This is a genomic window from Bacillus aquiflavi (assembly GCF_019915265.1).
Lineage (GTDB): Bacteria > Bacillota > Bacilli > Bacillales > Cytobacillaceae > Bacillus_BT > Bacillus_BT aquiflavi.
The window spans coordinates 2,825,899-2,883,569 of the sequence record NZ_CP082780.1 but is presented as its reverse complement, the minus strand read 5'-3'; the positions used below and the strand labels follow the sequence as shown (position 1 = coordinate 2,883,569).

The following is a 57,671-nucleotide window of genomic DNA, read 5'->3' as shown; positions in this document are numbered from 1 at the left end:
GTCGTTTGATACACTAGTTCACGTTTAAGAATACCGTGAAAAGATTCAATACAAGAATGTTTGGACAGCTCTATCTCTAGTTGGGATCATACTTCTTCACCTAGTCATGTAAAGTACTCTCGTTCACACCCACTTCTCTAGCCCCTTGATTACAGACTTATGATTTTCACTAATATCCTTTACCGTTTCAACTTTTTTACCATTATGTCTTGCCATACAGACACATCTCGTTATATTGATATATATATATCTACTTTTTAATCTAGCATTATTACTTGTTTTACAGGACATTAATAGTTAGTATATATTTTTTTCTTCCTATACAAGAGGGACAAAAAATATATGAGCAAGATAAATGAATTGTTGAGATTACGGTAATAATAAACTGAATGTTATCCTTTTTATATAGGGTACAATTTAGCATCTTCAGGCGAGGTGATTTCAGCATAGATGAAAGAAAGTCATGTGATACTATCGTCTAATGAAAGCAACAATATTATTTAATATCAATATAACTTTTTTCAGGGTGATATATTTGACTAGAGGGAATGAGCGACTTTTTCGTATTGAAAAAAACCATGAGGAAATGATTAACATTTTTACTTGCAAATAAAAAATAATCATGTTTCCATAGCTGACTAAACTACGGAATATATAATTTCTATACATATTTGTTTAAAAAATTTATAAACGGGTGTGAAGGAGTTGCTAACACTTTTCATTTGTTATAAGATTGTAATGAGAATAAAATGAGAATAGACAATTTTAGCTCGTTAGCTAAGGTTTGGATAAATTTTTTACGGAGGTATGACAATGTCAGGATCTACTTTAACGATTAAAGACCTTCATGTTGAAATTGAAGGAAAGGAAATATTAAAGGGTGTAAATCTTGAAATTAAAGGCGGAGAAATCCATGCGATTATGGGACCAAATGGTACTGGTAAATCAACTTTATCATCCGCTATTATGGGGCATCCAAAATATGAAGTAACGAAAGGTTCAATTACACTTGATGATCAAGATGTATTAGAGATGGAAGTTGATGAACGCGCTCGCGCAGGCCTTTTCTTAGCGATGCAATATCCAAGTGAGATTAGCGGTGTAACAAATGCTGACTTTTTACGATCCGCAATAAATAGCCGCCGTGGTGAAGGGAACGAAATTTCCTTAATGAAGTTTATTCGCGAAATGGATAAGAAAATGGACTTTCTTGAAATGGACCAAAACATGGCACAACGCTACTTAAATGAAGGTTTCTCAGGCGGTGAGAAAAAAAGCAATGAAATTTTACAATTACTAATGATAGAACCGAAAATTGCTATTCTGGATGAAATTGATTCCGGTCTTGATATTGACGCATTAAAAGTTGTTTCCAAAGGTATTAATGAAATGCGTGGCGATCAGTTTGGCTGCCTTATTATCACCCATTATCAACGTCTGTTAAATTACATCACTCCTGACCATGTACACGTCATGATGCAAGGACGTATTGTAAAATCAGGTGGACCTGAGCTTGCACAGCGTTTAGAAGCAGAAGGATACGATTGGATCAAACAAGAACTCGGTATTGAAGACGAAACAGTTGGGCAAGAAGCGTAAGTGTTAGGAGGGGTAAAATGACTATTGAAACGAAATTGCCATTTGATAAGGAGTATGTAGCTTCTTTTTCAAAGGAGAAAGATGAGCCTGCTTGGTTTACAGAGCTGCGTTTACAAGCATTGGAAAAAGCTGAACAACTGCCAATGCCAAAGCCGGATAAAACGAAAATAGATAAATGGAATTTTACACAGTTTAAAAATCATGTCGTAAGCAGCAATCGTTACGAAAGCTTAAATGAGCTTCCAGAACAATTAAAAATATTAATCGATGTCGACAAAGAATCAAAAAACTTATATATACAAAGAAATAATACGCCTGCTTATTTATCGTTATCACCTGAATTGCAAGAAAAGGGTGTTATTTTTACAGATATTTTTACAGCGATTCAACAGCATAGTGAACTAGTGCAAAAATATTTTATGAAAGACGGAGTAAAGGTTGATGAGCATCGTTTAACAGCTATCCATGCTGCACTCGTAAATGGCGGAAGTTTTCTCTATGTTCCTAAAAACGTTGAACTTACAGCTCCAATTCAAGCTGTATATATGATCGATAACAAAGAAGCAACGATTTTTAACCACGTTATCGTTGTAGCAGAAGATAATAGTTCAGTTACGTACGTCGAAAACTATGTTTCAACAGTTGAAGCAGAAGATGCAGTTGTAAACATCGTATCAGAAGTATTTGCGAATGCGAATGCGAAAGTTCAGTACGGTGCTGTAGACAGCTTAGCAACAGGAATGACAACCTATGTAAACCGTCGCGGAGTGGCTGGACGAGATGCTCGCATTGAATGGGCTTTAGGATTAATGAATGATGGTGACACAGTTTCTGACAACACAACAAATTTAGTCGGTGATGGCTCTTACGGAGATACAAAGACTGTCGTTGTTGGTAAAGGTGAACAAACGCAAAACTTTACAACTACTATTATTCACCATGGTAAAAATTCAGAAGGTTATATTTTGAAACATGGTGTCATGAAAGATAGTGCCTCTTCAATTTTTAACGGGATTGGTAAAATTGAGCACGGTGCATCTAAATCAAATGCCGAACAAGAATCTCGTGTTTTAATGTTAAGTGAAAAGGCTCGCGGTGATGCAAACCCGATTTTATTAATTGATGAAGACGATGTAACAGCAGGTCATGCAGCGTCTGTCGGACGTGTTGACCCAGTTCAACTATATTACTTAATGAGCCGCGGAATAGAGAAATCTGAAGCAGAGCGCTTAATTATTAAAGGCTTTTTAGCTCCAGTCGTTAATGAGCTTCCAATTGAAGGCGTTAAAAAGCAGCTCATCGAAGTAATCGAAAGGAAAGTTAAATAATGAATATCAAAGATATTCGTAAAATGTTTCCGATATTAGCTCAAGAGGTGAATGAGAGTCCGCTTGTTTACCTTGATAGTGCTGCAACTTCCCAAAAGCCAATTCAAGTGATTGAAGCGGTAAATAATTATTATAAAACTTATAATTCAAATGTTCACAGAGGCGTTCATACGTTAGGAACAAAGGCAACTGACGGCTACGAAGGCGCTCGGGAAAAGGTACGGAAATTTATTAACGCTAAATCAACTGAAGAAGTCATTTTTACAAGAGGAACAACGACAGCAATTAATACAGTTGCAGTAAGCTATGGAACAGCAAATGTTTCTGAAGGTGATGAAATTGTAATCTCTTATATGGAACATCATAGCAATATCATCCCTTGGCAGCAATTGGCGAAAAAGACCGGTGCAACGCTTAAATATGTTCCGCTTCAAGAGGATGGAACGATTTCTCTTGATGACGTCAAAAAAGTAGTGACTCATCATACGAAAATTGTTTCGATTATGCACGTTTCTAATGTTCTTGGCGTTGTTAATCCAATTAAAGAGATCGCAAAAATTGCCCACGCTCATGGAGCAATGATGGTTGTCGACGGCGCCCAAAGTGCCCCGCATTTGAAAGTGGATGTACAAGATTTGGATTGTGATTTTCTCGCATTTTCTGGTCATAAAATGTGTGGACCAACAGGGATTGGGGTACTCTATGGTAAAAAGCATTTGTTAGAAAGTATGGAGCCAGTTGAATTTGGCGGGGAAATGATAGATTTTGTTGATTTATATGAGTCTACTTGGAAAGAACTCCCTTGGAAGTTTGAAGGCGGAACGCCGATTATTGCCGGAGCAATTGGTCTCGGGGCAGCAATTGACTTTTTAGAAGACATTGGTCTTGATACAATTGCTGAGCATGAACATAAACTTTCGGCTTACGCTTTAGAAAAAATGTCAGCAGTTGAAGGTTTGACAATATATGGACCAAAAGACCCTGCAAAACGTGCTGGACTCGTTACGTTTAATCTTGATGATGTTCACCCACACGATGTAGCGACTGTATTAGATGCAGAAGGGATTGCCGTACGGGCTGGCCACCATTGCGCACAACCGTTAATGAAATGGCTAAATGTATCAGCAACAGCTCGCGCAAGCTTCTATCTGTACAACACAGAAGATGAGATTGACAAGCTCGTTGAGGGACTTGTCAAAACAAAGGAGTATTTCAGCGATGTCTTTTAAAAATCTCGATACCCTTTATCGTCAAGTTATTATGGATCACTATAAAAATCCCCGCAATAAAGGGGTGCTTGAAGAAGGTTGTTTAACTGTCAATATGAATAACCCAACTTGTGGTGATCGAATTCAGTTAACGATGAAGATTGAGGATAAAAAAGTAATGGATGCAAAGTTTGAAGGAGAAGGCTGTTCCATTTCTATGTCATCAGCTTCCATGATGACACAAGCAATAAAAGGAAAAACAGTAGAAGAAGCTTTAAAGCTGTCTGCGATTTTTTCAGATATGATGCAAGGTAAAGAATATCACGAAGACGAGATTGATTTTGGTGATATTGAAGCATTACAAGGTGTTGCTAAATTTCCAGCCCGCATCAAATGTGCAACTTTAGCGTGGAAGGCTATGGAAAAAGGGGTTAAGGAAGAGCATTAAAAATTGAATGCGGAAAAAACAATCCGCTTAAAAAGAATGGAGGAATACGACGATGGCAAAAAAAATGCCGGAGATCGGTGATTATAAATACGGTTTTCATGATAAAGACGTCTCCATCTTCCGATCTAAGCGTGGATTAACGCGGGAAATTGTCGAGGAAATTTCACGCATGAAAGAAGAGCCGCAATGGATGTTAGACTTTCGCTTAAAATCTTTAGAGCATTTTTATCATATGCCAATGCCTCAATGGGGCGGCGATTTATCAGGGTTACACTTTGATGAGATTACGTACTATGTAAAACCATCAGAGCGTTCTGAAAAATCATGGGACGAAGTGCCAGAAGAGATTAAGGCGACTTTTGATAAGCTTGGGATTCCAGAAGCTGAGCAAAAGTATTTAGCAGGAGTATCAGCACAGTACGAATCTGAAGTTGTTTACCATAATATGAAAGAAGATCTGGAAGCACAAGGAATTGTATTTAAAGATACAGATTCTGCATTAAAGGAAAATGAAGACATATTCCGTGAACATTGGGCAAAAGTAATTCCGCCTACAGACAATAAGTTTGCCGCTTTAAACTCAGCAGTTTGGTCAGGAGGATCATTCATTTACGTCCCGAAAGGCGTGAAAGTAGATACTCCGCTGCAAGCTTACTTCCGAATTAATTCGGAAAATATGGGACAATTTGAACGGACACTGATTATCGTTGATGAAGGAGCACATGTTCACTACGTAGAAGGCTGTACAGCGCCAGTATATACGACAAACTCGTTACACAGTGCAGTAGTTGAAATTATTATTAAGAAAAATGCTTACTGCCGTTATACAACAATCCAAAACTGGGCAAACAACGTCTTCAATCTTGTGACGAAGCGTGCAGTCTGCGAAGAAAATGCAACAATGGAATGGATTGACGGAAATATTGGTTCTAAGCTGACGATGAAATATCCTGCAGTTATTTTAAAAGGCGAAGGTGCCCGCGGTATGACATTATCAATTGCGATCGCAGGAAAAGGCCAGCATCAAGACGCAGGAGCGAAAATGATCCACTTAGCACCAAATACTTCTTCAACAATCGTATCAAAATCAATTTCAAAACACGGCGGTAAAGTAACATACCGCGGAATCGTTCACTTTGGCAGAAAAGCCGAAGGCGCTCGTGCTAATATCGAATGCGATACGTTAATTATGGATAACGAATCCACTTCTGATACGATTCCATACAATGAAATTTTAAACGATCATATTTCATTGGAGCACGAAGCAAAAGTATCAAAAGTGTCAGAAGAGCAGCTGTTCTATCTCATGAGCCGCGGCATCTCTGAACAAGAAGCAACCGAAATGATCGTCATGGGCTTCATCGAACCATTTACAAAAGAATTACCAATGGAATATGCAGTTGAAATGAACCGTCTGATCAAGTTTGAGATGGAAGGTTCAATCGGTTAATCGCTTAATAACCCCGTCACATCAACTTTTGTGGCGGGGTTATTTTTGGTGCGCCCGGCATGGGTTATAACTTGGTGGTGAAAGTCCACTACAGGCTTGGCAGTAGGAACTGTTAGCTGAAAGCAAGGGTGTCCATTGTGAAATGGAATCTGAAGGAAGCTGGAAGCAAACTCCTGAACTGACGAACAGAAACTGCATACAAGGCTGACTTGGAATTGGACGAGTCTGCCAAACATGACAAAGTCCGATACTGCACGAGTTCCATACAGTAAATGCAGCGGTTACATGGGAGGAAAGTTATAACTCTTACCTGGGGAGGTCTCACAAGGGTTATTGAATTAACAATGGTATTAGTGATAATCCAATGAATTGTGAGGAGTCAGCAGACGCCATAGTAGTTTCTAAGGAAATGAAGGGCTGAACAATCTTAAATCTTGAAGAACAAGGAGGTGCAGACATCACCCCCCCTAAACACAGAAAATCATCATGGCATTTGCCAGAGAGATGACTACCTATGAAGAGATACGTTGGAAACGGAAGGGTACATAGGAGAGTGTAGAGATGTCGCATGGATATGAAGAAACAAGATGGTATCAACTTAAAGGATGATATAAAAATTTAATACTAGTCATAAAGAAAAACGCCATTTCGATCACTTTCTTTCAAAACGATGTTGCATTCGCAGATCGCGTAATTGTTTTTGTTTTGATTGAACCTATTCAAGTAATCGACTTGCAAAAAGTATACCATGTGATAAAAAGTCATCTCTGGCTTCTATCATTTTTGATTACATTTCTTGAGAATGTAAAAAGTTTTGTGTAATTGGTTAAACTTACCAACTAAGGAGATGATCAATTATGCAAAACAAAACAAACTTATTAGCGAAGGAATTAGCCAAAGACTGCCGTACAGTTGAAGATATTCAAGGAAAATTAAAGGAACTTTTTAAGGAAACCATCCAACATGTCTTTGAAGCAGAAATCGATGATCAATTGGGCTATGCCAAGCATGATAATGCAGGTGACCACTCTGGAAACAGTCGTAATGGCTATAGTAAAAAAACAATTAAAACTAAATTCGGCAATGCTGAATTAAGCATTCCAAGGGATCGAAAAGGTGAATATGAACCACAGATTATCAAGAAATATGAAACAACCGCCAACGGATTGGAAGATCAAATTATTGGTCTTTACTCCAAGGGAATGTCAACGAGGGACATTGAAGACCAGATGAAAGACCTGTATGGGATTGACATCTCACCCGCAATGGTAAGCAAGGTGACCGATAAGATTATGCCTTTGATAGCTGAGTGGCAATCCCGGCCATTGGATAGGGTTTATCCTATCGTATTCCTAGATGCCATTCACTTCAAGGTCAGGAAAGAGAACCGAATAGTAAATAAAGCTGCCTATAGTGTTTTGGGGATTAATCTGTCGGGCCATAAAGAAATCCTTGGAATATGGGATTGGGGAGAACGAAAGTGCAAGTTTTTGGCTAGGCGTCTGTAATGACCTGAAAAATAGAGGGGTGCAGGACATCCTCATCGCCTGCAAGGATAACCTTTCGGGCTTTTCTGAGGCGATTCATTCTGTCTTTCCACAAACAGATATTCAGCTGTGTGTCATCCATCAGATTCGTAATTCCATGAAATATGTATCGTATAAAGAACAAAAGGCTGTCATGGCAGATTTAAAGAAAGTCTATCAAGCGCTCACTTTGGAAGAGGCAGAACTTGAATTCTCCAACTTCAATGAGAAATGGGGTAAGAAACACCCGATCATTATTAAATCCTGGGAGGCCAACTGGTTGGAACTTACTGCTTACTTTAGCTACCCTGCAGAGATTAGAAGACTCATTTATACAACCAATACGATAGAAGGCTATCACAGACAGCTTAGAAAAGTCACAAAAACGAAAACAGCTTATCCAACTGATGAGTCCCTAAAGAAGATTATCTATTTGGCAACAATGGAAATTTCAAAGAAGTGGACTATGCCGGTAAGGGCATGGAAAGAATGTATATCACAATTAGCCATTATCTTCGAAGACAGAATTAAAGATGAACTGATCATTTAAGGATTGGGCTACCGCCCAATGGGTTTTTCGCTTTTGGTTCTCCCAAAAAGGAAACAAAAAAAGAGGAACAGATTGTCCCTCCCTTTTTGGCAGAATCCCATTAGGTGCTCGGGTTGCTCCCCAGCATTGCCCTATCCCCCTAATGAGCAAGAGCACTGTTAAAAGTATCGCCATGGCTATTGTAAAAAATTCCAATTACACAAAATAATTTATACTCCCCATTTCTTCTTCCATCTAACACTTCATTCATCTCTCTAAATTTTCCGCAATATAAGTCTCCCAAATATTAATCCCTTTTAAAACTGCAATAACAATTGAATGGCAGTAATAAAGACAGCACTTGCCAGTGGGATTGTTCTAAATAATTTCAATCCCGTTGAGGTTGTATGAATCGTTTCTAATGGATCTTTTGTTGGTGATGCGACATAACGAATAAATCGTTGCCACCTCGTTTGTTTCATAGAAAGCTTTTCTTTAGGTATGACCACGGTGTATTCATCTAATCTCTTCTTCAACGTCTCTTCAGTTGTGAATTCATCCTTCAGCATGAAAATCCTCCTTTAATGCTTCCTTTAATAATTTTATCGCATGATGTAACCTTGATTTTACAGTACCGAGCGGAATTGATAAAATTTGTGCAATTTCTTCTTGTGGTAAATCCTCATAATAAGCAAGTAAAATGACAGCACGATGCTTTTCATTTAAATTGGCAATCGCTTGTTGTACGGCCATTTTCTCATCTGTAGAGAACGTTTGTGTCGAAACAGGTACTAGAAATGGTAAAATGGCACGCCATCTTTTTCGGCGGTTTAATTTGTTGATAAGTAAACGGTAAGCAATTTGAAAGATATATGTTTTAACTGTTCCTTTGTTACTGTCGAAATCGTTTTTCTTTTTTTGAAGGACTTCAAATGCATCATGGACTGTATCAATACTTAGCTGTTCTTCCTGTGTATAGCGATATAAAAAGCAATAGAGCGGCTCATGCAATCGCTCGTATAGTATCGCAAATCCCTCAGCATCGCCTAGTTGATAGGCTTTCATCCACTCCTCATTGGTTTTCATCATTCGTATCCTCTAAGTGAACCTTAATAGACTTTAACGTCAAAGAAACACGTGAAATGAGATACACAATTGTGACAATGACCCATGCTTGCGATTGATTCGTAAAAAACTGAACAAACGGGTTTTCAATCGTTTTCCCAAAGGACAGCAACATATTTAATACTTGTACACAAATAATCGTATAAATTGCTATAACAAGTGTTAATGTATCAAAAACATTCCAACGTAAAAAGATAGTTGTCTTTTTAAAATTAATTTTCCGGTTTTCCCTTATAACATATTTGCGATCTAATGGTATAACAATCATTAATATAATGACACTCCATAATCCCGTTACAATCAAAGATATAGTCCAGCCAATGTCCATACATAATCACCTTTTGTTATATATTTTTTTCGCACCTATAAAAAGTACAATACTAAGTAAGATTAATATAAAAATATATTGATAAAACGGTAACCAAGTACTTTCGGTTAAATTCAATTGAAAATGTAAAGTATCATTTAAATACAACATTGGATTCCAGATTAGAAATAAATAATAATCTTGTGGATTATTATTACTTATAGTTAAAAATAAAGAGGGCATTGTAATCGAAAACATAAATATGATTAAAATAGGTACTAACATACTTTGCGCAACTTTTCCGTTTTTAAAAAGCCCAGCTAATATAAAACTTAATGGATAAAGTGCTAGTAAAACAAAATTACAAATCAGTATGATAGCGATGAATGATTGCAACGAAATCGGTATTAACATCGCATAGCCAGTTAAAAGAACAATAAGTAACAAATTCATCAATAAAAAAACGCCAACTCCCATACCTAAATAGTAAGTAAATGAAGAAATGCCTGTTCGCTTTAACCAATTAAATGTTCTGTTCGCTTTTAAGTCAGCTAGATAAATTGTAGCACTTGAAAATGAAAAGGAGAAAAGTAACAACATAATCGAAATCGGTAAAAACTGTCCCTTAATCATATAATCCAATGTTTCTGGGCTATTTCCTAAGAAAATTTTACATACCCAAGAGCAAATAATAAAAATAACAGTTGATAATAAATTTCCTATCAGCATTCCTGAATTCCGGCTATTTTCTAACATATAACTGCGTGCAATTTGTCCAATCATCCTACTTTCCCTCCTAACAGTTGCCCTGTCACTTCAAAATAAATTCCTTCAATTCCGGGGAATATAGTATTTTGATATTTCATCTTTAGTTCATCTCTCTTCCCCTGTTCAACTATTCGTCCATTTTTCAAAATATAAATGTAATCAAATAATTCTTCAAAGCCAGCCACTTCATGACTAATCAAAATAAATAATTTATTTTCTTGCTGCAGTTGCATTTTTAAAAAATAAAGAAATTGTTTTTTCTTCGTTAAATCTAGATCAGCAAAAGGCTCATCTAATAATATAATTGGTTTGTTTAATAGAAATGCTAAAATGATGGAAACGGCTTTACGTTGTCCACCTGAAGTATTTTTCATCAAAATATTCTCAAATGATGTAATGCCTAATAATTCATAAAGCTCCTCCACATCAAATGGATTAACTATTAACCGCTGAAATAATTGAATAACTTCTCGTACTTTTAAATGTGGGAAACTATCAAATGATTGATACTGTAAAGCCACCATTTCATGTAGATTTAATGATGAATGATCTAGATAGATTGAACCATTATCATATTCTTCGTCACCTGCGATACATTTTGCTAACGTTGATTTCCCAGCACCATTCTCTCCTAACAACAAATAACATTGACCCTCCTCAAATGTTGCAGAAATACCATCTAGTACAGTCAATTTGCCATATTTTTTTACGAGATTATTCAAATGCAATGTCATCATAAGCCCCTCCCGATTTGACGTTTCATTAACTATACAAACAGATAAGGTGAAAAGTTCATTTAATTTTAAAAAAAATCCAAAATAAATAGTAATAAAATTATTTGAGGAAAAATATTGCTATCCAAAGCTATTTTTTGGCGGAAAATATAACTTTTCTAAAGAGGTTGTGGAGTGATGAATGTCTATAGAGATGAGGAATAATGGGATGCCTCAATTCCAAGATGAGCTTCAAATAATACTAACTCGATATAGTTAAACAACAGGGTTCGGTTCGGAAGTACAAAACACAAAATCACTGACTAATAGTATTCAAACTGGCAAAAAAATCGCGTGCTAATTAGCATATAGCACGGAGGCGAAAGCGAATAGAACAGGTGTTCATGAGCTTACAACGAAGAATGTCTGCCCCCCATAATTTCATGACCAATGATGAAGAAAGGAACTTTGAACAATATTTACTGAATAAATAACATTTAGGAGGGATTTAATATGAAAGAGGCAGATGCATTTCCCGTGCTTGAAACTGATAGATTGATTTTAAGACAAGTAACCAGCGATGATGCGAACAGCCTACTAAAGTATTTGTCTGATATTGATGTAATGAAATACATTGGATTAGAACCATTTAAGTCCATTGATGACGCATTGGATGAGATTTCGTGGTATAAGTCAATTTTTGAAAAGGGAACAGGGATTAGGTGGGGAATTTCATTAAAGGAGCAAGATGAGATAATCGGTAGTTGCGGTTTTCTTAATAGGGTTGCAGAACATTATCGTGCTGAACTCGGGTTTGAGTTAAGTAAGGAACACTGGGGGAAAGGAATAGCAAGTGAGGCTATTAAGAATGTTATTTGTTATGGATTTGAACAGATGAATTTACAACGGATAGAAGCGTTAATAGAGCCTCCTAATTTACCATCACAAAAAGTAGTTGAACGACAGGGATTTATAAGAGAAGGGCTCTTGAGGAGCTATGAGTATACTTGCGGTAAATTCGATGATTTATATATGTATTCAATGCTAAAACAAGATTATCAAGAACGCTAATGTTGGAAAAGCATCTTCTGCAATCGGGCGTGATTGTTGAACAAAAAAATCCTTATTTTTTTGGAATCGGCATTTTAACTTCAATGGGGATTTACGTTAATGAGGATCATGATCCTAAGATATAAGCAAAAAAAGGTGATATTTTTTTCGAAATATAACTTTAATGAATGGTTAAATTTACTTAAGTCCTGAAGATGCTAAGTTGTTCAATTCCTCTAAAAGATTTAAATAAAAAATAATCTTATACTCAAGATAGTTAATATTACCTATGATGCTTATCAGAATTATTATTTTTCCATATCAAAAATATGAACCTTGAGAAATAATAAATCGATCCAGCCAAAGTTCAATCTCAGCCACTTCTCAAGGAATAATCGGATCAGCCCATATAAGATAGTCTATTTTTTAATTTCGGCATTTGCTGGAATCAACGATTAACTACTCAGTTTCATCATATCCTATTGGATAATAATTATCTGGCATATCAAGCAATTGACTTGGTTTCATTTTATCCAGACTATACAAATGCATTCCCCCACCATATTCTCCTTCAAACATTTTCCGTCCATTATGAATCAATAAAAATTTTTAAAGGTCTATCGGTATTTTTAAGTTTGTTTCCTGTTCAAAACTTAAAATTTGTTCTTGAGAGGCTGGTTCATTAAAAGTACATTTAACGGTTGATATATATCCTTCATTTCTTTGAATGATTAAGCTTGAATTTTATTAAGTCTCTGTTTTAAACCTTCCAATTGTAGATTCAATAAATGCTTCTCTACCTCTTTTCAAAGATGTTGTCATAGCTTAACCACCATGGAGTAACCATAAGTTATTTCTAGTATACATATTTCTGTATCTGAAAATAGAGCTTTATAAGGAATAAGCATTCACTTTTTACAATGGGGGTTATTTAAAGGCTACATCATGGAAGCTAGCACATATCTGGCACAATAGATAGAAGGAAAACTATTCCTTAATAATTTTACTACTTGATACATATTACGTATAGCGATATAGTAACATTATACTATGTGGTGCGTAATAAACAGGTTATATTTAATCCCATTTTGGTCAGCTACTTTAGGAGGTGTTAAAAATTGAAGAATGGTATACAAGATTCTCCATTAACAGAAACAGCCTTACTTATTTTGTTAGCTATGTACAAACCAAATCACGGTTACGGTGTCATGCAATTTATAGAGAAGAAGACAAATGGCAGAGTTATTTTTGGTCCTGGAACATTATATGGAGCGATTAATAATCTTGCAAAGAAAAAGTGGATTACTCAATGTGCTGGCGCGGAAGGGGAACGAAAAAAGGTGTATGTTATCACTGATTTAGGAAAGGTACAAGTTCAACTAGAGCTGGAAAGAATGAAAGAAGTTTACAAGATAGGATTAGACATAACAAGCATAGGAGGAATGGACAATGACCAAAAAGTTTAGAATTTTTATGAGTCCTATTGAAGGACAAGAAAAATGGTTAAATGATAGAGCGGCAGAAGGCTTAAAGCTCTTCAAAGTTGGCAGATTTTTTTATGAGTTTAAAAAATGTAAGCCTGGACAATACCAATATGCTGTCGATTATATTGGAAACTTTTCAAATAAACAGAGAAAAGACTATGAAAGGTTCCTTGATGAAATGAGGATTTGTTACTATGAAAAACCATTGAATCTTGGACAATTTTCTTTAGGTCGAGTGAAGTATCGCCCATATGCAAATCGAGGGGGTAAGTTAGCTACCTCTGGAAGAATGATTGATAGAGAACTTTTAATTTTAGAAAGAGAAAATAGTGGAAAGCCTTTTACAATCTTCACCAATGTGAAAGATAAAATTGCATCATTAAAAGAAAGGAAGAAACCTCATTATTATTTGTTAATTTTTATCCTATTTATGGAATTGTACATTAATTTTGTCGGTGATTCACTGATTGATATTTCTTACTTGAGCAATCGAAATAGTCATTTCCCAAATGATCTTATTCTATCAATTTTATTTGGGGGTGTCGGACTCATTCCCATAGTAAGATTATTTCAGTTGTCTCTATCGATAAAGACACTAAAGGAAAAAGAAGAAATTCATGAGTGAAAATGAGGATTTACCTTAAAATAGTAAATGTTAATAAAAATGTACCCACTAGCATTGCATAAATATAGTTAGGATTTTATGTCAATATATTTCTTCAGTTTGAACCATAAAGACAAGACCTAAATCAAGGTGGCACTGTCTATTTGATGATAATTATCCCGAGGTGAGAACAACAAGATTCTTTTACGGACTAGAGCGACCATCAAACTTTCGTGTCCAAACAGAGTTTCCAATTTGCTCTCTTTAACCAGGGAGTGTTCGCTTTCACTATCAATAAAAAAGGTCGATTCATTCTTGCTCATCTATTTTCTCGCGAATTTGGTGCCTTTTTTAATATTTCAATCACCTGCTTTAAACGGAGGTTTTCCTTTTGGATCGCTTCCACATCAGATACAGTTAAGTAGATTTACTTTTTATCAGTACAATTAAGTAATTGGTTTTCAAGCAAAATAATCACTATTGAATTAATATTTTAGCTAAGAGTGGTTATTGAGGAAGTAACATAAATAAACGCTCTACTTCCAAAAAATAGATAAGTTTACTTTACTAAGCAGTTTGGTTAGGGATAGGGTTGCCCAATAAGTCCTTAAAATAAAGCGAGTGAAAAAAGGTTTTTTTTCTTCACTCGCTTTTGTACGAAATCGAACCTTTTTAATGAGCAAATCCATCATTTCACCCAATATCAACACCTGCCTCAATCATACAGACAATTAAAATATCTCTTGCATAAAGTAGTAGCATTCGTTACAATTTAACTAATCAGATTAGTTAAAAGGTTAATTTGATTAGCCTAATATAAAAATGAACTGGAGGTTATTATGAAGATCATAAAAGAGGGTGTTGTTTATCAGCTCGTTTTTCTTCCGCATTTTTTTCCTGTAAATTGTTATTTAATTGAAGAAGATAAAGAATTAACATTAATTGATACTGGTTTGCCTAATAGTTATAAAGGAATTATCCAAGCCATCAAGATGATCAAAAAACCACTTACAAATATTATACTTACCCATGCACATGCTGATCACGTCGGTTCTTTAGATGTACTCAAAAAAAAATTCCCCCATGTCTCTATTTTGATATCTATCCGGGATAGCCGTTTATTAATGGGGGATATTAGTTTAGATCAAAATGAACCACAAACTCCGATAAAGGGAGGGATACCGAAAAATATTCAAACAAAGCCGACCCATTTACTAACAGAAGGAGATTCAATTGGTTCCTTAGAAGTAATCAATACACCGGGACATACACCAGGTTCCATCTCACTTCTAGAGACACGAACTCATAGTATTATTGTTGGTGATGCCCTTCAAACTCGTGGCGGAATTGCGGTAAGCGGACAAATAAAGCCCTTTTTCCCATTTCCGGCATTTGCCACTTGGAATAAACAACTTGCGATTCATAGCGCAAAGAAAATTTCACAATTATCGCCAAAATTATTAGCTGTAGGGCATGGCATGATGATCAAAAATCCTAAAAATACGATGCAAAAAGCTATTGCCCAAGCAGAAAAAATATGTTAATAAAGGATGTTTATTAAATGTCTCAAAAAAAACCCCGACTTCATTTACAAAATATTATTCAAACAGCTGCTGAAATAGCTGACAAAGAAGGAATAGAAGCTGTAACAATGGCTTATCTAGCAAAACGGTTAGCGATTCGCCCTCCATCCCTATACAATCATATTGATGGCATAACGGAACTCCGGGAAAAATTAGCGGTTTATGGATTAAAAAAACTTTACGATAAACTTGCAGTGGCTACCATTGGAAAAGCAAAAGATGAAGCAATTTATGCCTTTGCAAATGCTTATTTATCTTTTTCTCGTTCACATCCTGGATTATATGAATTAACCTTGAGTGCTAATTTGGAAAATGAAGAACATATATTAGCAGGCAATAAGATAATCGATTTAATTTTAAAAGTATTAAATGGATATCATTTAGAAAAAGAAACAGCTCTTCATGCTGTTCGAGGATTACGTAGTATTTTACATGGATTTTCATCACTTGAACAAAAAGGAGGATTTAAGTTAGCGCTAGACTTAAATCATAGCCTCCATTTATTAATTGATAGTTTTATCCTTGGAATAAATAGATATGCTACAACAAAAATCATAAAGCGATCACCTTTATGGTGATATTTTCAGTTGACAGTTCCACCCTTTGCTAAAACAAATTCTTCATCTTTTTTCTGCTGTAGTTAAGTAATGGATCTGAATAAGTAAGTCCAATGCATAATTTGTGAAAATGGCTCCCCCGCAAATGTATTTTTTTCAGTTCCGATGTCATGCTCCTCACCAGTAATATTAAGAATAAAAACGTCACAAAGTGAATAGAGGGACTGATCTCTGTTTATACTCATATGAATTTTATTTTTTAATAACGATTAGGTTTTTTAAAACTTTTTAAATTTATTTAATGCTGGTGGTTAAGAGTATATTTTAAACTTTTATAGAATAAATCAAGGGGATTTGGCTCTTTTTCTATACATTTACCGAGAAGAAGAAAAACAGTCGTAAAATTGACGGAATTTTCGGTGAATCCAATAAGTAGGGATTGGAGAGACGTTTGCATCGATGATTCAATGTACGTCATTTTTTTAAAAAATAGGTGAGGGTATGCTTCAAATTTTAGATAAAGAGTTAGAAGAATATATGGTATATTACGTGATTTATGAGAATTATGGCGAAATAATGTATGTACTTGGTATAGTATTTTTAGCAATTGGCTTAGTTTCCTTATTAGTATTATTGTTAATATTTTCATATCGTTTATTAAAAGGAAAAAAGAGTTTAATCAAGTGGTTTATATTATTAGGAACTTTATTTTTTATGACACTAGTTTTATTGCAAATGTTTAAAGTTCTTTAAAAAATGGGCCTTAAAATTATATAGAATTTCTGAAAAATACATATTATGATGGGAAAGTATAATCTAATAATAACACTATAAAATAGGTCAATAGCGACTTTATGTCACTATTGACTATGTTTTTTATTGCCAACTTATACAATTAACAATTTATTTTCAATCCATCTTAACTGCTAAATAAATTGATGATAAATCTTTCAATACTATATTTTTAATATTAATAACAGATATAAATAATCAATAGGTCATTGTAATAAATTAAATACTCTTCTGATATTTCAATGAAAATTGCTTGATTGTCTTCTTTTTTTATCAAGTATTGATTACATCCAGCAAAGTCCTTTTGTATTTATTACCACTATACAAATATTCCTTAAACAAACTAAAAAAATATTATAAAAACCCAATTTTATTTTATACTTATATTATTACTAGCAGTTCTATTATGATTTAAACTGTAGTTTAATATTGCAATAAAAAGGAGTTACATATGTTTACACAATTAGAAATTGCGACAATAAAGAATAAGGCACATCAAATTGAGAAAGCAGGTACATTGCCAGCAGATATTTTACAGCTCATTTATGAGAAAAAATTATTTAAATTATTTTTACCAGCTGAACTCGGGGGAAAACAGCTTGAATTGTTAGAGGCACTGAAAGTATTCCAAAAATCTGCTGCTATTGATGGGAACTTTGGATGGTTGGTGACGATAGGTTCGGGTGGGAATATATTTAGTCCATATATAGAGGAAAATGTTTGCGAAATATTGTTTCGTCCAAAAACGGCAGTTATTGCCGGAAGTGGATATCCAACAGGGAGAGCAATAAAGACGGATAATGGATATAACGTCTCAGGTCAGTGGAAATATTGCAGTGGGGCAAATTATGCTACTGTATTTACAGCGAATTGTTTTGTCGAAGTGGATGGTGTTTTAACGGATAAAATAATTAGTTGTATTTTAATGCCTGAGCATGTTCAAGTTGTACAGGATTGGGATGCTTATGGTTTAAAGGCAACTGGAAGTCATACGATCAAAGTTAATAATGTGTCGATTTCTAAGAATTTCACCTTTAGCTTATTTGAACAAAAAAGTGACTATGCTGGAATCGTTAATTCGTTTCCGTTCCTCTCATTTTCTGAAGCCTCATTTACAGCTATTTGTCTCGGAATTGGGGAAGATTTTTATCGAGAGGCTAGAGAAGTTATCGAACGTAAAAAAGTTGAGTCGTTAAAAAATGATTCCGATCGCTATGAACTGATGGTAAATATAATTGAAGAAAAGTTTACTGCATTCAAGCAAGCGGAAAAACAATTTTATTCCATGGTAAGCAAGACTTGGGGGAAACATCAGCAAGGTGAAGTTTTGAGCGAACGAAATCTCCAACAATTTACTGCAGTATGTAAAAATAGTGTAAGTAATATCATTGACAGTGTAAATGCTTTAATTCGTTATTTTGGGATGGAAGCTGTGAAGGAGTCTGCTCCATTAAATCGAATATGGCGGAATTTATATACCGCTGGACAGCATATCTTTTTAACGCCGTAGAATGTTTTACAGCTTGTATTTTACATTCTAAAATGAAGAGAGACGGGATTTTGATTGCAAGCATCATCCGTCGTATTTTGTCAACATTTGTTTACTCTCTCCCCCTCACATAGCCTCCGTTGGTTGTGCTATGATGATAACATGGAGGTGGATGCAACTTGCTTGTCATTCATTTATAAAGCTAAAAGAAATGTCATCACACATTTTTATATTTAATGGATATAAGTTATTTTAGAATATTATAAAATCGAAATTGTACGATAAAAGGACTGATAAGATGGAAGTCGTTCATATATATCATACAAATGATTTACATAGCCACTTCGAGGATTGGAAAAAAATTGAAGCCCTTTTGTTAGAGCGTCGAAAGTGGCATTAGGAAGCTGGAGATGAAGTTTTTGTTTTTGATATCGGCGACCATATGGATAGATGGCACCCCTATTCAGATGGTACAAAGGGAAAAGGGAATGTTGAACTGCTTAATCGAGCAAATTATGATGGAGCAACAATAGGAAATAATGAAGGGATTACGCTGTCACATGATGATCTTAACGAGATGTATAAAGCAGCTTCCTTCCCTGTTATCGTTGCAAATCTTTACCATGAAGATGGGAGTAGACCTTACTGGGCAAAGCCTTATCATATTTACACAACAAAAAAAGGTACACAGATTGCTGTCGTTGGTTTGACCGCTTTTTTTTCGCTTTTTTATGAGCTTCTCCACTGGAAATTAACTGATCCACTTGAAGAATTAAACAGACAAATTAAGTATTTAAATGATCGTGTAGATGTGATTATTTTACTTTCTCATTTAGGAATCGATCATGATGAAAAAATAAGCGAAATGTTTCCTGAAATTGATGTAATATTAGGAGCTCATACTCATCATATTTTTCATAAAGGGAAAATGGTTCATCAAACATTGCTTGGTGCCGCTGGGAAATTTGGTCACTACATCGGACATATGACGTTAACAATTGATGATCAATTTAAAAAAGTGACCGAAAAAAAAGCACAGCTTTATGACACGAATAAATTACCCCCAATTGAAGGAGAAAATGAGTTAATTCAACAGCTAGTTGACAGAGGAAAAAGTCATTTATCAAATGAAATTATCGAATTACAGAGCGACTGGACAAAAACTAAGATTGCGAATGTTCTATGTGACGCTTTGCGTGAATGGTGTGAAGCTGATTGTGCTATTTTAAATGAAGGACTTATCCTAGATAAACTTTACCAGGGGAAAGTAACAAAATATGAATTACTGAAGATTTGCCCACATCCGATCAATCCATGCATAGTAACGCTTACAGGATCACAATTACAAAAAGTTATTTTGCAGTCATTAGATGAAAAGTGGATTAACTTCCAAATGATGGGTTTTGGTTTTAGAGGCAAATTAATTGGACAATTTGTCCATAATCAAATTTTATTTTCAAATGAAGACATTTATCTTCAAGATGTTCTACTACAGCCGAACGAGATGTATCGCTTAGCAATTCCTGATATGTTTACATTTGGAAATTTTTTCGAGGATGTTTTTACGACTAAAAGTAAAAAATACTTTCTTCCAGAATTTATTCGGGATCTTCTTGAATGGAAACTAAAAAATTTAGCAAGTATATAACCATTTTAATATATCACGTTTCTTCCTCTAAATCATAAAGTGTATTAGAAAGGGAAGGAGCGTAGAAAAATGGTTGATTTATCTCCAATAGAAATAGAAGGGTATACTTTTATCGCTATTTCAGTTAAATTGCCAAAAACAAATTTACTCGTCGTGACGAGTAATAAAGGTTATATTATGTGCGGAGCGCTGGATGTTCGTTTATTAAATGAAAAGTTAATCGATCGAAAAATAATTGCTGGAAGAGCTGTTGGTGTAAAGACAATTGAAGCGCTTTTAGAAGCGCCTCTTGAATCAGTAACAAAAGAGGCAGAACAGCTTGGAATTAGAAAAGGAACGGTAGGAAAGGAAGCATTGTTAAAAATGGTTTAACAAATGGAAACAATTAATTTTTCTTTTTTGCGTTACTTCCCTCCTTTATAGCATACATATAGCTTGTAAAGGAGGGATATTTGTTTTGGTAAAACTTCGCAACAGAAAGATCCGACGGCGAGGCCCGCTACCTTTTCGCTATGTTTTTTTATTGACATTTGTTTTTTTTACATTTTCTACTGCATTTGGTTTATGGATTGTGAATAAAAGCATTAAGCCCACATTAATCAGCTATGCTGAGGCACAAACAAGAAATATTGCAACCCTTCTCATCAGTAAGGCAATTAATAAAAAAATTGCTAATGTAATAGATATTAACGATATTATTGAAGTTGCACCAAATGAAAACGAACACGTTTCGACTTCTACAATAAAATTTAATACAGAAATTATTAACCGTGTTATGGCGGAGATAACAAATTTGGCGCAAACAAATTTAAAGGAAGCGGAACGTGGAGATTTATCTTCATTGGAGTTTTTAACCGATGTTGAAATTGATGTTGAGGAGTCTAGTAGTTCAAATGGAATCATATTTATGGTTCCCCTTGGACAGGCAACAAAAAACGCATTGCTCGGGAATCTAGGTCCGAATATACAAGTGAAATTTAACGCAATTGGTGATGTTCGTTCTGATGTAAAGACGAAAGTTGAAGAGAAAGGGATTAATAATACGTGGGTTGAAGTTTTAATTCATATTGAAGTGAATGTACAAATTATTGTTCCGTTTGCAACTAAAGTGACGACCGTACAGCAAGATATCCCAGTTGCGATGGGGTTAATTCAAGGTGAAGTACCACAATTTTATAATGGCGGGGATAAAACTTCTCCATCCATCCTCTTCCCAGGGCAATAATCGAGAAGTGGCGGCTTGAAGTTTTATATATCTCTCCATTTAATAGTAATACGTATTATTTTCCAGCTATGAGGGATGAATAGTACTTGTCAATCATTCATTGTCCTGCTATTCTTAACATAATAACTAAATAATCAAACCTTATCAATCCGGTGGGGTAGAGGCGCAATCTTTATGAGTAGGCCGTGTGAGGATGACAACGAAGATCACGGTTGAAAGGAAATTTTGCCGAAGCAAGGTAAAGAAGTCAATATTTATCTTGTTGGGGTCACTCTAAAAAAGGGTGGCACTGTCATTATGGGGAATTTGTCAGAATATAATCTTACAAACCTCATAATGGGGAGCTACAGATCGTGATGGAGAACAAATGTCTTACAAAAAGTAATGATACTTCTCTATCATTACTTTTTTTTTTTTTTTTTTTCTTCTTCTATCATTGTCAATGTTCCCCCCTATCAAAAATTAGGAGGAGGACAATTAAGGATGGAGAATACGGTATATTCATTGCTGCCGCCTATAGTGGCGATCTTAATGGTTATTTTGACAAGACGAGTCCTTATTTCTCTTGGATTCGGAATTATTGTCGCTGCATTACTACTGTCCAGCTTTAATATTGGTGAAACTTTTGCGATTTTGCTAGATGCATTTAAAGGCATATTCGTAGATGGTGGAGAGCTTAATAGTTGGAATGTTTTCATTATTTTATTTTTACTTATTTTGGGCATTTTAACTGCATTTATTTCGATTTCTGGTGGAAGCCGAGCTTTTGGAGAATGGGCGATGAAACGAGTAAAATCTCGTATCGGAGCTCAAATTGTCGCTGCATTATTAGGAATTATTATTTTTATTGATGATTATTTTAATGCATTAGCAGTAGGGCAAATTTCTCGGCCAATTACAGATATAAAACGAGTTTCGCGTGCGAAATTAGCGTATACAATTGATTCTACTTCAGCACCAATTTGCGTTGTCTCTCCAATTTCAAGTTGGGGCGCCTATATTATTACATTAATTGGAACGATATTTGCAACACATGGAATTACTGAATATACAGCTTTTTCCGCTTTTATTCAAATTGCCCCGCTTAATTTTTACGTATGGGCGACTTTAGGGATTCTCATCATTGCTGCTATTAGAAATGTGAATCTTGGTGCAATGAAAGAGCATGAAGAGCGAGCAATTCAGAGTGGAATTGTCTATGATCCTAACAAAGAGATTCCAGGCGAATTAAAAGAAGATTTACCGGTAAGTGAAAAAGGATCAGTCGGAGATTTAGTTTGGCCTATTGTTGCATTAGTTGTTGGAACAGTTAGTGCAATGCTTTGGACTGGCTTTAAAGCAACTGAAGGGAAAGTTACCATTTTTACTATTTTTGAAAATACTGATGTATCAAGATCGTTATTTTATGGTGGATTATTCGGACTTTTCATTGCCTTACTTTTATTTTATCGGCAAACAAACGTATTAAAAGCTGTTCCAAGGAATGTGTTTTTTCAAGGCATCAAAGCAGGTATACAATCAATGCTTCCAGCAGTTTATATATTAATCTTTGCCTGGGCAATTGTTGATTTAATTGGCAGACTTGAAACAGGGAAATATTTAGCAGGAATTGTAGAAAATTCAAGTATGGATATTTCATTCCTTCCCTTACTTTTATTCATTATTGCTGGAATTATGGGATTTTCAACGGGAACTTCATGGGGATCATTTGGAATATTACTTCCGATTGCTGGAGAAATTGCCGTGGCAACAGATATAAGCTTATTGCTTCCAGCGATGGGGGCAGTACTTGCGGGTTCAGTATTTGGAGACCACTGTTCGCCAATTTCCGATACAACTATTCTTTCTTCAACAGGTGCTGGTTGTAATCATATTGATCATGTGTTAACTCAGCTTCCATATGCATTAACAGCCGCTGGAATTGCTGCTGTCGGTTATATTATTTTAGGCTTCACTGGAAGCACGTTATTCGGAATTATTTCTATCTTCATCTTACTAGCTTTATTTTTATTTGCTTTAATATTCGGCCGATCTACTCAAGAAGTAGTAGAGGATAATTTGCCCCACATTAAGGGGCAGTAATTTTTCCCTTAAATTTTAGATAGAAAAGCAGCCCTCTAATTGTACAGGGGGCTGTTAGTTTAGGTGTTTTTTTTTATGTTAACTTATAAAAAGCAAGAAAGTTTTCGTTGATTAAAATTCAACTTTCGCTTATTATAAATGAGTAATAAGATGAACTTTTTTTAATCGAACAATTTTGACATCATAATATTCAGAATTATCAAATTTTTATGATAATTAATACTGCCAGTGAATAATAATGAATGATAAAAGGAGGTGAAATTTAAATTAAGAAAAATATGAAAATTATCCATAAATAATATTTTGACACATGTCCTAAAAATAGCTATACTATTTCTAGATTAAAATTAAATTATCAGAAAATATAAACATTTCCAAAATTAGTGGAAATACAGGGGGTAGAAGGTTTTATGGAAAATCGTCCACAATGGGGGACGCGAGCCGGTTTTATTTTAGCGGCAATTGGATCAGCCGTCGGCTTGGGAAATATTTGGCGTTTCCCAGCAGTAGCTTATGAAAATGGGGGAGGAGCATTCTTTTTCCCATACTTATTTGCATTATTAACTGCAGGTATTCCGTTGTTGGTTATGGAGTTCACATTAGGTCATAAGTATCGAGGTTCGGCACCGTTAACGATGGCTCGCATGAATAAAAAGGTTGAGTGGCTCGGTTGGTGGCAAGTGGCTATTTCCTTTGTCATTGCTACGTATTATGCAGTTATAATTGCCTGGGCTATTTCATATGCTCGTTTCTCTATCAATCTGTCATGGGGGAAAGATACAGAAGGGTTTTTATTTAATAATTATTTGAAAATTTCGGATAATCCGGGAAATATCGGAGGGCTTGTACCGGAAGTATTTATCCCGTTAGTAATTGTATGGGTTATTGTTTTAGGAGTTTTAATTAAAGGTGTTAAAAAAGGAATTGAAGTTGCGAATAAAATTTTTATTCCTGCACTTGTTATTTTATTTTTAATTATTGTTATTCGCGCAATAACACTTGAGGGGGCAACTCAAGGACTAGAGGCGTTTTTCAAACCCAACTGGGACCAAATAACTAATCCAGAAGTTTGGGTGGCAGCTTACGGACAAATCTTCTTTAGTTTATCAGTAGCTTTTGCAATAATGATTACTTATTCAAGTTATTTGCCAAAGAAGACAGATATTACAAACAATGCGTTTATTACAGGTTTTGCAAATTCAGGTTTTGAACTATTAGCCGGTATTGGTGTATTTGCGGCTCTCGGTTTTATGGCTGTACAACAAGGTGTTTCCGTCGATGAAGTTGTTGATGGGGGAGTAGGGTTAGCGTTCGTTATTTTCCCGCAGATTATTAATACGTTTCCTGCTTTTAATGAATTATTTGGCTTACTATTCTTCGTCTGTTTAGTCTTAGCCGGCTTATCATCGCTTATTTCGATTGTTGAAACATTTATCGCTGGCGTGCAAGATAAATTTAATATTTCTCGTACAAAGTCGGTATTATTTGGCGGTGGGTTAGCAGCACTCGTTTCCGTCATTTATGCGACTAAAAGCGGTTTATATTTCCTAGATGCAGCAGATTATTTTATTAATAACTTTGGTGTTGCATTAGCAGGTTTAGTTGAAGTTGTTATTGTTGCTTGGGTGTTAAGAGAGCTAAAGAACTTGCAAAGTCATGCAAACGGCATGTCAGATATTATGCTTGGAGCATGGTGGAGATTTTCATTAACTATTATTACACCTATCGTTCTAGGATATATGATGGTGCAAAATATTATTACGAATATTAAAGAAAAATATGAAGGTTATTCAACAAGCTTCCTTCTTTATTCAGGCTGGGGAGTAGCTGTCTTTGCAATTATTATTGGAATTATTTTTTCAAGCTTTAAATGGAAGCAAAGTGTGCTTCCTCTTTCTAAAAAGAAGGAGGTAATATAAGATGTCTGCTAGTGCGATAACAATGATGGTCAGTGGAATGATTATTCTATGGGGTGGATTTCTTGCTAGTGTAGCTAATGCTGTTAGTAAATCTCGACAAGCAAAATAATGTAAAGCGAGGGCTATCGGTATGAGAGCCCTCAGCTTGGCATTAACCGGGAGTAGAATTGTTGCTCATAATTATTATGGGGTGTCTAAGTCGCTCCGGCTATTAGACGCCCCTTTTTTATGCTCAAGAATACGAAGATATCAACGATCTTGATTTTCAATTTTTAGGATAGCTCTTTATTTCTTTTTAAGTCGTTCTTGGCGCTCCCAAAGCTTTAAGCGAGCATACGGATCATAGGACCATTCTGTATATCCGTTATCTTTATACATTCCATAATGTAAATGCGGTGGGAACTTTCCTGAAGTTCCAGGAGGACCATAACCAGAACTGCCCACTCCACCGATTAATGTACCAGGTTCGACAATTTGACCTACCTTTAAATCTTTGGCGAAGCCGCTTAAATGAGCAAAATAGTGGTAAGTATTGTTAATATCACGGATTCCAATTCGCCAGCCCCCATATTTATTCCAGCCTTTCATTTCAATAATTCCATAGCAAGTGGAACGAACGGGTACGCCGTAACTGGCAAATATATCTGTTCCTTCGTGAATACGTCTACCTCCCCACCCACGTGCATGTCCCCAAGTATTTTTATAACTATAGTTGCTATGTAGCGGTAAAGGAAATACGTATTCATCAAGGTCTATTCTTCCAAACTTTTTATAGATCATCGCTTTACCGATAATAATACCAACTGTATTATCACGGCGGTAATAATTCCAAAGGGCAATTTTAATATTATCATGGTCAACTCCGTATTGAAGAATGTAGTTTGCAAATGCATGCAATACATCTTCATCGTCCGTTAGTTTTGCTTTTCCATCGCCATTCCCATCAAAGCCAATTCCGTTAAAAAATTGGATTGAAACAGGGTTATCATCATGTGGATTTGGATTTAAAATTCCAGCCCATTCCTCTTCCCTAAAATAAAAATTCCAATTAAGCCTTCAGCTTTCGGCAAATCTTTTCTTACTTCGCGAATATTTCGTTCATATTGATCAATTGCTGCTAAATAATACCAAGGTATGTTTGTAACCGTCTCGACTTTTTTGTAAAGGTTCATTCTTTCTGAGTAAATGTCAGCGGTTTCTTCCGCGTGTACTAAAAGACTTTGAAATATAAAAGAGAAGAATAATATTACGGGTAAAAGAAAACGCATATGCACCTTCCTTTCTCTTTAAAAATCATATATATAGTTTATGGGTTCGTATAAATTTAATAAGAATCAATAAATGGTAATCACTATTGATCGTGCTTGTAGTGGCGAATCGTCTATGTTAAAGTGACAACAGATACATTAAACAGATATATAATCTATTCAAATGAATGGGGTTGATCAGATGAGTAAGCATAATGATTTATTGAGAAAGCCTGAATGGTTAAAAATATAATTAAACACAAATGAAAACTATATCGGTTTAAAAAAGATGATGCGGGAAAATAATTTACATACAGTATGTGAGGAAGCAAAGTGTCCAAATATTCACGAATGCTGGGCTGTAAGAAGAACGGCAACGTTTATGATTCTTGGCGATGTTTGTACGAGAGCATGTCGGTTCTGTGCTGTAAAAACTGGATTGCCAAATGAGCTTGATCTTCAAGAGCCTGAACGGGTTGCAAGTTCAGTTAGTTTAATGAATTTAAAGCATGTTGTTGTTACGGCTGTAGCTAGGGACGATTTAAAAGATGGCGGTGCTAAGATTTTTGCGGAAACGATTCGAGCTATTCGTCGTAAAAATCCATTTACTACAATTGAGGTTCTTCCATCCGATATGGGAGGAGTTTATGAAAACATTAAAACACTAATGGATGCGAAACCAGATATTTTAAATCATAATATTGAAACTGTAAAAAGGCTATCGCCAAGGGTGAGAGCGCGGGCTACTTACGAACGTTCCCTTGAGTTATTACGGCGCTCAAAAGAACTGCAGCAAGATATTCCAACAAAATCAAGTATTATGATTGGACTCGGTGAAACAAAGGACGAAATTATTGAGGCTATGGATGATCTTAGGACAAATCATGTAGATATTATAACAATTGGTCAGTATTTACAGCCAACAAGAAGTCATTTAAAAGTAGAAAAATATTATCATCCAGATGAATTCAAAGAGCTTAAAGAAATTGCTTTAAGTAAAGGATTTACTCATTGTGAATCTGGTCCGCTTGTTCGGTCATCTTATCATGCTGATGAGCAAGTGAATTCGGCTGCAAAACAAAAGCAGATTCTTGGAGAAACGGAAGCAAAAGAGGCATAAATGAATGAAAGGTCAGCTTCTTTTAAAGAGAATTTAGCTTGTAAAAATGAAGTGAAATCACCTCTAAAGGTAAAAGGCGTTTTGCAATAAGCTTAACGAAGAATACGAGCGTTGTTAACAGTAGAAAAGTTCAGCTTCCTTGCTGAACTTTTCAAATTGATTCATTTTTAGACTAATTGAAAAAGTGATCAGTTATAATTTATGAAGAGGTGATATGATGATCTGCATAAATAATGTATGTTATGAACTTATTGAAGAACATAGAGACGGCTTTAATGAGGAGGCTTTTCAAACTAGGTTCACTGACATTTTAGTCAGATATGATTATATTGTTGGAGACTGGGGGTATGGACAGCTTCGGTTAAGAGGCTTTTTTGACGATCATAATCAAAAAGCGACCTTCGATACGAAAATTAGTACATTAAGTGAATATTTATATGAGTATTGTAATTTTGGCTGTGCATATTTTGTCTTGAAAAAAGTGACAGCGTAAGATGTTTTCCAAAATGCAAGCAACGAAGAATGCGAGCGTTTGTCAACAATCTGATGATCAAAAAAAATCCTGCCCTCAGAGTGAAAATAAAGCAATAATTAAAGCGCATCCCCTCAGATTAGTTAAAAACGCTTGTCAGTCAAGGCGTGTAGCACAAGGCGGAAACGAATAGAACAGTTGTTCATGAGCTTACAACGAAGTGCAAGCAACGAAGAATGCGAGCGTTTGTCAACAATCTGATGATCAAAAAAGATCCTGCCCTCAGAGTGAAAATAAAGCAATAATTAAAGCGCATCCCCTCAGATTAGTTGAAAACGCTTGTCAGTCAAGGCGTGTAGCACAAGGCGGAAGCGAATAGAACAGTTGTTCATGAGCTTACAACGAAGTGCAAGCAACGAAGAATGCGAGCGTTTGTCAACAATCTGAGATCAGCTTATAAAAATGCTGAACTCAGACTGTAGTTGGAAGAAGTTCAATCACTATTTGTATAGGGTTGTTCCTCATTTTTATCTGGATCGTCATGAGGAGGATGAGAACCTTCCATTTGTCGTGGCAAGTTTTGATGGAAAGACTTAAATTCATAATTAAATGCGCTATAATATCTTTGCCCCTCTCTCCAAGGGGTACTTTTATTTTGGACGGGTTCATCCTTTCCTCTAGGTGCACCATAAGGACCTTCTGGCATTTGTTCGGGTATGAGGAAATTCCTTTGTGTTTCTACATTAGAAAAATCAGTATATGTTTCTTTCTCTTTATCTTCCACTTTTTCATCACCTCAAGCAATAATTTTTGTTTCAAATCATATTATTCCTTTGATCATAAGAAATTATTTTGTTGAGTTTGTAGATGACAAAGCCAAAATTTGAAAGCACATACTCTAGACTGTTTAAAAATGCTTGAGGCGGAAAGCGATCATGAATTCGTTTTGATAACAGTCTGATTTCATCAATTTGAGGATTGATCATAATATTAAATGACTTCCGTCAAGAAATCCTTTAGCTCGGAAGCGTCAGCTTCTGACAATTGAAAAGCATACTCTAAATAACCTTCTTCCGCTAGATCATCTTGACCAATTATGGCAAAACGATTGCCTTGAATATCTAATACTAAACTTTTCCCATAGTAACGATTAGATTGAACAATAGCTAAATCGAATCGTTGATTGTCCCCTACAAAACTTACAAATCTTGTTTTTGTATTCTCAGTATCATCATATAAAAAAAAACGATTTTCCATTATATATCCTCCAGTTATAAATATTGTTTATCAGTGAAAACATAGTTTTATCGTGCATCTCCATCTGAAAATGGAATATTCAAGGATTTGGCCTCATTCTATGCCTTCTTTATCTTAACAAAATAAATGAGAATACTGAAAATAATTGCCTTAAACTTTTACTTTTATATTGTTACATTGACACTATTTCGATTGAGCCCTTAACACATTTAAATATGGTACAATAATTATGATACTTATTCTATTTCTATACAGCTTTTTCCGTTTTATTTTACTTGAAAGGGTGAAGTCAATGTATTTTGTTGATAGAGAAAAAATAGAAGAAACTTTACAGTTTTTAAATAAACAAATTTCATTATTTGAGGGAAAAAGTGATTGGAATACCCCGCTTGAGAAAGCATCCCTTGAACGTTTAGCACACACAATGATTGAAGCGATTTTAGACGTCGGTAACGCAATGATTGACGGGTTTATTATGCGCGATCCAGGAAGTTATGAAGATATTATCGATATTTTAACTGATGAAAAAGTGATTACAGAATATATGAGCGATAGCTTAAAAGCGATCATTTCTCACCGAAAGTTACTTGTTCAACAGTATACTGACATTAATCATGAGCTTGTTCATCATGATTTTTTGAAAAATTTAACTGCCCTTAAGGAATTTAGTCCAAAGGTAAAGGCTTATTTGCTAAATGAATTAGGACCCGTTTCTGCATTTAAAAACTAGGGGACGTAAAACAATATTGTTTTGCAACGCTTGTAGCCAAGGCAAATATTAGAGGCAGATGCTCGAAAGACTGCTTAACAAAGTTTGTCAGTCGAGGCACGCAGCGCAAGGCGGAAGCGAATGGAAAAGTTGTTCATGAGCTTACAACGCAGTGCAAGTAACGAAGAATGCGAGCGTTAGTCAACAGTCTGAAAAAGGGATCAGATTTCATGATCTCCTTTTCTTTTTTTTTTTCACATACATGTTGGAGTGAGTTAATATGGAAAAGTATAAAGGGTATTTAATTGACTTAGATGGAACGATGTATCGAGGAACGGAAAGAATTGAAGCAGCTGTTCATTTTATTCGTCAGCTTCGTGAAAAAAAGATTCCTTATTTATTTGTTACTAATAACTCTTCCCGGACTCCTGCTCAAGTTGCTGCAAAGCTTAATAGCTTTGGTATTTATGCAAATGAAAAGCTTGTTTTTACAACAAGTCAGGCAACTGCTAACTATATTTATGATGAAAAAGAAGATGCGTCTGTTTATGCAATAGGAGAGGAAGGGTTGCATTTGGCATTAGTGGAAAAAGGATTTCAGTTTGCAAAAGAAGACGCTGAATATGTCGTCATTGGCATAGATCGATCAATTACATATGAAAAGCTTGCGGTTGCTTGTCTAGCCGTTCGAAATGGGGCAACATTTATTTCGACAAACGGTGATATTGCTATCCCTACCGAGAGAGGTCTTCTTCCTGGCAACGGATCATTTACTACAGTCGTGACAGTTTCTACTCAAGTCGAGCCCATTTTTATCGGAAAACCAGAGCCGATCATCATGGAACAAGCGCTTAAAGTCCTCGGAACGGAAAAAGATGAAACATTAATGGTCGGTGACAATTATGATACGGATATATTGGCAGGAATCAATAGTGGATTAGATACGTTGCTTGTACACACAGGTGTTACGACAAAGGAATTATTGAAAAAATATAAAAGACAGCCAACATATGTGTTAGATTCGTTAGATCAATGGAATATTTAAATGTGTTCACCTTGCCAGTTGATTGGCAAGGTGAACCATTTTATTCTGTATGTGCCGCACGGTGTGCCAATCGGCTTGAGGCAGCGGCTGCAATTGCCCCAACGATATCATCTAAAAATGTATGGCATTCACCAGAGGATTTATCGTTTAACCTCTTTAATATCAATGGCTTTTGTTTATCAATAAATCCATAATTTGTAAATCCAATTGAACCATAAATATTTACAATCGAAAATGATAAAACTTCGTCAATGCCATATAGTCCTTCATCAGCTTTTATGATTGATTGTAACGGTTCCTCTAACATGTTCTTTTCTGCTAAAACGTCTAGCTGAATACCAGTTAAAATGGCATTTTGTACTTCTCGCTTTGCAAGAACACGTTCTACATTATGAATACATTCTTCAATCTGTAAATTAGGATGGTATGTTTTTTGTAAATAAAATACTAAATCAGCAATATCTTGAATTTGAACTCCTCTTTTATTAAGCCATTTTAACGCTAATTGCTTTGAAATTTTCGCTGTTTGTCCCTCATTACTCATTTCTTTCACCTTTTCTATTTGTTCTTACTATGTTAATCCTTAATTGATATTATATGCACTTGAATGGTTAAAGCTTGAAAATGACGGAAATTTATTTATTCATTCTCGCCTATTTCGGCTTTTTGTCTTTAAAAAACAAATATTATTTATATGAAACATATATATAGAAAAAGGAAGTTGCTGAGGGAGGAAGATCAATGCTTACTCAAATATTAAAGCAGCATTATGGAGTTAAAGTGTCTGAACCGATTAAATTATCAAGATATGATGCATTTAAGTCGAGTAAAGGCTTGTATATAGTCGTTAAAGGAGGAAATTTAACTGAAGAGGTGATTGGAGAACTACATTTAATGGCGGAGCATCTACATTTTCAAGGTGATCGGTTTGTATCTATGTTTGTTCCTTCAAAAGAAGGGAGATTGTTAAGTGAGTGGGAAAATGAGAAACTTTGTGTGCTTGTAAATCGAGTTCTTGAGCGGCCAGTGCAAAAAAAAATGGGAAGGAAACTGGCCAAATTTCATTATCGAGGACGATCTATTTCATCGCAAATAAGAAATAATAGCCGAGTTGGTCAATGGAAGCAACTATGGGAACAGCGGTTAGAACAAATTGAAAATGTTTGGAATGAACGTATATTCCAATCTCCAGAAAATGATTTTGAAAGAATGTTTTTAGAATCATTCCCATATTTTATGGGGTTGACTGAAAATGCGATTCAATATTTAGTTGATACAGAATTAGATGATAATCCAAATATAAATGATAACGGTACAGTATGTCACGAACGTTTTTCTAAACAAACGTGGGGGGATATATATACAGTTAAAAATCCATTTGATTGGGTATTTGATCATAGCAGTCGAGATTTAGCGGAATGGACAAGGGAACATTATTTTCAAAATAAACAAATATATCAACCAGATTTAAATCTATTTTATGCCGATTATCAAACAATATCGCCATTATCTTCTTTTTCATGGAGATTACTTTACTCAAGATTACTGTTTCCGCTTCATTATTTTGAGTGTATCGAACATTATTATATAACTGTATCTGAACAGCAAAAAAAGCTGCATGAAGAAAAAATAGAACAATTATTAAGGTACTCGGGAGAATATGAACAATTTCTCAGCAGCTTTTTCGATGTTGTCGAAGCACCGACTAGAAAATATAAAATTCCAAAGCTGAAATGGTTGAAGAAATAAATTTTTTTAAAAAAAAATAACTTTCAAAACAATCAGTATAATTGCTGATTGTTTTTTTTACTTTATTATTCCTTGATTAGTAAAGCGTTTTCTAGAGGAAAATTAATAAAATACCTATTGTAAAAAAACAGATTGCAAACTATAATGTCTATTATAAGAGGACAATTGTACATTATAGAGGAACAATTTAGAAAGGGGTTTGAAAATGGAAGTGATCTCAATCGGCCTTTTAGGTCTTGGAACTGTTGGATCGGGTGTTGTCAAAATTATCGAAAATCATCAAGATAAGTTAATACACCAAGTAGGCTGTCCAGTAAAAATAAAAAAAATCCTTGTTCAGGATTTAAATAAAGAGCGAGCGGTTGATACGAACGGTTCAAAGTTAACAACAAATGTTGAAGAAATTTTAAATGATCCGGAGATTGACGTTATTATTGAAGTAATTGGCGGGATTGAAAAAACAAAAGGTTATTTAATTGAAGCTCTTAAAAGAAAGAAACATGTGGTTACTGCAAATAAAGATTTAATGGCGTTATATGGACCAGAACTGCTTGAAGTAGCGTCTGAAAATAATTGCGATTTATTTTATGAAGCAAGTGTTGCAGGGGGAATTCCGATATTAAGGGGCTTAATTGACGGTTTAGCATCTGATCGGATTACAAAATTAATGGGAATTGTCAATGGAACGACGAACTACATTTTGACGAAAATGAGCCAAAAAGGAAGTTCATATGAAGAAGTATTAAAAGAAGCCCAAGACCTTGGATTTGCTGAGTCTGATCCAACTGCTGATGTAGAGGGATTAGATGCTGCGCGGAAAATGGCAATCCTCGCTTCAATTGGCTTTTCGATGAATATTGGCTTAGACGATGTTCACGTTGAAGGAATTACAAACATTACTGAAGAAGATTTGGAATATGCAAAGCAACTGGGATACACAATGAAGCTAATTGGAATTGCCGATTTGGAAGAGGAAAATGTTGAAGTAAGTGTACAGCCAACATTACTGCCTGATTCTCATCCGCTTTCATCAGTTAATAATGAATATAATGCAGTTTACGTATATGGTGAGGCGGTCGGTGAAACGATGTTTTATGGTCCAGGCGCAGGAAGCTTGCCGACAGCAACAGCGGTTGTATCTGATTTAGTAAACGTCTTAAAAAATATGCGACTCGGTGTAAATGGCCGAAGTGCAATAACACCGCAATTTCGGAAGCAGTTAAAAGAACCGCAAGAAATATTCTCAAAATATTTTCTTCGGATGCAAGTAGACGATAAAATTGGTGTCTTTGCTGAAATTACATCTATATTTTCTGAGCACGGGGTCAGCTTTGAGAAAATTTTACAATTGCCAAATAAACAGAAGAGTCAGGCAGAGATTGTACTTGTGACCCATAATGCATCATTACATGATTATGAAATGATAATGGAGAAACTGAAACAATTAAAAACTGTAATAGAAATTAACAGTTCATATCGTGTTGAAGGGAGCGCAAACATATGAGATGGGAAGGGCTGTTAAAAGCATATAAAGAATATTTACCCGTAACTGATCGCACACCACAACTAACATTAAATGAAGGTAATACACCGTTAATCAAACTAGATAGACTTTCCGAAGAATGGGGTGTTGAGCTTTACGTCAAAACGGAAGGAACAAACCCAACTGGTTCTTTTAAAGACCGTGGAATGGTGATGGCGGTAGCTAAAGCAAAAGAAGCTGGAAGTGATACAGTTATTTGTGCTTCCACAGGAAATACATCTGCGGCTGCGGCTGCTTATGCTGCTAGGGCTGGAATGCGTTGTATTATTGTCATTCCTGAGGGGAAAATTGCTGTAGGAAAACTTGCTCAAGCTGTCATGTATGGTGCGGAGATTTTTTTAATTGAAGGAAACTTTGATCACGCATTAAAAATGGTCAGAAAAATTAGTGAAACAGAGCCAGTAACACTTGTGAACTCAGTGAATCCATATCGAATTGAAGGTCAAAAAACAGCAGCTTTTGAAATATGTGATCAGCTCGGTGAAGCACCTAATATTTTAGCTATTCCTGTAGGAAATGCAGGTAATATTACTGCCTACTGGAAAGGATTTAAAGAATATCATGACAAAAAAAATACGGGGCTTCCAGAAATGCGCGGCTTTGAAGCAGCAGGAGCAGCTGCAATTGTTCATAATCAAGTGTTTGAGGAGCCAGAAACAGTTGCAACCGCAATCAGGATCGGTAATCCGGCAAGTTGGGAATATGCGGTTCAAGCAGCAAAAGAGTCAAACGGGAAAATTGATGAAGTAAGTGATGAAGAAATTTTGCAGGCTTACGGAAAGCTAACGAAGTTTGAAGGGATTTTTGCAGAACCAGCTTCTTGTGCATCCCTAGCTGGAGTTTTTAAACAGCTGCAAAATGGAGAAATTCAGAAAGGAGCCAAAATTGTTGCAATCTTAACTGGGAACGGATTAAAAGATCCAAGTACTGCAATTGATATTGCTCCTGTAAAGCCAGTAGTTCTTCCAAACGATGAGAAAATAGTTATTGATCATATTAAGGGAGCTGTTCGTTTATGAACGAAGGTGACATGCTCGTTATAAAAGTTCCTGCGAGCACTGCTAATTTAGGTCCCGGCTTTGATTCAATTGGGTTAGCATTAAGTTTGTATTTAACATTGGAAGTTGAGAAAAGTGAACAGTGGAAAATGATTCCTCTTACAAAAGAAATGGAACAATTCCCTGAAGATGAGCAGCATTTCATCTGTCAAATTGCACTTCAAACCGCTTCACGGTTTGGAGTACAAATGACACCATGTCGAATACGCTTAAATAGTGAGATACCGCTAGCAAGAGGACTCGGTTCAAGTGCAGCTGCCATTGTTGTTGGGATCGAATTAGCAAACGCTGTTTGTCATCTAAACTTAACGAATGAGCAAAAATTAGAAGTGGCTTCTCAAATCGAAGGGCACCCTGATAATGTAGGGGCATCTATTTTTGGTGGTTTAGTAGTCGGTAGCCAAAAAAATGGGAAAGTTTATCTCGTTTCATTTCATCATCTTGACTTTGAAACAGTTGTCGTAATTCCTAATGAACAATTGCTAACAAAATCATCTAGAGAAGTATTGCCGAAGGAACTTCCTTTTTTAGACGCTGTTTTAGCGGGAACGGTTGGCAATGTTTTTATTGCTGCCATGTTAAGTGGTAACTGGAAGTTAGCTGGGGAGATGATGGGCAGTGATCGCTATCATCAGCCGTATCGGCGTCATCTTGTACCTTTATTTGACACGGTGGAAAAAGTTGCACTGAAAAAAGGTGCATTTGGAGTTGCTTTAAGTGGTGCTGGCCCAACTGTGATTTGTTTTACGGAAAAAGGTAAGAGCAACAAATTAACAGAATATTTATCAAGGGAAATTCCACATTCAGTTGTAGCAAGCTTAAAAATAGATCAACGCGGCAGCGTAACAAAAATAGTTCCAGTTAATAAAGTGAAAAACGCGTAAACAAAAAGCGATTTCGCTTGATGGCGAAATCGCTTTTAACATTAACTTTAAAATACTTGTTCAACTTCAACGACACCTGGCACTTCTTCTAATAATGCACGTTCAATCCCAGCCTTGAGTGTAATAGTTGAACTTGGGCAGCTGCCACAAGCACCTAGTAAGCGTAATTTGACGATGCCGTCTTCGACATCAACAAGTTCACAGTCTCCTCCATCACGTAAAAGAAATGGACGTAATTTATCTAATACTTCTTGAACTTGTGCTATCATATCTTGATCAGACATATTAATCGACTCCTTTCCTACAATATATTATAGTCATCTTGGTAAGAAAAATCTATTCAGAAGAACAAAACTAATATTTAGTAGGTAAATAAGTTATTTATCATGTAAAATAGATAAGAAAGACAAGGGAGTGAACTTCATGATCAAAAAAGCAGTTGAGGTTTCAGTTTATGGTGCAGATCAACTTTGTCCAAGCTGTGTAAATTTACCGTCATCAAAGGATACTTATCAATAGTTAGAAGCTGCTATATCGCGGAAATTTCCAAACCAGCCGTTTACGTTTTCATATGTTGATATATTTAATCCGCCAAATGATAAGTCTAAAAGAAGATTTGCAAAAAAAAATATTGATGAAGATTTGTTTTATCCGCTCGTACTTGTTGAGGATAAAATAGTGGGTGAAGGGAATCCACGGTTAAAAACGATTTATCATGAACTTGAGAAATACGGCTATAAAGCTGAATAAACAGTAAAAGAAGCACTCCGTGTGGAAGGCTTCTTTTACCTATATTGAATTAAATCGAATAAAAGTTACAAATAGACATGCTGAGCATGATGAATTATGGCCTGCGAAGGAATTAAACATCTGTTTATTAATTTCCATTATGGTATTTATACATCCAAAGTATCCCGGATTTTAATAATCGAGCAACACGTCCAGTTACAGGGCGATCCGCAACTACGCCAAACCCATGTTTTTTTCCGAGAGAGCCGAGAACGCCTTTTAATTTAATTGCTGGGAAACTCTCTGGAGGTTCTTCACCTTTCCATCGCTTTAAAAGGACTTGGACAATTTGTTCTGCTTGCCCTTCAGCAAGTTGTGCACTTGGTGCATGTGGCAAACTAGCACAGTCACCAACAACATATACGTGTTCATTATTCGGAATATTATGTTGCGGAGTTAAAATAACTCGTCCTTGGCGATCTTTTTCAACATCTAAGTCTCGGACAATTTTACTTGGCTGAACACCAGCGGTCCAGACAATAACATCACATGGAACAGGTTCATCTTTATTATATAGTATATTTTCTTCAACCTGTGTAATATTTGCATTATTGATAATTTCAATACCATGTGTAATAAACCAATTTTCAACGTAATTACTTAGCCGATCAGGAAAAGCGGATAGTATATGTTTTCCGCGGTCAAATAACTTAACTTTTAAATCAGGACGGCTTTCACTTAATTCACTTGCTAGTTCAACACCGCTAAGTCCTGCACCGACAATCCCAACAACTGAATTTGGGGGTAAATTATTTAACGCTTGATAAGTGCTTCGTGAATTTTCAATTGACTGAATACTATACGTATATACATCAGCACCAGGTACATTGTGATACTTATCTTCACAACCTAGTCCAATCACTAAATCATCATATTGGATTGGTTCTTTGTCTTTCAAATAAACCATTTGATCTTCCAAGCTTATTTTTGTAATTTCCCCATATGCAATTTGTAATCGTGGATGTTCAGGAAAAGTGACTCTAACATGCTGATCAGAAATTGTCCCTGCTGCCAAAGCATAGTACTCTGTTTTCAGACTATGATACGGATTGCGATCAATAAGTGTAATGGATACATCTTCTGGTAGTTGATTTGGTAAAAGCCGTTGAAGAATTCGCATTCCGCCGTAGCCCCCACCAAGGATAACAAGTTTTTTCATGAAAAATTTCCCCTTTTTTTTAACTCTTTTAATTGTGAAAAATTGATCAAATTAATATAGGCACTATATAAATAAAAGAAAATAAAAATAATAATTATCGATTTATTTGTTATTGTAAAAAAATATTAATTCATTACACACACTAATAAAAATTATACCGAAGTTGTGGCTAAATAACAACATATCCATTCAAAAAACTTGACATAGACTAACGAATCATTTTTACTCATTTTAACGATGTAATGAGGTGACAAAATGCTAAAGCCAATGATAGAATTTTGTGTTAGTAATTTAGCAAGCGGAGCACAAAGAGCTCGTGAACAATTAGAAAAAGATCCTAATTTAGATATTATTGAATATGGTTGTCTTAGTCATTGTGGAAAATGCGCTCGATCATTATTTGCATTAGTAAATGGAGACGTAGTTTCAGGCGAGACGCCTGATGAGCTAGTTGCGAACATTTATAAATTTCTCGAAGGGCATCATTTTTAATGGATTTCCGAAAGAAGTCTCCCATTCTTAGGGAATGTGAAGGGCGTAGCCCAGTAAGCAGGTGGGAGATGAATTTCGGTTGGCTTTAGCCAAAGCTAATGATATAATCAGTCTGATGTAGAATAAAATACTGGTATATAAATAAAATTAAATAGTAATAATCATTCAGTGTTCTCAATATGCGATTATGGTGTTAGTTGTAAAGTATCGCAGAAGAATCTTTGATACTGAAATATCTGATTTTGTAAAAAGGATGTTTGTTCGGATTGGGAATAATTACTATAGGGATCGAGGACTTAAACATAAAGGTATATCTCAAGCCCTTCACTTTGGTAAAAGCGTTTATGATAATGGTTGGGGTATGTTTACTGCTATTTTTAGAGTATAAGCTAAAAGAACAAGGAAAAAACAACTAGCAAAAATTGATGAGTGGCGAGTAGTTCATAAATCCAGTTTATTCAGTTGAGTACAATTGATGTAGTGTATATACTATTAATGTAAAGGACCTCGAATAAAGGAGGAGATCTCATTGACGAATATCATTAAATTAACTGAGGCAGCAGCTATTCAAATAAAAAATATGATGAAGCAAAACGATGAAGAAGGTGCCTACTTACGGGTTGCTGTAAAAGGGGGCGGCTGCAGTGGATTATCTTATGGCATGGGTTTTGATCATGAAATAAAAGAAGACGATGTCCACTTCGAACAGCACGGTGTGAAAGTTGTTGTTGATCAAGAAAGTAAACTAATCCTAGGAGGGACAACAATTGATTACAAAGAATCCCTAATGGGCGGAGGATTTACTATCGATAATCCGAATGCGATCGCATCATGCGGCTGTGGTTCATCGTTTAGAACGGTAACGAACGAAGGTACTCCAGAGGAATGCTAAAAAATTGGAGGTCAGACCAATGTGATGATCATTTAATCTTACGACCTACATTATCTGACCCCATCTTTTTTACTTATTTAAACATAGAAGAACTATGTAAAGGCTGTACTCTTGCTTTTGGATCAATATATGCCTTTGCATTATTAACCGCAGTCGGAGCCTCGCCGAAACCGCAGGCAATTAGTTTTACTTTACCTTCATAAGTGCAAATATCTCCAGCAGCATACACACCTGGAATATTTGTTTCCATTTTAGAGTTAACGATAATGGAGTTTTTCTCAATATTTAAGCCCCATTCTTTAATTGGACCGAGTGAGGAAACAAAGCCAAAATTAACGATGACTGCATCAACATCAATGACTTCTTTTTGCTCGTCCTTTGCATCTTTGAGAACGATTTGCTTAATGTTTTCATCATCGCCAATTAATTCTGTTGGAATATAAGGTGTTTTAATTTCAACTTTTGACTTTTGTAAATTTTCGACACTATGCTCGTGAGCACGGAATTTATCACGGCGGTGGACAATTGTCACCTTTTCTGCAATTGGTTCTAACATGAGCGCCCAGTCTACAGCTGAATCACCACCGCCGCAAACTGCGACTTTTTGCCCAGCAAATTGATTTAAATCATTGATAAAATAATGGAGGTTTTTGCCCTCATAATTACGTGCATTTTCTAACTCGATTCTTCGTGGCTGAAAGGCTCCATTTCCAGCAGTGATAATAACGGTTTTTGAATAATGTACTTCCTTATTCGTCGTTAATTTAAAAGTACCATCATCTTGTTTCTCTAATTTTTCAACTGATTGCTCAAGGGAAACAGTCGGTTCAAATTTTGCCATTTGTTCTTTTAAATTATTAACTAGTTCTTGAGCGCGTACTTTAGGAAAGCCAGCCACATCATATATGTACTTTTCAGGGTAAAGGGCTGCTAGTTGTCCGCCTAATTGAGGCAAGCTTTCGATAATTTTTACAGATGCTTGTCTCATTCCACCGTAAAAAGCTGTAAATAAGCCTACTGGTCCTCCCCCAATAATCGTTATGTCGTATACTTTTTGATCTTCTTTCACACCATATCCCCCCATGTTGGTAATAAAGAAATTCACATCCTTTATCATACCACAAAAGGTGTATAATCTCACATTAATAAGGGAATTGTAATGATGTAATAATTATTCATTATCACATTTTTTTTATTAAAATATGAGGGTTCACCTTGAGTATATTCTGAATATTCAAACTTGGTATAAAAGAAATATATAGCTTGAAAAACATGATAAAAAAGAATATTATGTGTATGTAGATATATTATTAATATTTTGTGACAAAATATTGACATATTTATGTCAGTTATCGTGAATTATATCACAAACAATACTTTTAAAGCTTTTTATATAAAAAGCTTTAAGTAAAAAGTTTAAAGAGAAATATCATAAATAATAATACTTTAAAGGTGGAAGTGATATACTTGAAAAAGCCAAAAATTGTTATTTTAGGTGCGGGTTATGGTGGTTTAATGACAACTGTGCGTCTTCAAAAAATGGTTGGTATGAATGAAGTCGACATTGTACTCGTTAACAAAAACGAATACCATTATGAAACAACATGGCTACACGAAGCCTCTGCTGGTACTTTGCATCATGATCGTGTTCGTTACAACATTGCAGATGTAATTGATCGTAATAAAGTTGATTTTGTTCAAGATGAAGCAATTGAAATTAAAACAGATGAAAAGAAAGTAATCTTAGCTAATAGTGAAATTGAATATGATTATTTAGTCGTTTCACTTGGTGCAGAACCTGAAACATTTGGGATAAAAGGATTAAAGGAATATGCTTTTTCTATCACTAACGTAAACTCTGCAAGACAAATCCGTGAGCATATTGAGTATCAATTTGCTACTTATAGTAATGAAGCAGAGAAAAATGAAGATCGTCTAACAATTGTTGTTGGCGGGGCAGGATTTACTGGAATTGAGTTTGTTGGTGAATTAACGAATCGTATTCCGGAGCTATGCCGCGAATATGATATTGACAATGACAAAGTCAAGATATTTTGTGTTGAAGCAGCTCCAATGGTTCTTCCTGGTTTTGACCCTGAACTTGTAAATTATGCAGTTGCGCAGTTAGAACGCAAAGGTGTAGAATTCAAGATTGGCACACCAATTAAAGAATGCACACCTGAAGGCATTTTGGTTGCAAAAGATGAAAATGAAGTGGAAGAAATTAAAGCTAATACAGTTGTTTGGGCAGCAGGTGTAAGAGGAAACTCTATTATCGAAAAATCAGGTTTCGAAGCGATGCGCGGAAGAGTAAAAGTAGAAAAAGATTTACGAGCACCAGGTTTTGAAGATGTATTTATCATTGGCGACTGTGCTTTAATTATTAATGAAGAGATTAACCGTCCATACCCTCCAACTGCACAAATTGCAATCCAACAAGGAGAAGTATGCGCACATAATTTAGTGGCACTTGTTCGCAATAAAGCTGAACTTACACTATTTAAACCAGATATTAAAGGTACAGTTTGCTCTTTAGGAGAAGATGACGCAATCGGAGTTGCATTAGGTAAAAAAATGGTGGGTACGAAAGCAGCATTTATGAAGAAGATGATTGATAACCGCGCGCTTTACATGATAGGCGGAGCTTCACTCGTCATGAAGAAAGGAAAATTTAAAGTTTTATAAAATAAGCATAAATATTAAAAAGACTGCAAACGTTTACAAAAATAGCGATAATAGAAAAATTAGAAAACTGAACTTTTAATTATTTATTTTAATTCTTAATGTATAAGAGAGCAGACTTTATTGTCTGCTCTTTTCAGCTTGTAGATAATTCAATATTTTAATGATATTCGCTAGACTAGCGCTTGTCAGTCGAGGTATGTACCACGAGGGAGAACAATATCGTTCATGAGTTCGTTTATCAACAGTCTGAAGAGCAGACCTCTATTGTCTGCTTTTTTTAATGTAAAACGTTACAATGCTAATAAGGAGGAAAAATTTAGTATGGGGAATAATGGAGGGCGTGGGAAAGTATGGCTCGGAGTAGCTGGATTAGTTATCTCGTCTAATAAAAAGTGGCTTGTTGTAAAGAAAAATTATAGCGGTCTTAAAGGTAAATGGTCTTTACCAGCAGGGTTTGTCAATCCAGGTGAAACGGCAGATGAAGCAGTTGTTCGTGAAGTAAAAGAAGAAACAGGGATTGCTTGTAATGTTATCGGTATGATTGGACTTCGAACTGGTGTTATTAAGGATGAAATAAGCGACAACATGATCATCTTTTTATTAAAGCCCGAAAGAGAAGGGATGATTATTTCACCGCAAGAAAGTGAGTTATTTGATGCGAAGTTTATTGATCCTTTAGAATTAGAAAAGGATGAAAATTCATCAGTTATGCTCAAATATTTAACCAACCTATCTAAAACGATTGCCAAACCTCTCCATGATGGAATTAATCCGGGAGATCAGTTCGGATATACGTCATATAAACTATTTTTATAATATGGAATAAACACAAAACCTTAAAGCATATTTTAGCCATCATTTCAATGAAAAGTACGATTGTTTCTTGTTAATAAATTGACCATAAGTACACATTCAAGTACACTTTAAGAGTGATTTGTTTGAGGGGGTTCATCTTATGGAAATGAGTTTACCGGTTTTAATCATTTCAATGTTACTGTTTTTTGTGTTATTTTTTGGAATTGGTTTTTTGTTAAATATGCTGTTAAGAATGTCGTGGATTATGGCAATTATTTATCCAATTATCGCGATTTTAATTGTCGATAAAGTAAGATTGATCGAATATTTTACTAATAGTAAAGCGGCTTTCTCACAGCTGGGACAGCGATTTACCTCTCTTGCCTTAGCTGATATTTTAATTTTAAGCAGCGGTTTATTAGGCGCTATAGGGGCCGGAATTGTTATAAAAATACTTAGAAAAAGTGGATATCGGATGTTTTAATAAAGAGGCTGACTTTTTTTAAAAGTCAGTCTTTTGCTTTTGTAAAATCTCCTCCTTATTTTTGATATTCCTATTTAGTTAGGAAATAAATAGATTTGGGAGGAGTGGAAAAATTAATGATAAACAATTTTACAAGGCGTTTAGTTATGACGGTGCTATTTACTCTTGCATTATTAACCACGTTCCAAACTATAACAGGAGTGAAGGCGATCTCAATTGTTTCATATATGAGTGAGCAAAAGAAAGCAGATGAAGTTAAGAAAAATCAAAGAATTTCTTCTCATTCATCTAAACAAATGAATCTCACTTATAAATTATTAAACAAAGTTGAACAAACAGCTGTGCAAATTTCTTCTAGCGAACCAGTTGTAGGATCACCGCCATCGTTAGAGGAGGCATTTGATTGGTCTCAATTTCCTAAAAAGACAGTAACTGCAACAGGATATACGGCAGGCTTCGAGTCAACGGGTAAACAACCAAGTCATCCAGAGTTTGGAATTACCTATTCAGGTGTAAAGGTAAAAAGGGACTTATATTCTACTATTGCAGCCGATTTAAATGTTTTTCCGATCGGGACAATTTTATTTATCCCAGGTTACGGATATGGAGTGGTTGCAGATAAAGGCGGTGCAATTAAAGGGGATAAGCTTGACTTATATTATGAAACTGTTGAAGACGTATACAATCAATGGGGGAAAAAGCAAATAGATGTTTATGTAATTGAGATGGGTAATGGGAAATTGACAGAAGAAGAACTTGTTGCTTTGAATGAAAATGAAACAATGCAGGTCTTTCGGCAACAGTTTATGAAAACTGAGAAAGAATAATTTGAAAAAAGAGATATGAACTTTATTCGTTTTTTGATTATTCAAGAGTCTAATATTATGTTAAAAAAGAAGCAAAAAGGATTGCATCTTCAGACTGTTGACAAACGCACTTTATGAACGCCTGTTGCTTTTATCTGGTACAGAGCCTTGGCCGAGAAGCGTTTTCACCCAGTCTTTTGGGCATTTTCTTTTACGATAAGCTCACCGTCTTTGCTTCTTTTTTGTTTTGCCTACATAAATGTTATTTAAATAAATCAGGATGAATAAGCTTTGCTAATTTTTTCGCGCCTTCAAGAAGACGGGGAGAAGGGCGGCAAAAAAGCTCTTCTTCAAGGACAAATATATGCTCTTTCTTTAATGCTTCAAGATTAGACCAAGAAGGTCTTTTAAAAACAATTTTCGGATTCACTTTTTGTCTCCGTACTCCTACCCAAGCAAGACAAATATAATCTGGATTTCGTTTGTATACTTCTTCCCAATCGGTTTGAATATTTGCTAAATTAATATCATGAAAGATATTATATGCACCCACTGCTTCACTTAGCTCGGTCAGCCAGTTCACTTTACCGGGAGTAAAGACAGGCTTTGGCCACCATTCCCAATATAAAGAAGGTTTATAAACTGCTTCCTCACTTTTAGCTTTTAATTCCGCAAATTGTTCACGAAAAGAGCGTGCAACTTCCTTTCCTTTTTCCGGTAAATCAAGTACCTCACTTACAACTAATAAGTCATTTTCTATGTCCGCTAAACTTTGTGGATTTAAAATAATGTGAGGGATATTACGCTTTTCTAGTTCAGCAATATTTTTTTCCATTCCAGGAACGCTTAATGAAGCGAGTACTATATCGGGTTTTAATTGTTCAACTAAATCCATATTAATGGAGAGATCGGGACCAACCCTTGGAAGTCCGATGATTTCGGGAGGCCAATCTGAATGATCATCAACAGCGATCAATTGATCAGCTAATCCTAAATAGGCGATTACTTCCGTATTGCTTGGACAAATAGAAATAACTTTCATCGACAGTCACCTACATTTTAATTAAATAATGGAGCAGCAAAGTAAGTAGTATTCCAGATAATCCGCCAAAAAAGACTTCGATTGGCTGATGTCCAAGAAGTTTTTTCAATTCACGACGCTTTTCTTGAGCGGGTTTTTGCTGCCAAATTTTTGCTTCTTCGACAAATTTATTAAAATCAGCTACAAGTCTGTTTAAAACAGTTGCTTGTTCGCCGGCATGTCTTCTAACTCCAGTTGCATCAAACATGACGATGATGGCAAAGACAGTTGAAACAGCAAAGATGGTAGAATTCAATCCCTCTTCAAGTGCTACTCCTGTTACAAGTGCTGTTACAGCGGCAGAATGGGAACTTGGCATTCCGCCCGTACTAAAAAGAAGTTTCCAATCCACTTTTCTAGCAGTTAAGAAATGAATAGGGACTTTTACAAACTGAGCAAAGAAAATTGCAGTTAACGATGCCCATAATGGGAAATTTGTGAATAACTCCATATTTTAACCACCCTTTTGTTATATACAGTGTACCATTTTTTTTAATCAAGGTTAACTAACTGTAAGATAATCATATGACATAAATAATGAATGAAAAATTAAAGTTTTGTTAATTTGCTTAACTATGCAATAATCATTTTAAACAAATAGTCTCTTTTTAAGACTTACTTACGAAAAGGTGAAAGGGAATTGAATGATTATCCAATAGAATATTATGAGTTCTTTGTAAAATTTAATGAAGGTGATTACTATACTTGCCATGATCTTCTTGAGGAAATATGGATGACTGATAAAAATAATCTGTTTTTAAAAGGATTATTACAAATGAGTGTAGCAATTTATCATTATGAGTACGGCAATATAAAAGGAGCTCGTTTAATGATGAGCGTGGCCCATGAATATTTACAGCAATACCGTCCGTTTCATTGGGGGATAGATTTAGAGAAAGTTTATGAATTTATTGAACAATGTCAAAGTATGATGCCACAGCAAGTTGATCGCGTCCCATTCGAAGAGGTTCATATTCTGCCTAAACTTCCTCGTTTTTTTCTTTATTTAGAAGATCGTTAGTTAGTCGAAATAAAAAGCTATTTTTTGTTATAATAACATTATTATGTTGGAGGTGAAGGTTTTGTTTACTGTGACAAAAGAACTAAATTTTCATAGGGAGCATTCGTGCCTTATTATCGGACTTTACGACCAGCCAATTAAATTTGATGGTGTCCTTCGTAAAGTTGATGAGCAATTTGGTGGGAAACTAACAGAACTTGTTAAATCAGAGGATATTTCGGCAAAAAATAAAAGCATCACGATGATACATACTTTTGGTCAAATTGGTGCAAAGCGGCTTTATATTGTTGGTTTAGGACATAAAAAGAAAGTATCATTGAATAAGCTGAAAGAAGCGCTCGGTAAGACATTTAAAGAAGTAAAAGCGGCAAACTTAGAGGATGTGTCTATTTTACTTGATTCCTTTGTCAGCGAGAAAGTAGATGTTTTAGATGTTGCTTATGGAATAAGTGAGTCTTTTGCTATGGCGACTTATCAATTTGAAGGTTACAAACAAAAGCCGAATAAGCCTGAGAAAAAAGTTAAACAGATGACTGTTTACTGTGAAGCTTTTGATCAATCAGAAGTTCAGGAAGTTTTAACAGTTGGCTATACTTACGGAAAAGCAGTAAACTCAGCACGTAATCTTGTCAATCTTCCAGGTAATATGCTAACCGCAACAGATATGGCAAACTATGCTCAACAATTAGCGGAAAAATATGACTTTGAAGTCGAAATTCTGGAAAAAGAAGATATGCTTAAGCTTGGAATGGGGGCGATTTTAGCGGTAAATCAAGGGTCTGTCCAACCGCCAAAGATGATCGTTTTAAAATATCAAGGTAAGGATGAATGGAAAGACGTAATTGGACTCGTCGGGAAAGGAGTGACTTTTGATACAGGAGGATACTCCTTAAAGCCGAAGGATGGAATTGTTGGTATGAAAACTGACATGGGCGGTGCTGCAGCCGTTCTTGGCGCTATGGAAATTATCGGAGAGTTAAGACCTAATCAAAATGTTGTTGCGGTTATTCCGGCTACGGATAATATGGTTAGCGGGTCAGCCTTTAAACCGGATGATGTCATCTCTTCATTGAGCGGGAAAACAATTGAAGTATTAAATACTGATGCTGAAGGGCGGCTTGCTTTAGCAGATGCAGTAACATATGCAAAGCATCACGGTGCAAATTATCTTGTTGATGTGGCAACTTTAACAGGCGGGGTCATTGTTGCTCTTGGTGCAGATACAACTGGAGTATTGACAAATAATGAGGCTATGTTTGAACAAGTACTGGAAGCATCTTATGAAGTAGATGAACCTATGTGGCGTTTACCTTTATTTGAAAAAGACAAGGAAAGAGTAAGAAATAGTAAGATTGCAGATTTAAATAACTCGCCTGGGCGCGAAGGTCATGCAATTATGGGCGGAGCATTTGTAGGTGAATTTGCCGAGGATACTCCCTGGGTTCATCTTGATATCGCAGGAACAGCAACAACAAATAAAGATTATGACCTTGGTACAGCCGGAGCTACAGGTGTCATGACAAGAACTTTAGCATTATTTGTAGAACGGTTTGAGCCAATTAAAGATTAAATTCCGATTTGTATAAATATTAATTAGTGAGGGATTAAAGAGTCTCTCACTGAGATTGTTTTATTTGAATTGATTTCCTTAGATTGGGTGAAAACGATTGTTAGTCAAGGCGTTCAACGAGGCGGAGGTTCATGAGCTTACAACGAAGTGTAAGTAATGATGAATACGGGTGTTTGTCAGAAGTTTTGGTGGGAGATGGGGGAATCTCCCACCAAATTTTGAACTTAGTTAATCATATTCAAAACTTCTTGCTTATAACGTTCCCTCATTATTTTAGCAGTATCCACCATTCTCTCGAGCGCAGCCAAAGTTTCAGCTGTTTTTCTTGTTTTCAGGCCGCAATCGGGATTAATCCAACATTGCTCTATTGCAAGTACTTTTAAGCTTTCATCAATGATTGCTTGCATTTCATTTAATTGTGGAATCCGCGGACTATGAATATCATATACACCTAGTCCGATATCATTTTCGTAATCGTTATTTTTGAATGCTTCAATGATTTCTCCGTGACTTTTAGATGTTTCAATTGAAATGACATCAGTATCTAATGCACGAATTGGTTCGATAAAATCATTGAATTCACAGTAGTACATATGGGTATGAATTTGTGTTACATCGGCTACTTCCGATGTTGCCAGCTTAAAGGCATTTATTGCCCATTCTAGATAAGAGGTTTGTTTGTTGACTTTTAGCGGCAGCCCTTCTCTTAATGCCGGCTCGTCTACTTGAATAATTTGAATGCCTTCTCTTTCAAGTGTTTGTACTTCCTTCCTAATTGCTAGGGCAATTTGGTAGGCAACTTCTTTTTTCGGGATATCATCTCGTACGAAAGACCAATTTAACATTGTATTCGGCCCTGTTAACATCCCTTTTACAGGTTTTGTTGTTAACGATTGTGCATAAACAGTTTCAGCTATCGTCATAGGCTCAATCCATTGTACATCACCATAAATAATTGGTGGTTTTACACATCTAGAACCATATGAAACAACCCACGCTTTTTCAGTAAATGCAAATCCCTTTAATTTTTCTCCAAAATACTCCACCATATCTGTCCGTTCGAATTCACCATGGACATATACATCGAGGCCAAGCTTCTCTTGATAATCAATCCATTTTTTGATTTCTGATTGAATAAATGTACGGTAGTCCTCACGAGAAATTTTGCCTTTTCTCATTTCAGCTCTTGTTTTCTTGACTTCTTCTGTTTGCGGGAGGCTGCCAATTGTTGTTGTTGGAAACAATGGTAACTGTAATATTTCTTGCTGTAGCTCTTTTCTAATTTTATGCGGCTTCTTTCTGCTAAAGTCTTTTTCAGTTATTTGTTGTATAGCTTCATGTACAGTAATAAGCTGTCTATCGCGGCTATGATTTAAATTAGCGATGTTATCTATATTTTGTTTAAAAATATCTTTGTAATAATCACTGCCTTCACGTAGAGCGTTTTTTAAAAAATTTAGTTCTTGTAATTTTTCATCAGCAAAAGCAAGATTATTTTTAAATTCCTCTGATAATTTGGATTCTGAAGCAACCGTTACTGGAACATGCATTAAGCTGCAGGATGGTTGTATCCATAAGTTTTCCGAGCTAATAAGGCTTTTAAGCTCGGTAAGAAAATCAAATTGTCTTTTCAATGGTGTACACCAAATATTACGCCCATTAATAACTCCTGCTACTAATATCTTTTCTTTAGGGAAGCCCCATCTTTTCAGATTAGTAATGTTTTCTTGAAAACCATGGACAAAATCTAATCCGATTCCTGCAACAGGTAAACTGATGACTGTCTCATAATGTTCTACTGCTTCAAAATAAGTTTGTAATAGAATTTGTGCTTGGGGAACAGCTTTTGAAAGTTGTTTGTACACCTCTTTGGCTTGCTGCATATCTTTTTCTGAAATCGAAGTAGTGAAAATAGGTTCTTCAAATTGAATCCATTTAACACCTTCAGCGACTAATGCATTCAATATTTGTGTATATAAATCAATCAACTGAAATAGATAAGTTTGCTTATTTATGTTTTCCATTACTTTTGTTAACTTATAAAAAGTAACGGGGCCAATCATCGTAGGTTTTCCTAAAATACCCAATTCATCTCTCGCTTCTATATAAGCTTTAAGTGGAATGTTTTCGTAGAGACGTAAGTTTGATCCATCATATTCAGGTACGATATAGTGATAGTTCGTATTAAACCATTTCGTCATTTCACTAGCGAGCGCTTGCTCATTTCCACGAGCTATTGAATAATATGTTTCTAAATGAATGGTTCCACCATCCCAATTGAAACGTTTCGGCACCATCCCGAACATAACTGCAACATCTAATACACGATCATAAAAAGTAAAATCCCCAACTGTTACAACGTCGACGTTAGCATCTATTTGTTTTTGGATATTTGCGAGACGCAGCGCCTTCATTGACTTTTCAAACTGCTTCTCTGATAATGTCTTTGCCCAATACGCTTCTACGGTTTTTTTCCATTCACGATTTTCTCCGATATATGGATAGCCAATAATTGTACTTGTAAATTTCATTTTTAATCTCCTTTTCAATTTTATTTCTTAGGCTATTTTTAACTTTAGGCTCATAACCTGTGAGACCTCAGTCTTAGAAAGAGATGAGTCCATTCGAAACAATAGCCATTAAAATATCGAGAATGCTTTATAGCTGTTATATTCAGTTAAAGCATTCTCTCAATTGTATTACTCTATTTTTTAAAAACTAATAATTCATCTAAAACGAGTTTGTATGCAAAATGAAGCCGGTCTAACTCAACTTTCTTGTCCATTGTTTTATTGTCATCAGTCATAATTGATTTCTCTAACCGGTTTACATAGTTCATTAAATTCACACTTTTATCATCTAATTGTGAAAGCATTACAATCGATTTTAATTCGATCACGTAATCAGGAACAATCGTCACCTATCTCACCCTTTCTTCGTCAATAAAAAAACACCTTTTTAAAAGATTTAAAAAGATGTTATTTAGACTTTATGATGTACATAGTTCAACTGTAGACAGCGAAAAATAGATAAGGATTTACATACAGGTTGTACCATGTTATATTTCTTCATTATCCTGAAATGTTTCCTTTTTTTCGCTTGTCGTACAGTGATCATACGAATAGGGTGAATACTATTCATAGTCACACATAACACCTCCTATCCTCGTAGGTTAACTGGTGTGTACTAAACTTGGCAGGTCTCCTGGCTCATGATCATCACTCTTTCTCCCTTCCCATTACAATCGTAACAGTGGTTTATGAGAAATCGTTCCCATTAACAGTTGCGGGACAGCGTCGGATTCGCACCGACTTCCCTTTTAAGCTCTTCACAAAAAGTTTGTGAGAGCACCAAATTTTACACGATATTCAGTTGTAATTTCAATATAACATAAGAATACGTTTAAATGAAAAGTTTTTTAACTTCAGCGTTTATTTCTATTCAAATTTTTTAAAAATAATAGTGGCAATTTAAGTGATTTATCGTCACCAAAATGTCATAGATTGGTTTTAATTGTTAAGATTAGCTTTACAAAGTAAATGGTTAACAATACATGTAATTACAGTTTCTTTTGCTAGTGCAGTCTTATCCATCTCCTTTATTACAGGGCTCATCTTTTTATTAAAAACAGTTAACCCTCAGCAAAAAAGTAAACAAACATTTTTTTTTGAACTCATCATGTATTTTCTAGCGATCATTTATATACTTATCCGGTTTATAAGGAAAAATAAAGTGATTTCATTACTAAATCCGTTTACTCAAAAAGTAAATATTTCGTTGATGGATAAAATCACACATAGAGCCGTAATTATCGGATTTCCTTTATTTGCTCTCGGTGGTTTAGTATTTGCAATGATTTGGGCGCAAATAGCTTGGAGTCGGTTTTGGGGTTGGGATCCAAAAGAAGTTTGGTCGTTTATCACCTTTTTATTTTATGCAGCATTATTGCATTTAAGAGTAGGGAAGGGATGGGAAGGAGAAAAAACTGCATGGTTGGCAATTCTAGGTTTTGGGATTATTATTTTTAATCAAGTATTCGTCAATTTAGTTATTTCCGGATTTCATTCAGATGCATAAAGATATAAAATCGTATCATTTCTTGATGCTATGATTATTTTAAAATAATATATGAATACCGTTCCGAATTGTCCAAACGTTTTTTGTTTTTTTCAAAATATTAGGCAGGCAGCTTTAGCCCAACCGAAATACGGTACAACTGCATATTAAGTAATGAGGAACATATAGAATTAAAAGGAGGTAGCCATATGTATCCTTATAGAAGTCCTTATCCTGCTCATGGACATGATAGTCGGTTTTTCTTCGGCGGCCCTTTTTTCGGCGGTTTACTTGGAGGATTACTTGGAGGTGGATTAGTAGGCGCTGCGTTTGCTAGACCACGTCCATACTTTCCACCTTATCCTATTTATGGAACAGGGTTTGGTTATCCACCATACGGTCCATATCCTTATTATTAGATTTAAATCAATCCTGTATCTTATTTTGGTGCAGGATTTTTTTATATTCCTCAAAATGGCCGATAACTGTCCCAATTTTATCTCCAGCGTATCATTAAAACGAGGTGACAACAATTTGTTTCGTTTTGATCATTAAATTCTAGGTGAAGCCCATCAGGGGTGTAGGAGATCTTTGGCATATTTTTTATTCCTGTTGATTTAATTATTGTTTCAACTTCAGTTGTTTTTGATTGTTGTGCGGCATTCATTAACCGTGTTGAAAATTGTTTAGACTTTGAAACTTTTTCGACGACTAACTTTGCATTATCAAGTAACATACTTGCTGCGGAAGCTGAAGACATAAATACAGATGGATTTACTAGTGGGAACTGGCGAAACGCTGGATGCTGATATAACACAGGATAAGGTATCCAATATTGATGATAACGATAGTTGTTTTCGTGATGATGATAAAAGTGGTACATGTTCATTCCCTCTTTCTTAAGATGAAAAAGTTATGCCATTCATATTTATCAACATATGATAAGGGTTATGAAATATACCATGAGAATATGCTGATTTTAAAATTTTCACTATATATATTGATAGGGGAAGAAAAAGGTTAAGTGATCCCATAGATTAAGGTTTTATTGTTTAAAAAATTTAAAGTAATGATAAAATGATGAAAGTGTTATAGATAGAAAAATATTGTCACGACAACGAATCTTTAGGAGTGGGATTACAAAATGGATTTAGAAAATACATTATTAAATTCACTTGGGATTGAGGTAACAAAGTTAGAAAAAGGTTATGTTACTGCAACAATGCCTGTAGATAACAGGACACGTCAGCCGGCGGGCTTGTTACATGGTGGAGCATCGGTTGCCTTAGCAGAAACAGTTGCAAGTGTCGGAGCCTATGAATTAGTTGATAAAAAGAATGAAATGGTCGTTGGCTTAGAAATTAACGCTAATCATATTCGGGGAAAAAGGGATGGACTTGTAACAGCTGTTGGCACAGTGTTGCACAAAGGACGAACTACGATGGTATGGGATGTAAAAATAATGGATGAGGAAAACAAATTGATTTGTGTTTCACGTTGTACGATCGCTATTATAAAGAAAAAATAATCATAAAAAACCGTTGCGGACATGTCCGCAACGGTTTTTAGACTGTAGAGCAACCTTGCCCTTCTTCGTTAAGAATTAGAGTGAATGCTTCAAGCTGACAAAAAACAGAAAATACCGCTCTTAATTGGTTAGAAGAAAGATAAAAGGTTGAAACAGAAATTGCACTTCGTTGTAAGTTTCCGCTCGTCCTACGTGCCTCGTCTGAAAATAGTTACTTCAATTGTTGACTTTGTCTTCGAAACTCCAACAAGTTATCGTTTGGAAAATTTCTTTTTTTGTTCCTTTAAATCATCTTGCACGCTTTTGTCCCAAAGCTTAACACCTGAATAATAGGCAGCCCTGCTAAGGAGATGACCAGCAACAGGCGATGTTAAAAAAACGAAACCGATTCCTAAAATGAGTCGTGAATTAAAATGCCCTTCTGTTAGAAAAAAATAGAGGAATGTGCCTAATAAAACAGACATAACTCCTAATGTGGCACTTTTAGATGCCGCATGATTCCTTGTATAGACATCAGGGAGTCTAATAACACCGAACGTAGCAATTAAACTAAGGAACACGCCAATGACGATTAAGCTGCCAGCCATGAATTTAAAGATCTCGCTCACGTTCAAGGATGACCCCCTTCTGTAAATATTTTGAGAACGCAACAGTACCGATAAAAGATAGAATCCCAATTAGTAAAATAACCTCAAAAAATGCATGAGTGTTTAAAAGAATAGAAACGATCGCAACCATAGAAATAAGATTAATACCAATCGCATCAAGAGCGACGACACGGTCTGGTACTGAAGGTCCTTTGATCACACGATAAATAAGGCCAAGTATAGAAATAGATATACCGATTAATGATATTTTCAATATGAACTCAAACATTATCGGCTCACCTCCATAATGGCTTTTTCAAACGAATTTTTAATGCTATTAATTGCATCCTCAGCATCTTCTATATCCATTGCATGAATGTATAAAGTTTTATTATCAGGTGAAATATCGATAACAAGTGTTCCAGGTGTTAAAGTGATGAGATTTGCTAAAATTGTAATTTCCCAATCTTTTTTCAGCTCCGTCGGCATTGCAAAAATGCCGGGTTTCATATCGAGCTTTGGTTTTAAAATAACTTTTAATACAGCGATATTTGATAAAATTAATTCGCGAATAAAAATGAAAAATAACTTGATTACGGCAACTATCCGAAATAAATAAAATCGTGAATTGAAAAACCTTCTAAACGTAAACAGGATGAGCAGTCCAAAAAAATAGCCGACAAAGAAAGTCATTGGATCGTAAGCTGCTTTTAAAAACATCCATATAAACGCTAAAAATATATTTAATAAAATTTGAAATGCCATCTGCCCCTACTCCTTTAATACCGCTTCAATATAAATGGTCGGGTTTGATAGTGTTTCTACAGCCTGAGAAATAAACGGATTAATTGCTTCTGATCCGACTCCATATAAAACAGAAAGAACGATTAATATAACTGGTGCAATGAGTAATGATCTAACCGGAACTTTCTCTTCTCCTTTAAATGTTTTCGGTATGCCCCAAAACCCATTTATAAAAAATTTCATTACTGAAAAGAGAACGAACAAGCTGGAAGCTAGTACGATTGCTGTCCCTAGGTAGTACTCACTGCTAAAACCGCCTTGCACAATTAATAGTTTTCCTACGAATCCGCTTAAAGGCGGTATACCTGCTAATGCTAATGCGGCAATGAAAAATGTCCACGCTAATCCAGGGTAGGTTTTTATTAGTCCTCCCATTTTCCTTAAGTCGCTTGTTCCTGTAATAGCGATCATCATTCCAATCAGAAGGAATAAGGCAGCTTTAATAATCATGTCATGAATTAAATAATAAATCGATCCTGATAAGCCGGCTTCAGTTGTTACCGCAAAGCCAAATAAAATGACGCCAATTGCAATAATAATGTTGTATATGATAATCTTTTTAACGTCCCAATAGGCGATTGCCCCAATGATTCCAAAAATAATTGTTAAGATTGATAAAACAATTAATATTTGATAAGTATAGCCGCGATCATGGTAGAAAAATAGCGAATACGTCCGCATGATAGAGTAAACCCCAACTTTAGTTAATAAAGCCCCAAATAAAGCCATTACTGGAACAGGCGGTGCGTAATATGAACCCGGCAGCCAAAAATAAAGCGGGAAAATGGCTCCTTTTATACCAAAGACAATCATAAATAAAATAGCAATCACAGTTAAAATCCCAGTCTGTCCAATTTCACTGATTCTTAATGAAATGTGTGCCATATTCAGCGTTCCGACAATTGAATATAAGTATCCAACTGCAATGACAAATAATGCAGATGAAATGACATTCACTAATAAATACTTAATTGTTTCGCGAAGCTGTATTTTTGTACCGCCAAGAACGAGCAAAACATATGAAGCCATTAACATGACTTCAAAGAAGACAAACATGTTAAAAATATCTCCAGTTGAAAATGCCCCTAATACGCCGACAAGTAAAAATTGCACGACAGGATAGTAATAAAACTTTTCCCGTTCTTCGCCAATAGAGCGAAATGAATAAATGATCGTAGCAAGTGCGATAATACTTGTTGTTAAAACGAGCAGAGCTGAAAGCATATCAGATACGAGTGTTATTCCAAATGGAGCATCCCAACTGCTTAAATTTACAGTTTGAATTCCATCTTTATATACCTTGTTTACAAGTATTACAGCAGCTCCAACCGTTATTAAAGATGCGATTAATGATATAACGCGTTGCAGTTTCACTTTTTTTGGTATAAACATTAAGATAATTCCCGTGAGCAAAGGTATTAACAGTGGTATTATTGGTAAGTTAATCATTTCTTTTCGTTTCCTCTCAACCTATCCATATTGTCGGTACCTAATTCTTGGTATGAACGGTAAGCTAATACTAAGAAAAAGGAGGTTACACCAAAGCTAATGACAATTGCTGTTAAAATGAGTGCTTGTGTCAATGGATCTGTATATGAAGATGCCTGCTCTCCTAAAAGCGGTGCTGCTCCTTTTTTTAATCCGCCCATCGTTAATAATAAAAGGTGTGCCCCCTGACTTAATATACCAGTACCGATAATGATACGCAGCAAGCTTTTCGATAGCATTAAATAAGTTGCTGACATAAATAAAACTCCGATTACAATAGCCATTAATATTTCCATTATTCACTCTCTCCAATCGTTTGAATAATGGTCATCGTGACGCCGATAACGACTAAATAAACACCTAAATCAAACAATGTTGCCGTATGAAGCGAAGTCTCACCTAACAACGGGATATTCATATCTCCAAACGCATGAGTAAGAAATGGAACATTAAATAGCAATGATCCAGCTCCCGTCCCAACAGCGAAAAGCAAACCAACTGCTGCAACTATTTTAAAATCTACTGGCAAAATTTTCGCGACTGTCTTTAAGTCATAGGCTAACAAAAGGAGAACAATTGCCCCTGAAGTCATAAGCCCACCGATAAAACCTCCGCCAGGATAATAATGTCCTGCAAAAAATAAATGGATAGAGAAAAGAATGATCACAAACAAAGTTACTTTTGTAATTGTTTGTAAAATGATGTCATTTGACTTCATCCGTCTTTCCTCCTTGTTAAACGTAATTTAATCATTCCGAAAATTCCAAGTGCTGCAATTCCGAGAACAAGAATTTCAAACATTGTATCAAAACCACGGAAGTCAACAAGGATAACATTTACCATGTTTTTACCTGCGGCTTTTTCATATGTGTTTTCAATATAATATTGAGATATAGAGTCAAATAATTTATTACTA

General features: G+C 35.4%; 56 protein-coding genes, 9 pseudogenes and 2 riboswitches (1 of these 67 running past the window's edge). Of the genes and pseudogenes, 41 read left to right on the top strand and 24 right to left on the bottom strand.

From position 1 onward, the window contains the following. The first annotated feature begins 813 nt into the window (after positions 1 to 813). The 6 genes and pseudogenes from sufC to K6959_RS14035 all read left to right on the top strand — a co-directional run bounded on the left by sufC (position 814) and on the right by K6959_RS14035 (position 8,109). A complete protein-coding gene (gene sufC, locus K6959_RS14060) occupies positions 814 to 1,599 on the top strand; it encodes a Fe-S cluster assembly ATPase SufC (protein ID WP_223086804.1) in 786 nt (261 codons plus the stop codon). Positions 1,600 to 1,616: 17 nt separating this feature from the next. Next, positions 1,617 to 2,927: a Fe-S cluster assembly protein SufD gene (sufD, locus tag K6959_RS14055; protein ID WP_223086803.1), complete on the top strand. Its 1,311-nt coding sequence runs from the start codon at positions 1,617 to 1,619 to the stop codon at positions 2,925 to 2,927. Next, positions 2,927 to 4,156, top strand: a complete 1,230-nt coding sequence (locus K6959_RS14050; RefSeq protein ID WP_163242693.1) for a cysteine desulfurase — start codon at positions 2,927 to 2,929, stop codon at positions 4,154 to 4,156. The genes sufD and K6959_RS14050 overlap by 1 nt, the downstream gene beginning before the upstream one ends. Further along, complete coding sequence (gene sufU / locus K6959_RS14045) at positions 4,146 to 4,583, top strand: Fe-S cluster assembly sulfur transfer protein SufU (RefSeq protein ID WP_163242692.1); 438 nt, start codon at positions 4,146 to 4,148, stop codon at positions 4,581 to 4,583. Before K6959_RS14050 ends, sufU begins: the two co-directional genes overlap by 11 nt. 52 nt (positions 4,584 to 4,635) lie before the next feature. Beyond that, positions 4,636 to 6,033: a Fe-S cluster assembly protein SufB gene (sufB, locus tag K6959_RS14040; RefSeq protein WP_163242690.1), complete on the top strand. Its 1,398-nt coding sequence runs from the start codon at positions 4,636 to 4,638 to the stop codon at positions 6,031 to 6,033. A gap of 857 nt (positions 6,034 to 6,890) precedes the next feature. Further along, positions 6,891 to 8,109, top strand: a pseudogene (locus K6959_RS14035) (IS256 family transposase). A 296-nt stretch (positions 8,110 to 8,405) separates the two neighbouring features. Here K6959_RS14035 and K6959_RS14030 read toward each other — a convergent pair. Genes K6959_RS14030 through K6959_RS14010 form a run of 5 tightly spaced genes read right to left on the bottom strand, consistent with a single transcriptional unit; the run spans position 8,406 to position 11,022 of the window. Then, complete coding sequence (locus K6959_RS14030) at positions 8,406 to 8,657, bottom strand: hypothetical protein (protein WP_163239667.1); 252 nt, start codon at positions 8,655 to 8,657, stop codon at positions 8,406 to 8,408. Continuing rightward, the gene (locus tag K6959_RS14025; RefSeq protein WP_374058339.1) at positions 8,644 to 9,183 is read right to left on the bottom strand and encodes an RNA polymerase sigma factor; all 540 of its coding nucleotides are present in this window, start codon (positions 9,181 to 9,183) and stop codon (positions 8,644 to 8,646) included. The genes K6959_RS14030 and K6959_RS14025 overlap by 14 nt, the downstream gene beginning before the upstream one ends. Continuing rightward, positions 9,161 to 9,541: a group-specific protein gene (locus tag K6959_RS14020; protein WP_163239669.1), complete on the bottom strand. Its 381-nt coding sequence runs from the start codon at positions 9,539 to 9,541 to the stop codon at positions 9,161 to 9,163. Before K6959_RS14020 ends, K6959_RS14025 begins: the two co-directional genes overlap by 23 nt. A gap of 6 nt (positions 9,542 to 9,547) precedes the next feature. Further along, positions 9,548 to 10,303, bottom strand: a complete 756-nt coding sequence (locus K6959_RS14015) for an ABC transporter permease (protein ID WP_163239671.1) — start codon at positions 10,301 to 10,303, stop codon at positions 9,548 to 9,550. Continuing rightward, positions 10,300 to 11,022 carry an ATP-binding cassette domain-containing protein gene (locus K6959_RS14010; protein WP_163239673.1) on the bottom strand — a complete coding sequence of 241 codons (723 nt, stop codon included), beginning with the start codon at positions 11,020 to 11,022 and terminating at the stop codon, positions 10,300 to 10,302. The genes K6959_RS14015 and K6959_RS14010 overlap by 4 nt, the downstream gene beginning before the upstream one ends. Positions 11,023 to 11,514: 492 nt before the next feature. On the opposite strand from K6959_RS14010, the gene K6959_RS14005 reads away from it, so the two are divergent. From K6959_RS14005 to K6959_RS13945, 13 genes are all read left to right on the top strand, one after another. Further along, positions 11,515 to 12,072 carry a GNAT family N-acetyltransferase gene (locus K6959_RS14005; protein WP_163239675.1) on the top strand — a complete coding sequence of 186 codons (558 nt, stop codon included), beginning with the start codon at positions 11,515 to 11,517 and terminating at the stop codon, positions 12,070 to 12,072. 1,097 nt (positions 12,073 to 13,169) lie between these two features. Next, entirely contained in the window at positions 13,170 to 13,517 is a 348-nt protein-coding gene (locus tag K6959_RS14000; protein ID WP_246234486.1) for a PadR family transcriptional regulator, read from the top strand. After that, complete coding sequence (locus K6959_RS13995) at positions 13,501 to 14,160, top strand: DUF2812 domain-containing protein (protein ID WP_163239677.1); 660 nt, start codon at positions 13,501 to 13,503, stop codon at positions 14,158 to 14,160. Before K6959_RS14000 ends, K6959_RS13995 begins: the two co-directional genes overlap by 17 nt. Positions 14,161 to 14,978: 818 nt before the next feature. After that, positions 14,979 to 15,683, top strand: a complete 705-nt coding sequence (locus K6959_RS13990; RefSeq protein WP_223086801.1) for an MBL fold metallo-hydrolase — start codon at positions 14,979 to 14,981, stop codon at positions 15,681 to 15,683. Positions 15,684 to 15,700: 17 nt separating this feature from the next. Next, positions 15,701 to 16,300, top strand: coding sequence for a TetR/AcrR family transcriptional regulator (locus tag K6959_RS13985; protein ID WP_163239680.1), 600 nt, complete (start codon positions 15,701 to 15,703; stop codon positions 16,298 to 16,300). Between the two features lie 480 nt (positions 16,301 to 16,780). Beyond that, entirely contained in the window at positions 16,781 to 17,032 is a 252-nt protein-coding gene (locus tag K6959_RS13980; RefSeq protein ID WP_223086799.1) for a hypothetical protein, read from the top strand. A 490-nt stretch (positions 17,033 to 17,522) separates the two neighbouring features. Beyond that, the gene (locus K6959_RS13975) at positions 17,523 to 18,581 is read left to right on the top strand and encodes an acyl-CoA dehydrogenase family protein (RefSeq protein WP_163239682.1); all 1,059 of its coding nucleotides are present in this window, start codon (positions 17,523 to 17,525) and stop codon (positions 18,579 to 18,581) included. A 421-nt stretch (positions 18,582 to 19,002) separates the two neighbouring features. Then, positions 19,003 to 20,208 carry a bifunctional metallophosphatase/5'-nucleotidase gene (locus tag K6959_RS13970; RefSeq protein ID WP_316252497.1) on the top strand — a complete coding sequence of 402 codons (1,206 nt, stop codon included), beginning with the start codon at positions 19,003 to 19,005 and terminating at the stop codon, positions 20,206 to 20,208. A gap of 69 nt (positions 20,209 to 20,277) precedes the next feature. Beyond that, positions 20,278 to 20,580, top strand: a complete 303-nt coding sequence (locus tag K6959_RS13965; protein WP_163239686.1) for a YunC family protein — start codon at positions 20,278 to 20,280, stop codon at positions 20,578 to 20,580. A gap of 85 nt (positions 20,581 to 20,665) precedes the next feature. Beyond that, the gene (yunB, locus tag K6959_RS13960; RefSeq protein WP_163239688.1) at positions 20,666 to 21,433 is read left to right on the top strand and encodes a sporulation protein YunB; all 768 of its coding nucleotides are present in this window, start codon (positions 20,666 to 20,668) and stop codon (positions 21,431 to 21,433) included. A 150-nt stretch (positions 21,434 to 21,583) separates the two neighbouring features. Further along, positions 21,584 to 21,788, top strand: a riboswitch (Lysine riboswitch). Between the two features lie 128 nt (positions 21,789 to 21,916). Continuing rightward, complete coding sequence (locus tag K6959_RS13955; protein ID WP_223086797.1) at positions 21,917 to 23,515, top strand: Na+/H+ antiporter NhaC family protein; 1,599 nt, start codon at positions 21,917 to 21,919, stop codon at positions 23,513 to 23,515. 410 nt (positions 23,516 to 23,925) lie between these two features. After that, positions 23,926 to 25,434 (top strand): sodium-dependent transporter, encoded by a 1,509-nt coding sequence (locus K6959_RS13950; protein WP_223086795.1) that lies wholly within the window; start codon positions 23,926 to 23,928, stop codon positions 25,432 to 25,434. Between the two features lies 1 nt (position 25,435). Continuing rightward, on the top strand, positions 25,436 to 25,543 hold the full coding sequence (locus K6959_RS13945) for a MetS family NSS transporter small subunit (RefSeq protein ID WP_163239694.1): 108 nt from the start codon (positions 25,436 to 25,438) through the stop codon (positions 25,541 to 25,543). Positions 25,544 to 25,719: 176 nt separating this feature from the next. On the opposite strand, the pseudogene K6959_RS13940 reads toward K6959_RS13945, so the two are convergent. Continuing rightward, positions 25,720 to 26,702: pseudogene (locus K6959_RS13940) on the bottom strand (M23 family metallopeptidase). A gap of 181 nt (positions 26,703 to 26,883) precedes the next feature. Between K6959_RS13940 and lipA the strand changes: the two are divergent. Next, positions 26,884 to 27,801: pseudogene (gene lipA / locus K6959_RS13935) on the top strand (lipoyl synthase). A gap of 217 nt (positions 27,802 to 28,018) precedes the next feature. Beyond that, positions 28,019 to 28,294: a YutD family protein gene (locus K6959_RS13930; RefSeq protein ID WP_163239700.1), complete on the top strand. Its 276-nt coding sequence runs from the start codon at positions 28,019 to 28,021 to the stop codon at positions 28,292 to 28,294. 472 nt (positions 28,295 to 28,766) lie between these two features. Here the strand turns inward: K6959_RS13930 and K6959_RS13925 are convergent, their stop codons facing one another. Next, entirely contained in the window at positions 28,767 to 29,057 is a 291-nt protein-coding gene (locus K6959_RS13925) for a cytosolic protein (protein WP_163239702.1), read from the bottom strand. A gap of 206 nt (positions 29,058 to 29,263) precedes the next feature. Beyond that, positions 29,264 to 29,530: a DUF3055 domain-containing protein gene (locus tag K6959_RS13920; RefSeq protein ID WP_163239704.1), complete on the bottom strand. Its 267-nt coding sequence runs from the start codon at positions 29,528 to 29,530 to the stop codon at positions 29,264 to 29,266. A gap of 292 nt (positions 29,531 to 29,822) precedes the next feature. Here K6959_RS13920 and K6959_RS13915 point away from each other — a divergent pair, with 292 nt between their 5' ends. Both K6959_RS13915 and K6959_RS13910 read left to right on the top strand, forming a co-directional pair. Continuing rightward, positions 29,823 to 30,260, top strand: a complete 438-nt coding sequence (locus K6959_RS13915) for a DUF86 domain-containing protein (RefSeq protein WP_163239706.1) — start codon at positions 29,823 to 29,825, stop codon at positions 30,258 to 30,260. 259 nt (positions 30,261 to 30,519) lie between these two features. After that, positions 30,520 to 31,284, top strand: coding sequence for a TIGR01457 family HAD-type hydrolase (locus tag K6959_RS13910; protein WP_163239708.1), 765 nt, complete (start codon positions 30,520 to 30,522; stop codon positions 31,282 to 31,284). Between the two features lie 40 nt (positions 31,285 to 31,324). On the opposite strand, the gene K6959_RS13905 is transcribed toward K6959_RS13910, so the two are convergent. Further along, positions 31,325 to 31,828, bottom strand: a complete 504-nt coding sequence (locus K6959_RS13905) for a phosphatidylglycerophosphatase A family protein (RefSeq protein ID WP_163239710.1) — start codon at positions 31,826 to 31,828, stop codon at positions 31,325 to 31,327. 197 nt (positions 31,829 to 32,025) lie between these two features. On the opposite strand from K6959_RS13905, the gene yutH reads away from it, so the two are divergent. The 4 genes from yutH (at position 32,026) to thrB (ending at position 36,518) form a co-directional block, all read left to right on the top strand. Next, positions 32,026 to 33,033 carry a spore coat putative kinase YutH gene (gene yutH, locus K6959_RS13900; RefSeq protein WP_163239712.1) on the top strand — a complete coding sequence of 336 codons (1,008 nt, stop codon included), beginning with the start codon at positions 32,026 to 32,028 and terminating at the stop codon, positions 33,031 to 33,033. Between the two features lie 205 nt (positions 33,034 to 33,238). After that, the gene (locus tag K6959_RS13895) at positions 33,239 to 34,537 is read left to right on the top strand and encodes a homoserine dehydrogenase (protein WP_163239714.1); all 1,299 of its coding nucleotides are present in this window, start codon (positions 33,239 to 33,241) and stop codon (positions 34,535 to 34,537) included. Further along, positions 34,534 to 35,595 carry a threonine synthase gene (thrC, locus tag K6959_RS13890; protein ID WP_223086793.1) on the top strand — a complete coding sequence of 354 codons (1,062 nt, stop codon included), beginning with the start codon at positions 34,534 to 34,536 and terminating at the stop codon, positions 35,593 to 35,595. Before K6959_RS13895 ends, thrC begins: the two co-directional genes overlap by 4 nt. Further along, a complete protein-coding gene (thrB, locus tag K6959_RS13885; protein ID WP_223086791.1) occupies positions 35,592 to 36,518 on the top strand; it encodes a homoserine kinase in 927 nt (308 codons plus the stop codon). Before thrC ends, thrB begins: the two co-directional genes overlap by 4 nt. 47 nt (positions 36,519 to 36,565) lie before the next feature. Here thrB and K6959_RS13880 read toward each other — a convergent pair. Continuing rightward, positions 36,566 to 36,787 (bottom strand): annotated as a pseudogene (locus tag K6959_RS13880) (NifU family protein); the annotation flags it as partial. A gap of 154 nt (positions 36,788 to 36,941) precedes the next feature. Here K6959_RS13880 and K6959_RS13875 point away from each other — a divergent pair. Then, positions 36,942 to 37,268: pseudogene (locus K6959_RS13875) on the top strand (YuzD family protein). Positions 37,269 to 37,395: 127 nt separating this feature from the next. On the opposite strand, the gene K6959_RS13870 reads toward K6959_RS13875, so the two are convergent. Next, positions 37,396 to 38,466, bottom strand: coding sequence for an NAD(P)/FAD-dependent oxidoreductase (locus K6959_RS13870; protein WP_163239724.1), 1,071 nt, complete (start codon positions 38,464 to 38,466; stop codon positions 37,396 to 37,398). A 255-nt stretch (positions 38,467 to 38,721) separates the two neighbouring features. Here K6959_RS13870 and K6959_RS13865 point away from each other — a divergent pair, with 255 nt between their 5' ends. The 4 genes and pseudogenes from K6959_RS13865 (at position 38,722) to K6959_RS13860 (ending at position 39,850) form a co-directional block, all read left to right on the top strand. After that, positions 38,722 to 38,958: a YuzB family protein gene (locus K6959_RS13865; protein ID WP_163239726.1), complete on the top strand. Its 237-nt coding sequence runs from the start codon at positions 38,722 to 38,724 to the stop codon at positions 38,956 to 38,958. Positions 38,959 to 39,099: 141 nt separating this feature from the next. After that, a pseudogene (locus K6959_RS19305) lies at positions 39,100 to 39,238 on the top strand (IS200/IS605 family transposase); the annotation flags it as partial. A 1-nt stretch (position 39,239) separates the two neighbouring features. Then, a pseudogene (locus K6959_RS19905) lies at positions 39,240 to 39,391 on the top strand (RNA-guided endonuclease TnpB family protein); the annotation flags it as partial. A 147-nt stretch (positions 39,392 to 39,538) separates the two neighbouring features. Next, the gene (locus K6959_RS13860; protein ID WP_394373040.1) at positions 39,539 to 39,850 is read left to right on the top strand and encodes a HesB/IscA family protein; all 312 of its coding nucleotides are present in this window, start codon (positions 39,539 to 39,541) and stop codon (positions 39,848 to 39,850) included. Between the two features lie 73 nt (positions 39,851 to 39,923). On the opposite strand, the gene K6959_RS13855 is transcribed toward K6959_RS13860, so the two are convergent. Then, positions 39,924 to 40,919: an NAD(P)/FAD-dependent oxidoreductase gene (locus tag K6959_RS13855; RefSeq protein WP_163239730.1), complete on the bottom strand. Its 996-nt coding sequence runs from the start codon at positions 40,917 to 40,919 to the stop codon at positions 39,924 to 39,926. A gap of 398 nt (positions 40,920 to 41,317) precedes the next feature. Between K6959_RS13855 and K6959_RS13850 the strand changes: the two genes are divergently transcribed. The 4 genes from K6959_RS13850 to K6959_RS13835 all read left to right on the top strand — a co-directional run bounded on the left by K6959_RS13850 (position 41,318) and on the right by K6959_RS13835 (position 44,641). After that, positions 41,318 to 42,535, top strand: coding sequence for an NAD(P)/FAD-dependent oxidoreductase (locus tag K6959_RS13850; RefSeq protein WP_163239732.1), 1,218 nt, complete (start codon positions 41,318 to 41,320; stop codon positions 42,533 to 42,535). Positions 42,536 to 42,856: 321 nt separating this feature from the next. Then, positions 42,857 to 43,351 (top strand): NUDIX hydrolase, encoded by a 495-nt coding sequence (locus K6959_RS13845; RefSeq protein WP_163239734.1) that lies wholly within the window; start codon positions 42,857 to 42,859, stop codon positions 43,349 to 43,351. Positions 43,352 to 43,490: 139 nt separating this feature from the next. Next, on the top strand, positions 43,491 to 43,814 hold the full coding sequence (locus K6959_RS13840; RefSeq protein ID WP_163239742.1) for a YuiB family protein: 324 nt from the start codon (positions 43,491 to 43,493) through the stop codon (positions 43,812 to 43,814). Between the two features lie 104 nt (positions 43,815 to 43,918). Continuing rightward, complete coding sequence (locus tag K6959_RS13835) at positions 43,919 to 44,641, top strand: 3D domain-containing protein (RefSeq protein WP_394373003.1); 723 nt, start codon at positions 43,919 to 43,921, stop codon at positions 44,639 to 44,641. Positions 44,642 to 44,882: 241 nt separating this feature from the next. Here K6959_RS13835 and K6959_RS13830 read toward each other — a convergent pair whose 3' ends face one another. Then, the gene (locus K6959_RS13830) at positions 44,883 to 45,662 is read right to left on the bottom strand and encodes a cobalamin-binding protein (RefSeq protein WP_163239744.1); all 780 of its coding nucleotides are present in this window, start codon (positions 45,660 to 45,662) and stop codon (positions 44,883 to 44,885) included. A 10-nt stretch (positions 45,663 to 45,672) separates the two neighbouring features. Next, complete coding sequence (locus tag K6959_RS13825; RefSeq protein WP_163239745.1) at positions 45,673 to 46,152, bottom strand: divergent PAP2 family protein; 480 nt, start codon at positions 46,150 to 46,152, stop codon at positions 45,673 to 45,675. A 189-nt stretch (positions 46,153 to 46,341) separates the two neighbouring features. Here K6959_RS13825 and K6959_RS13820 point away from each other — a divergent pair, with 189 nt between their 5' ends. After that, positions 46,342 to 46,722 (top strand): DUF309 domain-containing protein, encoded by a 381-nt coding sequence (locus K6959_RS13820; RefSeq protein WP_163239747.1) that lies wholly within the window; start codon positions 46,342 to 46,344, stop codon positions 46,720 to 46,722. Positions 46,723 to 46,783: 61 nt separating this feature from the next. Further along, positions 46,784 to 48,292, top strand: a complete 1,509-nt coding sequence (locus K6959_RS13815) for a leucyl aminopeptidase (RefSeq protein ID WP_163239749.1) — start codon at positions 46,784 to 46,786, stop codon at positions 48,290 to 48,292. 224 nt (positions 48,293 to 48,516) lie between these two features. Here the strand turns inward: K6959_RS13815 and metE are convergent, their stop codons facing one another. Together metE and K6959_RS13805 are read right to left on the bottom strand one after the other, a co-directional pair. After that, positions 48,517 to 50,823 carry a 5-methyltetrahydropteroyltriglutamate--homocysteine S-methyltransferase gene (gene metE, locus K6959_RS13810; RefSeq protein WP_163239751.1) on the bottom strand — a complete coding sequence of 769 codons (2,307 nt, stop codon included), beginning with the start codon at positions 50,821 to 50,823 and terminating at the stop codon, positions 48,517 to 48,519. Positions 50,824 to 50,996: 173 nt separating this feature from the next. After that, complete coding sequence (locus tag K6959_RS13805) at positions 50,997 to 51,212, bottom strand: hypothetical protein (protein WP_223086789.1); 216 nt, start codon at positions 51,210 to 51,212, stop codon at positions 50,997 to 50,999. 257 nt (positions 51,213 to 51,469) lie between these two features. Then, positions 51,470 to 51,662, bottom strand: a riboswitch (cobalamin riboswitch). 155 nt (positions 51,663 to 51,817) lie between these two features. Between K6959_RS13805 and ccsA the strand changes: the two are divergent. Together ccsA and K6959_RS13795 are read left to right on the top strand one after the other, a co-directional pair. Continuing rightward, positions 51,818 to 52,369, top strand: a pseudogene (gene ccsA, locus K6959_RS13800) (cytochrome c biogenesis protein CcsA); the annotation flags it as partial. Positions 52,370 to 52,557: 188 nt separating this feature from the next. Continuing rightward, positions 52,558 to 52,767, top strand: a complete 210-nt coding sequence (locus tag K6959_RS13795) for a hypothetical protein (RefSeq protein WP_163239757.1) — start codon at positions 52,558 to 52,560, stop codon at positions 52,765 to 52,767. A 77-nt stretch (positions 52,768 to 52,844) separates the two neighbouring features. On the opposite strand, the gene K6959_RS13790 is transcribed toward K6959_RS13795, so the two are convergent. Continuing rightward, positions 52,845 to 53,231 (bottom strand): YuzC family spore coat inner layer protein, encoded by a 387-nt coding sequence (locus K6959_RS13790; protein WP_163239759.1) that lies wholly within the window; start codon positions 53,229 to 53,231, stop codon positions 52,845 to 52,847. A gap of 261 nt (positions 53,232 to 53,492) precedes the next feature. Between K6959_RS13790 and K6959_RS13785 the strand changes: the two genes are divergently transcribed. After that, a complete protein-coding gene (locus tag K6959_RS13785) occupies positions 53,493 to 53,876 on the top strand; it encodes a hotdog fold thioesterase (protein ID WP_163239761.1) in 384 nt (127 codons plus the stop codon). A gap of 251 nt (positions 53,877 to 54,127) precedes the next feature. Here the strand turns inward: K6959_RS13785 and mnhG are convergent, their stop codons facing one another. From mnhG to K6959_RS13750, 7 genes and pseudogenes are all read right to left on the bottom strand, one after another. Further along, positions 54,128 to 54,484 (bottom strand): monovalent cation/H(+) antiporter subunit G, encoded by a 357-nt coding sequence (mnhG, locus tag K6959_RS13780; RefSeq protein WP_394373002.1) that lies wholly within the window; start codon positions 54,482 to 54,484, stop codon positions 54,128 to 54,130. Beyond that, positions 54,468 to 54,752 carry a Na(+)/H(+) antiporter subunit F1 gene (locus K6959_RS13775; RefSeq protein ID WP_163239763.1) on the bottom strand — a complete coding sequence of 95 codons (285 nt, stop codon included), beginning with the start codon at positions 54,750 to 54,752 and terminating at the stop codon, positions 54,468 to 54,470. Before K6959_RS13775 ends, mnhG begins: the two co-directional genes overlap by 17 nt. Further along, a complete protein-coding gene (locus tag K6959_RS13770; RefSeq protein WP_163239765.1) occupies positions 54,752 to 55,228 on the bottom strand; it encodes a Na+/H+ antiporter subunit E in 477 nt (158 codons plus the stop codon). The genes K6959_RS13775 and K6959_RS13770 overlap by 1 nt, the downstream gene beginning before the upstream one ends. Before the next feature lie 6 nt (positions 55,229 to 55,234). Next, on the bottom strand, positions 55,235 to 56,716 hold the full coding sequence (locus K6959_RS13765) for a Na+/H+ antiporter subunit D (protein WP_223086786.1): 1,482 nt from the start codon (positions 56,714 to 56,716) through the stop codon (positions 55,235 to 55,237). Beyond that, positions 56,713 to 57,051, bottom strand: a complete 339-nt coding sequence (locus K6959_RS13760) for a Na(+)/H(+) antiporter subunit C (protein WP_223086784.1) — start codon at positions 57,049 to 57,051, stop codon at positions 56,713 to 56,715. Before K6959_RS13760 ends, K6959_RS13765 begins: the two co-directional genes overlap by 4 nt. Continuing rightward, positions 57,051 to 57,473 carry a Na(+)/H(+) antiporter subunit B gene (locus K6959_RS13755; protein WP_163239771.1) on the bottom strand — a complete coding sequence of 141 codons (423 nt, stop codon included), beginning with the start codon at positions 57,471 to 57,473 and terminating at the stop codon, positions 57,051 to 57,053. The genes K6959_RS13760 and K6959_RS13755 overlap by 1 nt, the downstream gene beginning before the upstream one ends. Then, positions 57,470 to 57,671 (bottom strand): annotated as a pseudogene (locus tag K6959_RS13750) (Na+/H+ antiporter subunit A) (it continues 2,212 nt past the right edge of the window). The gene K6959_RS13755 and the pseudogene K6959_RS13750 overlap by 4 nt, the downstream one beginning before the upstream one ends.

Excerpts from the sequence above, each read along its gene's own strand:
- K6959_RS13765 (WP_223086786.1), bottom strand. The coding sequence starts at position 56,716 with ATGATTAACTTACCAATAATACCACTGTTAATACCTTTGCTCACGGGA.
- K6959_RS13980 (WP_223086799.1), top strand. The coding sequence starts at position 16,781 with ATGCTTCAAATTTTAGATAAAGAGTTAGAAGAATATATGGTATATTAC.
- K6959_RS13950 (WP_223086795.1), top strand. The coding sequence starts at position 23,926 with ATGGAAAATCGTCCACAATGGGGGACGCGAGCCGGTTTTATTTTAGCG.
- K6959_RS13785 (WP_163239761.1), top strand. The coding sequence starts at position 53,493 with ATGGATTTAGAAAATACATTATTAAATTCACTTGGGATTGAGGTAACA.
- yutH (WP_163239712.1), top strand. The coding sequence starts at position 32,026 with ATGCTTACTCAAATATTAAAGCAGCATTATGGAGTTAAAGTGTCTGAA.
- thrB (WP_223086791.1), top strand. The coding sequence starts at position 35,592 with ATGAACGAAGGTGACATGCTCGTTATAAAAGTTCCTGCGAGCACTGCT.
- K6959_RS13955 (WP_223086797.1), top strand. The coding sequence starts at position 21,917 with ATGGAGAATACGGTATATTCATTGCTGCCGCCTATAGTGGCGATCTTA.
- K6959_RS13775 (WP_163239763.1), bottom strand. The coding sequence starts at position 54,752 with ATGTTTGAGTTCATATTGAAAATATCATTAATCGGTATATCTATTTCT.
- K6959_RS13840 (WP_163239742.1), top strand. The coding sequence starts at position 43,491 with ATGGAAATGAGTTTACCGGTTTTAATCATTTCAATGTTACTGTTTTTT.
- K6959_RS14005 (WP_163239675.1), top strand. The coding sequence starts at position 11,515 with ATGAAAGAGGCAGATGCATTTCCCGTGCTTGAAACTGATAGATTGATT.
- thrC (WP_223086793.1), top strand. The coding sequence starts at position 34,534 with ATGAGATGGGAAGGGCTGTTAAAAGCATATAAAGAATATTTACCCGTA.
- K6959_RS14030 (WP_163239667.1), bottom strand. The coding sequence starts at position 8,657 with ATGCTGAAGGATGAATTCACAACTGAAGAGACGTTGAAGAAGAGATTA.
- K6959_RS14050 (WP_163242693.1), top strand. The coding sequence starts at position 2,927 with ATGAATATCAAAGATATTCGTAAAATGTTTCCGATATTAGCTCAAGAG.
- K6959_RS13795 (WP_163239757.1), top strand. The coding sequence starts at position 52,558 with ATGTATCCTTATAGAAGTCCTTATCCTGCTCATGGACATGATAGTCGG.
- K6959_RS14020 (WP_163239669.1), bottom strand. The coding sequence starts at position 9,541 with ATGGACATTGGCTGGACTATATCTTTGATTGTAACGGGATTATGGAGT.
- sufU (WP_163242692.1), top strand. The coding sequence starts at position 4,146 with ATGTCTTTTAAAAATCTCGATACCCTTTATCGTCAAGTTATTATGGAT.
- K6959_RS14015 (WP_163239671.1), bottom strand. The coding sequence starts at position 10,303 with ATGATTGGACAAATTGCACGCAGTTATATGTTAGAAAATAGCCGGAAT.
- K6959_RS13870 (WP_163239724.1), bottom strand. The coding sequence starts at position 38,466 with ATGAAAAAACTTGTTATCCTTGGTGGGGGCTACGGCGGAATGCGAATT.
- K6959_RS14010 (WP_163239673.1), bottom strand. The coding sequence starts at position 11,022 with ATGACATTGCATTTGAATAATCTCGTAAAAAAATATGGCAAATTGACT.
- K6959_RS13920 (WP_163239704.1), bottom strand. The coding sequence starts at position 29,530 with ATGGAAAATCGTTTTTTTTTATATGATGATACTGAGAATACAAAAACA.
- K6959_RS13930 (WP_163239700.1), top strand. The coding sequence starts at position 28,019 with ATGATCTGCATAAATAATGTATGTTATGAACTTATTGAAGAACATAGA.
- K6959_RS13755 (WP_163239771.1), bottom strand. The coding sequence starts at position 57,473 with ATGAAGTCAAATGACATCATTTTACAAACAATTACAAAAGTAACTTTG.
- metE (WP_163239751.1), bottom strand. The coding sequence starts at position 50,823 with ATGAAATTTACAAGTACAATTATTGGCTATCCATATATCGGAGAAAAT.
- sufB (WP_163242690.1), top strand. The coding sequence starts at position 4,636 with ATGGCAAAAAAAATGCCGGAGATCGGTGATTATAAATACGGTTTTCAT.
- K6959_RS13975 (WP_163239682.1), top strand. The coding sequence starts at position 17,523 with ATGTTTACACAATTAGAAATTGCGACAATAAAGAATAAGGCACATCAA.
- K6959_RS13995 (WP_163239677.1), top strand. The coding sequence starts at position 13,501 with ATGACCAAAAAGTTTAGAATTTTTATGAGTCCTATTGAAGGACAAGAA.
- K6959_RS13825 (WP_163239745.1), bottom strand. The coding sequence starts at position 46,152 with ATGGAGTTATTCACAAATTTCCCATTATGGGCATCGTTAACTGCAATT.
- K6959_RS13990 (WP_223086801.1), top strand. The coding sequence starts at position 14,979 with ATGAAGATCATAAAAGAGGGTGTTGTTTATCAGCTCGTTTTTCTTCCG.
- sufD (WP_223086803.1), top strand. The coding sequence starts at position 1,617 with ATGACTATTGAAACGAAATTGCCATTTGATAAGGAGTATGTAGCTTCT.
- K6959_RS13865 (WP_163239726.1), top strand. The coding sequence starts at position 38,722 with ATGCTAAAGCCAATGATAGAATTTTGTGTTAGTAATTTAGCAAGCGGA.
- K6959_RS13945 (WP_163239694.1), top strand. The coding sequence starts at position 25,436 with ATGTCTGCTAGTGCGATAACAATGATGGTCAGTGGAATGATTATTCTA.
- K6959_RS13860 (WP_394373040.1), top strand. The coding sequence starts at position 39,539 with ATGATGAAGCAAAACGATGAAGAAGGTGCCTACTTACGGGTTGCTGTA.
- K6959_RS13985 (WP_163239680.1), top strand. The coding sequence starts at position 15,701 with ATGTCTCAAAAAAAACCCCGACTTCATTTACAAAATATTATTCAAACA.
- K6959_RS13790 (WP_163239759.1), bottom strand. The coding sequence starts at position 53,231 with ATGTACCACTTTTATCATCATCACGAAAACAACTATCGTTATCATCAA.
- K6959_RS13770 (WP_163239765.1), bottom strand. The coding sequence starts at position 55,228 with ATGGCATTTCAAATTTTATTAAATATATTTTTAGCGTTTATATGGATG.
- K6959_RS13830 (WP_163239744.1), bottom strand. The coding sequence starts at position 45,662 with ATGAAAGTTATTTCTATTTGTCCAAGCAATACGGAAGTAATCGCCTAT.
- K6959_RS13965 (WP_163239686.1), top strand. The coding sequence starts at position 20,278 with ATGGTTGATTTATCTCCAATAGAAATAGAAGGGTATACTTTTATCGCT.
- sufC (WP_223086804.1), top strand. The coding sequence starts at position 814 with ATGTCAGGATCTACTTTAACGATTAAAGACCTTCATGTTGAAATTGAA.
- K6959_RS13915 (WP_163239706.1), top strand. The coding sequence starts at position 29,823 with ATGTATTTTGTTGATAGAGAAAAAATAGAAGAAACTTTACAGTTTTTA.
- K6959_RS13910 (WP_163239708.1), top strand. The coding sequence starts at position 30,520 with ATGGAAAAGTATAAAGGGTATTTAATTGACTTAGATGGAACGATGTAT.
- K6959_RS13905 (WP_163239710.1), bottom strand. The coding sequence starts at position 31,828 with ATGAGTAATGAGGGACAAACAGCGAAAATTTCAAAGCAATTAGCGTTA.
- K6959_RS13760 (WP_223086784.1), bottom strand. The coding sequence starts at position 57,051 with ATGGAAATATTAATGGCTATTGTAATCGGAGTTTTATTTATGTCAGCA.
- K6959_RS13845 (WP_163239734.1), top strand. The coding sequence starts at position 42,857 with ATGGGGAATAATGGAGGGCGTGGGAAAGTATGGCTCGGAGTAGCTGGA.
- K6959_RS13895 (WP_163239714.1), top strand. The coding sequence starts at position 33,239 with ATGGAAGTGATCTCAATCGGCCTTTTAGGTCTTGGAACTGTTGGATCG.
- K6959_RS13970 (WP_316252497.1), top strand. The coding sequence starts at position 19,003 with ATGGATAGATGGCACCCCTATTCAGATGGTACAAAGGGAAAAGGGAAT.